The sequence below is a fragment of the Pseudobutyrivibrio sp. genome, from assembly GCF_017471675.1.
Classification (GTDB): domain Bacteria; phylum Bacillota; class Clostridia; order Lachnospirales; family Lachnospiraceae; genus Pseudobutyrivibrio.
In genome coordinates this window covers 1-57,671 of record NZ_JAFUSK010000092.1, presented here as the reverse complement: position 1 = coordinate 57,671, position 57,671 = coordinate 1, and the positions used below count along the sequence as shown (strand labels likewise).

Below are 57,671 nucleotides of genomic sequence, written 5' to 3'. Positions count from 1 at the left end.
CACCTAATACCTTTTGGCAAGATGCTGCCTGCTCTCTTGCAGAACCATCACCTGGCTTAACAGCGAAAATTGTGCTTCCTACGCCAAAGTTATCGTGATTAACATCTGGATAGGTTTCTTTCACCTTATGCACAATCTTCTTAAGCTCTGGAACAGCCTCACCTGCGCACTCACCAGCCTCTAATGCCTTTTGAGCCTTCTGAATATTCTTAGCACGTCCCACGTATTCAGGATCCTTACGAGATAATGTAAACTCTGCAAGGCCAAGTGGATTAGAACGATATGATGATGTTTCTCCTGATGGAATAAGCTCATCTGTTGTTGTAACAGGATCATGAATCTCTGATACAACCTGAAGGAATAAGTTTTCAGGTAGAGGGCTCATCTTTGGCCAATCCTTAATGTTTGGCCCAAAATGAATCTCTGTCTCAGGTTCTGCAACACCCTTAGAATCAAACACACGGTTTGCATATATTCTGCCATCAAAATAGTATTTTGGCTTTGTATAATCAACATCAATATCTGTTGCTGCTGTGAGATATCCCTTATTTGCTGCTGTTGCTGCAATTGAACGTGCATCCATAAGTGCAACAGATGCAATCTGACCATTTTGAAGCTTAGAACCTTCTCTATTAGGGAAGTTTCTTGTAGAGTGACGGATAGAGAAACCATTGTTAGATGGTGTATCTCCTGCGCCAAAGCATGGTCCGCAGAATGCTGTCTTAACGATAGCACCTGTACTCATAAGGTCTGCTACGGCACCATTCTTAACAAGCTCCATGTAAATTGGAGTAGATGCTGGATAAACTGAAAGTGTAAATTCATCTGGTCCAATGCTTGTGCCACGAAGAATATCTGCTGCATCACAAATATTCTCAAATCCACCGCCTGCACAGCCTGCGATGATACCTTGGTCTACATATAACTTACCATTTCTAACCTTATCCTTAAGTGAGAATTCTACTTGTCCATCAAGTGAAACCTTAGCACGCTTCTCACAGTCATCAAGGATATCCATAAGATTTGCGTTTAATTCTTCGATTGTATATGTGTTGCTTGGATGGAATGGCATTGCAATCATAGGCTTAATCTCATCAAGATTAATCTCTATCATTCCATCGTAATATGCCACTTCACCTGGGTTAAGTTCTTTGTATTCTTCCTTACGACCATGAATCTCGTAAAATTCTTCTGTCTTTGAATCGGTAGTCCAGATTGAACTTAAGCAAGTTGTTTCCGTAGTCATAACATCTACGCCAATTCTAAAGTCCATAGAAAGATTGGCAACGCCTGGTCCAACGAACTCCATTACCTTGTTCTTAACATAACCCTTATCGAAAATTTCGCCGATAATAGCAAGAGCCACGTCCTGAGGACCTACGCCCTTTCTAGGTGTTCCTGTCATATAAACACCGATAACTCCCGGCATTGAAATATCATAAGTCTGATTGAGAAGCTGCTTAACAAGCTCTGGTCCACCTTCGCCCATTGCCATGGTACCTAAGGCGCCGTATCTAGTGTGAGAATCAGAACCTAAAAGCATCTTTCCGCCACCTGCCATCATTTCACGGGCAAACTGATGAATAACTGCCTGATGTGGTGGAACATAAATACCGCCATACTTCTTTGCGCAAGTAAGACCAAACATGTGGTCATCCTCGTTGATAGTACCACCTACGGCACAAAGTGAATTGTGGCAGTTAGTAAGACAGTAAGGAATAGGGAATTTTTCAAGGCCTGAAGCCCTTGCAGTCTGAATAATACCTACGTAAGTGATATCATGACTGATCAACTTATCAAACTTAATCTGCAGGTGGTCCATGTTACCTGAAACATTATGGTTAGCTAAAATGCCATATGCCATTGTTTCCTTGTGAGCGGCGTCTTTAGTTACTTCTTTGCCTACTGTAGCCTTAATCTTTGCAATAGCCTCTGGGCCATCTTCCACAATTTGGCTACCGTTAATTAAGTACACTCCGTTGTTGTAAAGCTTCATCCTTTATTCTCCTTTTAGTGTTTTAATCCAAAAAGACTTGAAAGTCCTTTTTTACCTGGTTTCTTTTCCTCTGCAGATTCTTCCTCCTGCCATTTAAAATATTCTGCATCTAAATCTTCTGAAGAGATGGTGTTCTCTTCATCAATATCTCCTGTAGGTTGGTCTAAATCTTCATCTATTTCTAGACCAGCTCTAGCAAAGTAATCCTTATCAATTCTGATTTCCGGTGCTGCGTATTTTGGGGCATCATCAAATTCCTCTGTGGTGCCCTCAGCCTTTTCCTTACGGATACGCATATTTTCCTCATCAATGAGTCTTAAGTATTTTTGTGTATCTATCAAATCATTTAAATGACTCTTTAGCTCTAACTGGTTGGTTTTTACGGACTTTGTTTCTTCTTTTATTTTTTTATTGGCCTCTTCATAAATCTTTGCAATAGATTCCTGAGATTCCTTGATGATTTTCTGAATAGAATCCAAAGCATTATCGGTATACATTAAAGATGCTGCATAGATATCCTCGGCTTTTCTAGTTGCTTCGAATACAATATCATCACCCTGCTTTTGCATCTCACGGTTGGCTTTATCACGACTTTTGACGGTAAGCTCATGCTCCTCCATCATATCGTACATGCACTCATTTAGTTCTTTGAGTAAATCCATCATGGCATTTTTATCCACAATGACATTTCTGGTGCTACCCTCATAAGGCTGTGCCTTAGAAAACAACACGTGCATATCTCTTAATACTCTTTCTGTTCTATCCTGTGCGCCCATAATTTAATCCTTTTACTTATATAAAAATACCGAGCCATCTATTAGATATCATTTGGTAGCCGCTCTGTAGGACTCCCCTCAGGCGACCCCGCGTCAGATGAACGGTCCTACTTAGTGCTGCTGCATTCCTGCCCTGACACGATTCGTAGGTGCCCATTACGCAGGACCCAAAGATCAGCATCCTACAAAACGACCGCCAAATGATATCTTATATTGCTCGGAGTCCTTATTTTATGATAACAAGGACTCCTTTGTCAATAATATTGCCTATTTTACATTACTTGATTTTTCTGTTCCCTAAGCTCTTCGAAAAATTTTGTCATCATTTCTGTACATCTTTCTCCTAATATGCCTCTTTCAACCTCACATTGATGATTAAACTGCTGCATCTGAAGAATATTGATAATTGAACCTGCACAGCCTGCCTTAGGATTCATTGCACCAACAACTACCTTAGGAATTCTTGCTTGTACAATGGCGCCTGCACACATCTGACATGGCTCAAGGGTTACATAAAGTGTACAATCCTCTAATCGCCAATCTCCTGTTTTTTTACATGCTTCGGAGATAGCGGCAATCTCTGCATGAGCCAGTACACTTTTATCGGTGTTTCTGCGATTATACCCTCTTGCGATGATTTTGTCATCCTGAACTATTACACATCCAATAGGTACTTCATTTATATCATAAGCTCTTTTAGCCTCTTTTAAAGCCTGTTCCATGTATTTTTCGTATATTTTAAGATTTTTTTTCTCTTCTTTTTCCTGCAATTTAGCTAGTCGCTTTTCTTCACGCTCCTCTTTTGACATCATGGATTTTCCCCTCCTGTTTTGATATACTTTTACTAGGAAAAATAGCATTTAAACCTAATTTTTGCTATTTTATTTATAACACTTTTAGATAGAAAAGGGAATGTTTATGCTTATTCTTGGTCTACAAAAAACTACTCTTTTAGACTTTCCAGGCAAAGTTGCTTCAACAATATTTACCGGCGGTTGTAATTTTAGATGTCCTTTTTGCCACAACAGCGAATTGGTTTTTCCCCCTAAGGATGCCTTTGCTTATAGTTTGGATGAAATATTTGAGCATCTGACTTCCAAAAGTAAGATTCTAGATGGAGTTTGTATCACTGGCGGGGAGCCTACACTTCATAAGGATTTACCTGATTTTATTAAACAAATAAAGGATTTAGGTCTTTTAGTTAAGCTTGATTCTAACGGAACTAATCCTGATATGCTAAAATATTTAATAGATAACAGGTTGGTAGATTACATAGCAATGGATATAAAAACATCTAAAACTAAGTACAATGATATTGCTTGCATGACTAACTTCGATATTAAGCCTATTGAATCATCAATTTCTATTCTTATGCAAGGTAAGATAGATTATGAATTTAGGACTACGGTAATGAAGGAATGCCACTCTAAGGATGATATGCAATCCATCGGACAATGGCTTGCCGGGGCAAAAGCCTATTATATCCAAAGCTATAAGGAATCTGAGCAGGTTATCAATCCAATTTTCTCTAGTCACAGTATAAAAACTCTTAATGAGTTTGTAGATATATTAAAACCATACATCCCTAATACTAATCTTAGAGGTGTGGATTAAAAACCAAACGGGGGATTGATATGAAATTTGAGGTTACTACTGACAGGTTAGTTCTTAAAGTTCTAGGTTCTGAAGCTGCTTCTATGGTATTAAGCTTTTATCAACGAAATAGGGATATTTTTGAAAAATATGAACCTGTAATAGGCGATGATTTTTACACTCTAGGTCATCAGAAAAAAATATTGGATTTTGAACACAAAAATATTCTAAAACTTATTATGATTAGATATTGGATTTTTGATAAAAACAATCCTACTGAGATTATAGGAACTGTTAGCTACAGAAATATTGTACGTCCAATATATGAAAGCTGTACTATTGGTTATAAGATGGACAGAAACCATGTAAATAGGGGATATTGTAGTGAAGCAATAAAGGCTACAATCCCTCTTATTGCAAAAGAGCTTGGTATACATAGGTTTGAAGCACTTATATTGCCTGATAATAATCCTTCCATACACATGGTGGAAAAATTAGGCTTCAAATATGAAGGCATCCTCCGTGATAAAATCATTATAAACGGAGAACGCCTTGATCATTGCATGTACGCCTATCTGGCTGACAACTAATTATTTCAATATTTTACTTCCATGTGGTGCTAATTCAATATCGTAATGCTGGCCTCTATAGTCAAAGCTTAGGGGCTTTTTTTCTGGGGTATTATTCAACGCAACTATTACATATTCGTCACCTAACACCCTTGCAAATACCAATGTTTCATTTCTTACCTGGACTTCCTCATATATTCCTTCTTTTAATGGATTTAAATCTTTCCTTATGTCTGCTAAGGTTTTGATATGGTCAATTAGATCAGGGTTATTTAGCTTTTCGGGCTCAAGTTCTGGCCTTAGGGCATAGTCTCCATCACCTGCATTTTTATCTCCTTCGATTCCAAATTCACTACCATAATAAATTGATGGAATTCCTGGCATAGTGAATAATAATGTATATGTAGGGAATATATTTTCTTTATCCTTAAGTAAAGTAGCTATTCTATTTACATCATGATTATCCACAAAATTATACAGATATTTTCCACTATACAATCCGCCCTGTCCCCACTGACGCTTCATTGCATAGTTAATCTCAAAATAATTGTGGTCATTATGACTTGAATATATACCTTTCCAGCATTCATAATTAGTTACAGCATCAAGCATTTCTTCATTCACATAGATATTATAATCACCATGAATAATCTCGCCCATAAGCCAAAAACTTGATTTTTTCTGCTCTGTAAAGGATTTTAATCGCTTAAAAAATCCTCTTTCTATGCAATCCGCAGCATCTAATCTTAGGCCATCTATATCAAACTCATCTATCCACATGCCTACTGCATTTAAAATATGGTTATCCACAGCTTCACACCAGTGATTCAATTTTACTAATTCTTCTGCACCAGACCAACATTCATAGGATAATCCATCGTTATGCCAGTTATTACCACCTAAATTAAGACCAGCTATCCAATCCTTATAATTAGATTTTTCTCTGTTTTTTAATACATCAACAAAGGCCTCATGCCCTCTGCCAACATGATTAAATACACCATCTAATACAACCTTTATGCCATTTTGATGACATTGTTTTACCACCTCTTTGAAATCCGCGTTATCCCCCAATCGGCTATCAATCTGATAATAATTATATGTATCATAACCATGAGTTCCTGATTCCATAATAGGGCCAAGATAAATGGCGTTTATACCTATTTTCTTTAGATGAGGTATCCAATCTATTAGCTTAAGTATTCTATGTCCTTTGGTCTCTTCCCCTTTGTTTTCCCTAGGACATCCAAAAGCTCCAAGTGGATAAATGTGATAAAACACTGATTCTTTAACCCATTCAATATCTCGCATAATAACCTCCTGTCTTTTGTTTTTACTACAAAAAGGCAGGTTGCCCTGCCTTTTATTTAAATCAGAATACCTGATTTTTCCTTACTACTCTCAATTTTCTCATTTAATATTTTAAAAGGATAGTAAAGTACTATACCTACAAAAATAGCTACAATGCCATAAATAATCAATGTAAGCATGCAGTTTCTATATGTATCCTTATAGAATCCAGCAATACATTCTCTTAGCGCGTTCATTGAATAGTTAAATGGCATAAACTTATACAATACCTGGAACACCTTTGGTAATACTTCGATAGGGAAGGTTCCACCTGCTCCAGCTACCTGAATAACCATAAGAATTACAGAGAGAGCCTCTCCTACATTGCCAAATGAATAGGTAAATGAGTATAAAAGCAATGAATAAATTAAAGATGTCCATGCGCAAGCCAGCCAAAAATAAAATGGATGCTCACACTGTATACCTACAAACAAAAATGCTCCCATTACTGTAATAATTGTTTGCAACTGACCAATTACAAATGTCACAAAAAACCTTCCAAAGAAGCATTGCCAGTTCTTTAGATTTCTCATGCCAGTAGTATCTTTTACTGCCGTCTTTAAAATTGTCGACATTATTAATGCTCCTACCCAGATTGAAAGCACAATATAAAATGGTGCTGTCATGGAGCCATTATTTTCAACCGGGTAAACGTACTCATCTGATATCTCAACTGGACTACTTATAAATTCAGATAGCAAATCTGGGTCTGTCTGCAAAAGATTTACAAACTTCTGATATGCCTCATTATCCCCAATACTCTTAATATCTGAAATCAAAGCTGACAGTTGTCTTTCCATTTCAACAGCTTCGTTACGGGATTTTATCAATGAATCCTTAGATTGATCAGCCAATGATGAATAACTCTTTAAGCTTGATATAACAAGGTCTATGCTATTTGCATTGTAGTTTAACAGCTTCTTTACCTCTGCTACAGAATTAGCAGCTGAATCAATAGCTCTTTGCTCTAAAGGTGATATTTCATTTTCGTATTTAGCCCTTACATCTCTTGTGTCTGACAACACTACAGCTATATCTTGAACTAGTGCTGCCTTTGTGTTATTAAACTTTTCAATATCTGTAGCTGCATATTCGCCTAATTGTGTAGCATCTGCCTGAAGCTTAGCAACTGTGGCGTCTGTGTTAGCTATATTTTGCCTGATAGTATCATTTGCAATAGGTGAGGTATAAATTGCATTTGAAATAGTACCTGGTGTGTCCTTGTTTCCCCAGGCACTTGCTAGCTTATTAACTTTAGTTACAATGTCATTGACTTTCTCAGAATCTTTATTATCAACATTTGCAAGCCTATTATTTAAATCCGTTGCTATTGCATCTGCGTCATCAAGCTTTTTATTAAGCTCATTTATCTTATCGTCGCTTATTCCTTTTACTTTTTGTAAATCCTGCTTGGCATCACTGGCACTCTTTTGTGCGTTATCTGCCATGCTTTTTGCCAGCTCAGTTATAGAATCAGCAGTCTTAGACACTGCTGCACCTGCTTCTGAAATATTCTCCGTAGAATCCATTAGGGCAATATAGGAATCTAAAATAGAAATTACCCCATTTAAATCTGAATCTAATCTCTCAAGCTTCGCTATTCCCTGACCTGTAATATTGCCTTCTTCATCTAATGTAGCAAAGTATTCTCCACCTTTAAGCAAAGCCTGTGCCACAGTACTAACAAAAGCATGATCTACTTCTCGCTCTATAGTAGTCTTCACTTTAGCTGTTATCTTAGGTGCAATGGCATTCTTCTTCTCATTTTCATAATAAGTGATAACTGGATTTTCAATATCGCCGCTAAGGAAGCTAATCATGTTATCACTAAATTCTTCATCAATCACAAGCGCAGCATAATAATCGCCTGAATGCACACCTGCAATTGCTTCCTGAGCTGTATCTGTAAATACCCAGCCAATAGTCTTGTTCTCCTTAAGGTTGCTGATAATAATATCACCAACGTTAAGCTCTATATTTCCAATAACGATGCCCTGGTCTGAAGACGCCACCGCAACCTGTAGATTTGAAGTAGCGCTTTCACCATAAGGATCCCAGTTAGATAGTATATTAAACCAGGCATAAAGAGATGGTATAACTGTTAATCCAATTATTACTACCATTGCCACAACATTTGTCGATAACCTTTTGATGTCAGAGGCAATTATTTTTATTATATTTTTCATTTCTTTAATTTGCCTCCCATTGTACGGATATCGGATTTAATTTCTTTTTTGAATTCTTTTCTAAAGTCCTTAATATCCTTTTCAACTTCCTTCCTAGCATTATTAATATCTGCCATTCCCTGAACTACTTCATTACCTATCAAAGCCTGAGCTTCTGCTTCTTTTTCCATTATTCCAAATTCCATTAACTGCTCCTGAAGCTTAAAATCCATGTATTCCACATACAACAAATAAAATGCTATTCCAAACAAAGAAACAATCCAAAGTACTAAGAATACCAGCTTTGAACGGTCTGATACAAAGCTTATTATCAAAAATACTAGTGGTAATAGGATGTTTACTTTCAAACCAACTCTTATTTTCTTTTGATTTTTTAAATGGACCTGCTGCTGCAATTCCAAGAATTTTTCATATACTATTTCTTTTTCTTTTCCCATGTGTGCCTCCTAAAGGATGATTTACATCATCTTAGTATCTTCCATACGTTCTTCCATATAATGATTAATTGGCTCAAATGGAATTCTTATGAGTAATCCTATAACAAGAGAAACACCCATAAATACAATCAGTGTTCCTAAATATTTAAGATAATCTAATTCATACATTCCACACAAACATTCCCTGATTGCATTTATTGCGTATGGGAATGGGAAGAAAATATATACCTTCTTGAAAAACTCTGGTAGTAACTCAATAGGATATGTACCAGAACTTCCAGCAATCTGTATAACTACAAGAACTACAGCAAGAGCCTTGCCTGCATCTCCCCATGTAACTACCAAAGAATAAATCAAAAGTGTAAATGTAGTAGCTATAAATGAACCTGCAAGGAAGAATAGGCCAGGATGAATACATTGAACATGTAATAATAAAATGTCTCCTGCGACAATGATTATTGATTGTAGCTGTCCAAGTACCCAGTAAAGTGCATATCTTCCAAAATATAACTGTCTTTGAGACGCATTTGGATATCTATTTTTATCTGGTGTTACCTTAATAATTGCTGTAAGAATTAAAGCACCTACCCAAAAAGCAAGTGTTGAATAGAAAGGTGCAACAGCTGAACCATAGTTTTCTATTGGATAAACAGCCTCTGTCACAACATCAACTGGTGTAGAGAAAAACTTGCCATATACCTCTGGATCACCTGATAATGCGTTAACTAATACCTGAAGCTTTTCGCTTTCCCCAGCCTTTTCAACATTGTTTATAACATCAATTAATCTACCATTTACATAAGTAATAGCCTCTCCTGTTTTTTCAAGGCTAGTGTTGGCGCAATCTATGGAACCATTAATAGCATCAAACATCACCATTAAATTTCCAAATGTACTACCTACTGAATTAAGCAATGTATTTGTATCATTTAATGTTTTAGTTAGCGAAGCGATATTACTGCTAACGCCTGGTCTTAGCTTATTATTAAAGGCATCCTGAAATGCCACTGTTTTTGCATCGGCTTCATTAATTGCCTTTTTTAACTGATCTGAACCATTAGCAACTAATGCATTTGTATCTATGTTACTAATTGCCTCTTTATTCTTTTCAGCCTTGGACATTACCTCTGCGGATTGTTCTTTAATGTTAGTGGCATCTATTTTAGCTATGCTTTCTCTTTGGCTTATTTCATTACTGGTATCTAGATTTAAAATTGTTTTTATTGCTATTACGCCGTCTAATAGATTTATAGCTGTGTTTTTATATGTATCTATTTTATCAGTAGGAATACCTGCCGCCACAACTGCTAATTTATATTCAACATCAGATGCATCCATTAAAAACTGTTTTGTAGTAGATGCCATTTTATTTGCATCCTCTGTAGCTCTTGATACATCTATATTTTTTCGCATATCCTGAGATTTTGAGTAGACTATATCCATAGCCTCGCTTATATCCTTAGAATAGCTATCTAAGGTAGTATTAACAGTACCTGATACACCAGCAGTATTACCAATTGCTTTAGCGCTTTGCTCTGCTTGATTTTTTAAATTTGATGCATCTGTTTTCGCAATGTTTAAATTGGACTTTAATGCTGCATCGTTTGCAATTATGGTGTTGATTGTGTTTTGATATCGAGTTAAATCTCCACTTAATCCCCTAAGCTTTTCTAGGACTTTATCTACTCCACCTTGTTCTTGTATTTCATCGGAAAAATCTGATGCACTAGAAAATACCCCACTAACAACTACCTCTGTAAATGCTACATTGATATTGTTTTGTAAGGTTTGAACTACCGTATCAGAAATCTTTGTTGCTACTGGATTTTTCTTTTGATTCTCATAAAAGTGTAGAGTTGGTCTATCTATTTCTTCTGTAAAAACATTGTACATATTGTAGGTAAAATCTTTATCTACAACTACTGCTGCATAATACTTTCCACTATATACACCTTCTATAGCTTCATCTGCAGACTTAACAAACTGCCAATCAACAGCTGTATTCTCATGAAGATTCTCAATTATAGTATCTCCTTGATTATGATATTCACCATTTTCGTCTGTGTATCCTTTATCTAAAGAAATTGCAGCAAATTTTAGAGCCCCTGTATTGCCGTATGGGTCCCAGTTAGAATAGATATTAAACCATGCATAAAGGGCTGGTAAAAAGCAAATACCAACCACAATTACTAATGCAAAAAAGTTTTTTACTAAACCTACAACATCATCGATAAAAATCTTTTTAATGGTTTTCATTAATCCTTCTTCCCTTTAATATTTTCTTCTACATTGCAAATTTTGATTGCATTTCTGCTTTGCTGCTTAACCTCATATAGCATATTGTCTGCCTTTTGGAGATACATAAACATACTGTCATCATTACTTGGCATGCCATAGCAGATTCCTTGAGAAATAGTCACTCTATCATCTGTTAAGGAGAATTTATGCTCCATTTTTGCATCATAAATTAAATCTCTTAATTCATTTGCCTTCGCCTCTACCATTTCCATGGAGAGTCCCTCATATATAACTACAAATTCGTCACCACCATATCTAGCGGCGAATATTCCATCATCTGCCGAAAGTTTGATGAGCATATCTGCTATAAATTTAATGCAATCATCCCCGGCCTGATGCCCGTAGTTATCATTAAACTGTTTAAAGAAATCTATATCAAGAATTTCTACAGCAATACTTGTCTTATTTAAAAGAGCTTTAGCGAAAGCATCCTCACTATATTCATTAAGCTTCAGTCTATTATACATTCCTGTTAGTGGGTCTGTCTCTGAACGTTTTTGCAAGAATGTATTCTTTTCCTCTACTTTTCGGTTAATTTGTGTAAGCTCCATATACGAATTACGCATAACGACCATATTGCTGACCATTAATCTGTTTTCTCGTTCCATATATTCTGAAAGCTCAAAGTACAAAACAGAAGCAATTTTATATTCTTCAATCTGGCCTACTTTTCGATAATATCTTATTTTTAAAGTCAAAAGCTTCCGTTCAAGATTCTTTATAGATGTATGCTTTGTTAAATCATCTAAAACTGTATAGGCTTTAAAGAAATCATCATATCTTTCGATAGAAAGAAGCATGTGGAGATAGTCATAAAAATCGTCAAAAACATCTAAAATAGGCATATTTATACTGGTGTTTTTATTAATTTTATTAATCCAGTATTCACATGCCTCCATTTCGTTTATTGCATGATGTACTCTTGCAAAAAAACAATATATAACTACCTTATCAATTTTCTGCATAAATGGCATACAGTCTAATCTTAGGCGCTTTTCGACTTCTAGATACTTAGCTTCCATATCAAGCTTTAAATAAGCTCTACCCATTCCAAGCAATATGGCAGTCATGCTTTCTATATAATTTTCTATGTCCTTATGCTCTAACAAATAACGATGAGCAATTTCTGTGTGGGAGATAGATTTTTGATATTCTTCTATATTTAGATATAAAGAACCTAGATTCATATGAATCATCCATTCAATATCTGGAAGAGAGTAATCCTCACAAATACTAATGGCCTTAATGAAATAATCAAGAGCAAATGGAGCATTTCCGCGGTTTAAAGATACGATGCCAAGCATATTATTAGCCATGGCAACATATCCCCATTCCTTAACATGTTCCATAGGACCCATGCAAGAAAGCATCTGAGAGTAAAAGTTAGATGCGTCATTCAACAAATAATAGGTTTCACCCTTTGAAAAATAGGCATAGCCTATTAAGGCATCATCCTTCAAGCTCTTTCCAAAGGTTAATAGCTTGTCGCAGGCCTTTAAAATGGCTCTTGGATCTTTTCCCCTATTTTTTTGAATATCTCCAATTAACAATTGGATTTCTCTGCTGTATCCCATGACATTCATTGACCGCACTCTCCACTATTTGACTACATTTCTTTTAATATATTCGTTAGTGTAGCAAAATCCTCTAATGATAATGCTTCACCTCGTACAGTTGGTGTAAATCCTGCCTTTTCGATAGCCTCCGCAATTTGTTCTTTAGAATAATGCAATCCATTGCTTAATCCATTTAACAATGTCTTTCTTCTTTGATTGAAGGATGCTCTAATAATCTGGAATAATAACTTTTCATCACATTCTACAGGTGGATTGTTGTGACACTTAAGTGTGATTACTGTGCTGGTAACCTTTGGCTGAGGCATAAAACAGCTTGGTGGTGCATCACAAACAATCTGTGGATTAGAATAATACTGAACTGCAAGTGAGAGAGCACCATACTCCTTAGAGCCTGGACCTTCCTGCATTCTATCGGCAACTTCCTTTTGAATCATTATAGTGATTGATTCAAGGGGCACATGGCTTTCAAATAATCCCATAATAATAGGTGTTGTAATGTAATAAGGCAAATTAGCAACCACCTTTATTGGCTTTCCACCATTTTTTTCTTCTGCCAACTTTTTAATATCAACCTTTAGAATATCCTGATTGATTACGCTCCAATTTTTGTATGATGAGAGAGTATCATCCAAAATTGGAATTAAAGTTTTATCGATTTCTACTGCAACAACTTCCCTTGCTTCCTCGCAAAGACGCTGTGTCATTGTTCCTATTCCCGGACCTATTTCTAAAACGAAGTCATCCTTTGTAATTCCTGCTGCATTAATAATATTATCAAGGATATTTCCATCAATTAAGAAATTTTGTCCATATTTTTTTTGAAATGAGAATCCATGAGCTTCTAAAACAGCTCTTGTATAGGTTGGATTACTTAAATATGCCATTTTTTATTCCTTATCTATTTGCTTTTTTATATATATTTAACGCGTTCTGGTAAGTTACATTTTCTACCTCAGCAACGCTAATATTCTTTATTTCTGCTATTTTTTCAGCTACATGACTTAAAAAGATAGAAGAGTTACGTTCACCTCTATGAGGTACAGGTGCCATATATGGGCAATCTGTCTCAAGGACTATGCTCTCAAGTGGAACAGCCTCCACTGTTTCTACCAGCTTTTTAGCATTTTTAAAGGTGACAACACCGCCTACGCCTATATACCAGCCCATCTTTACATATTCCATTGCAATTTCTTTTGAATATGAGTAACAATGGACAATACCTTTTACATGGCTATTATTATACAGCTTAATTGTGTTTAAAGTGTCTTCTGCGGCATCTCTTGAATGGATAATCACAGGCATTTCCAACTCCTTTGCCAAATCCATCTGTTTATTAAACCATAAACGCTGTTTTGCTCGTTGTTCTTCTTCCTTTACCCAATAGTAATCAAGGCCTATTTCACCTATAGCTACTACCTTTGGATTTGAGGAATTCTGCCTAAGCCATTCAATAACCTCATCGTTTATTTCATCAATTTCCTCTGGATGGATGCCTATAGCTGCATAAACATCATCATATTTTTCCGCCAAAGCTATACTTTCCTTACAACCTTTAAAAGTAGCTCCAACATTTACTATTTTTCCTATATTGTTTTCTCTCAATAAATGAGAAAGAAGTTCGACTCTATCTGGGTCGAACTTCTCATCATCATAATGAGCATGAGTCTCAAAAATCATACAAATATTCCTAAACTAAATCTCGCCTGTTACATTGACAATACAAAATATTACTTACAGTCACTAGATGTTCCTTTCAGTAATATTTTGATTGTCAATTACAGGCTACTTTTACTTGCTATAATAACTTTCTCGCCTGTCACGTAAACAATTACCTAATTAGCAAATTTCTGCGCCATTTGGCATTGTACGCTCTGGTGTCATGAGGGAGAGATTACCATCTGCATCCTCTGCACAAAGAAGCATTCCCTCTGATAATACGCCTGCAAGCTTTGCTGGCTTAAGGTTTACAAGTACCATTACCTTCTTACCAACCATTTCGTCAGGAGAGTAGTGCTTACTAATACCTGAAACAATCTGCTTAGTAGTAGAACCAATCTTAACCTGTGAGCAAAGAAGCTTCTTAGAGCCCTTAACTGCCTCACATGCTACGATTTTACCAACCTGGAACTGAAGCTTCATGAAATCATCAAATGTGATTTCAGGCTTTGCCTCAATATCAATGCCTTCCTCATCATCAGCTGTTTCCTCAGGCTGTGCTGGGTGAAGCTCGGCAACCTTAGCCATAACCTCATCAAGGTCAAGGCGGGCAAAAAGTATTTCAGGTGTATCAGTTACCTTACCGCCATTTGGGTAATGTCCAAATGTTGAAAGCTCATCGTATGCAATTTCCTTAGCACCAAGCTGAGCTAAAATTTTCTCAGATGTCTCTGGCATAAATGATTTAAGTAGGGTAGCACCAATAGAAATTCCCTCTACAAGGTTATATAAAACTGTTGCAAGTCTATCCTGCTTAGCTTCATCCTTAGCAAGAGCCCATGGCATTGTTTCATCAATGTATTTGTTACATCTCTTAAACAGATTAAATACCTCTGTAATAGCATCTGCAACACGAAGATCTGCCATCTTTTTCTCAACAGCTGTAACTGTACCAGTAACTACTGCCTTAAGATCAGCATCTACATCCTCAGCAACATTCTTGTCCTCTACAACACCGCCAAAATACTTGTTGCTCATTGAGATTGTACGATTTACTAGATTTCCAAGTGTATTGGCAAGGTCTGAATTAACACGCTCTACCATAAGTGGCCATGAAATAGCACCATCGTTTTCAAATGGCATTTCATGTAAAACAAAGTATCTAACAGCATCAACACCGAAGAAATCAACTAATTCATCAGCATAGATAACATTACCCTTTGACTTAGACATCTTATCATCACCGCCATCAGCTGCCTTTGTAAGAAGCCATGGATGACCAAATACCTGCTTTGGAAGTGGAAGATCAAGTGCCATCAAAAAGATTGGCCAATAAATTGTATGGAAACGAATAATATCTTTACCAATAAGGTGAAGATCAGCTGGCCATAAAGCCTTGAATCTATCAGAAGATTCTCCATCGCAATCATAACCAATACCAGTAATATAGTTTGTAAGGGCATCAAGCCATACATATACTACGTGCTTTGGATCAAAATCAACTGGAATACCCCATGTAAATGAAGTACGGCTGACACAAAGATCCTGTAAACCTGGAAGAAGGAAGTTGTTCATCATTTCGTTCTTACGTGATACAGGCTGGATAAACTCTGGGTGAGTATTAATATATTCAATAAGCTTATCAGCATATTTGCTCATCTTGAAGAAGTATGCTTCTTCCTTAGCTGGCTGAACCTCACGGCCACAGTCAGGGCACTTACCATCTACAAGCTGTGACTCTGTCCAGAAAGACTCACATGGTGTACAGTAAAGTCCTTCATAAGAGCTCTTATAAATATCGCCCTTATCATAAAGCTTCTTGAAGATTTTCTTAACCTGCTTCTCATGATCTTCATCAGTTGTACGAATGAATTTATCATAAGATGTATTCATTAAATCCCAAATGTTTCTAACCTGACCTGATACATTATCAACAAATTCCTTTGGAGTAATGCCAGCTTCCTCAGCCTTTAGCTCGATTTTCTGACCATGCTCATCTGTACCTGTCTGGAAGAATACATCATATCCCTCCTGACGACGAAAACGTGCAATAGCATCTGCAAGAACGATTTCGTAAGTGTTTCCAATATGTGGCTTACCTGATGTGTAAGCAATTGCTGTAGTAATGTAATAATTGCCTTTGTTACCCATTTTTAACTCCTACTCTTCAAAAATATCGTCTATTTTCTCTCCGCAAGCACTGCAATATCTAGAGCCTGTCTTAACCAAAGCTCCGCACTTAGGACATGCCTTACCACCTTTAAGTGCCATAATATCATCAGAGATTTCCTTTAAACGAAGCTCACAGGCTGTGATTTCTTTGATTTCTTCAATATCATCATCCTTGTGTTCTTCGTAGCACTTCCTACCAAGTTTTTCGTAAAGCTTAGTAAGTTCCCCTTCCTTGACCTTTTTATCATATTGAAGCTTAGTCATATCTCCAGCATTCTGAGCCATTTTACCAAGGTCTTTTGTTGTATTCGCAATGCTATCTGAAAGTTCATCTAATAGTCCCATATAAATACCTCCGTTTGGTTTAAAATCCCCTTTAAACCTTTTGATTTTAACACAATAACTGCTTTTTTACCACTTTTTCCACAAAGTGATTTCCTTCTTCCACATTTATATTAGACTTTATTTGTAAATATAGGTTATACCCCATCTCTTAATATAATATAACCTAGGTATACTGCGTATAATAGAAGCATTACAATACCATTAGCTTTATTCAAATTCTTTTTCTTTAGGCACATTAAACCAACAATAACTGAAAAAACTACTAAAATCAAAGTATCAATAGCATTTACTGTAAGGAATGTCATTGGTGAAATTGCACCTGCTACACCAAGTATCAATAAAACATTGAAAATATTTGAGCCTACAACATTTCCTATAGCCATATCAAGCTCATTCTTCTTAGCTGCAACAATTGATGTTACAAGCTCTGGAAGTGATGTTCCAAGTGCTACAATTGTTAGACCTACTAAAGTCTCTGACATACCAAATTTAAGTGCGAGAGTAGTACATGAATCTACAACCCAATCACCGCCATACTTAATTGCAACAGCACCACCTATAATATAAATAATGCATAACCATGTAGGAATATCTACTATTTCATTGTCTTCTTCAGCAATGGCTGCTGCAGTTGTTCTGGATTTCTTTGCAGCTCTAAGCATAGATGCCAAAAATAATATAAATAAAACAAGGAGTATTGCTCCATCAATATGTCCTACTGAATTTCCAAAAAGGCCCATTACCATAAGAGCAACTGTACATATAATTGAAAATGGTAAATCCTTTTTAATTGTATCGTCGCTTACTTCAAGAACAGAGAAGAGTGCGCAACTTCCGAGTACAACCATAAGATTAAAAATGTTTGAACCAACAACATTTCCAATAGCAAGCTGATTACTTCCTGCAATTGATGCTGTTACTGATACAGAAAGCTCTGGGAGTGATGTACCCATGGCAACAATTGTCATTCCAATAACAAGAGCTGGTACGTGAAGCTTTTTAGCTACTGCAGATGCACCTTCTACGAAGAAATCTGCACCTTTAATAAGAAATACAAAACCAATAACTAATAAAATTAGTGCTCCAGGCACTGTTTGAAAAAATGTGGTCATATTTTCCTCCTAAAATAATAATTTTATTCCCATTGTATGCTCTAAAAGAATCTTTATTCCTAAAAATATAAGGATTATTCCGCCTACAAGCTGGGCTTTTGCCTTATATTTATCACCAAATATATTTCCAACATAAACACCACCTGCTGATATAACAAATGTAGTAACACCTATTATAGATATTGCTTCAATGATGTTAAAGTTTTCATAGAAAGAAAATGTTACTCCACAAGCTAATGCATCAATACTTGTAGCTATTGCTAGAAGAGTAAGTTCCTTAAAATCAATTGGTGGATCAATTATCTCCACCTTGTCCTCTTGATTCCATTCCTTTATGGCTTCTATAGCCATATTGCCACCAATTAGTGCAAGAAGTACAAAAGCTATCCAATGATCAAATGCTGCAATCTTTTTTGCAAAGGTGCTTCCAACAAGCCATCCTACAAGTGGCATCAAAGCCTGAAAGCCGCCAAAGAATAGAGCAATCAATATCATTTGCTTTTTATTTACCTTCTTCATGGCAAGACCCTTGCAAATTGCCACTGCAAATGCATCCATTGAAAGACCTACTCCCAATAAAAAAATATCTAATACACTCATATAAACTCCTTTTACCTGCAGAAGAGAGCAGTAGTAATGCATATAAAAAGACTCACGTGTAATCATGAATAACATAACTACACGTGAGTCTCACTATTTAATGTTTGCCAGGGATAACCCGAGTCTGTTGACAAACAACACAATCAATTATTGCGCTAGCTACTCCCTCACGAGATGTATACAATATACTAAAATTTAAAGGTTCTTGTCAACTGTCATTGTCTTTTTATAGATGAACTCAACTATATAATAACTGACTATTCCACCACATATTCCTATTAATGAACCTACTAACACATCTGTTGGCCAGTGAACAAACACATATAAACGGCTGATTGCAATGGCAGCAGCAAGTAGAAGAGCTGGTATTCCAAGTTTTTTATTTCTGATAAATATTGCTGTTGCTACTGCAAAGCTTGCATTTGAATGACCTGATGGAAATGAAAAATCATGTGGTATCTTAACAAGCATCTGTACTTCAGGCTCTAGCCAGCATGGCCTACATCTCATTACCCATGGCTTTAATATTACATTGCAAACTATCACAGTGAGAATCAGTGATATCGCTGCATGTACTCCTATTTTTCTGTTATATGGAAGTATTAAAAGTAGGAGAGTAACTACAATCCAAAACCATCCTGCATTACCTAGAGAAGTTATTTTAGGCACTAACCAATCTAAAACATCATTATGTATACTTTGAAACCAGTGTAGTAAATCTAGTTCCCAATCAAAATAGAATACCCTAGACTGTTCAATTATAGCTTCCATATATTCCTCCTGAAAAAAATAGTGTCAAGGCTTTTAACCTTGGCACTATTTTATATTTTTATTGTGAAAATACTATTAAGCTTCAATCTTACAGAATGATTTCTTACCCTTCTTAAGAAGGAATTCCTCTGCAAATGCTGACTTTTCATAAGATGTAAATGGATCTGATACCTTATCTCCATTTACTGAAATGCCACCCTGCTGTACAGCACGACGTGCCTCCGCACGGCTAGCAGTAAGGCCAGCAGATACAAGAATCTGAAGAATATCTACCTTACCATCACGGAAATCTTCATCTGAAAGCTTATGGCATGGGATATTCTCTGAATTAGCACCGCCAGCAAATAATGCCTTAGAAGCCTCGCGAGCCTTGTCAGCTTCCTCTGTACCATGAACCATCTGAGTAAGCTCATAAGCTAAGATATCCTTAGCTTCGTTAAGCTGTGCACCTTCCCAGCTATCCATCTTTTCGATTTCTTCGATTGGAAGGAATGTAAGCATACGGATACATTTAAGAACATCTGCATCGCCAACATTTCTCCAGTACTGGTAGAACTCAAATGGAGATGTCTTGTTAGCATCAAGCCATACTGCATTACCAGCAGTCTTACCCATCTTCTTACCCTGTGAATCTGTAAGAAGAGTAATAGTCATTGCATGGGCATCCTTACCTAACTTACGTCTGATAAGCTCTGTACCACCAAGCATATTAGACCACTGATCGTCACCACCGAACTCAAGGTTACAATTGTATTTCTGGAACATGTAGTAGAAGTCATAAGACTGCATAATCATGTAGTTAAATTCAAGGAATGATAGGCCCTTTTCCATACGCTGCTTGTAACACTCTGCACGAAGCATGTTGTTAACAGAGAAGCATGCACCTACTTCTCTAAGAAGGTCAACATAGTTAAGATCAAGTAACCAATCTGCATTATTTACCATAAGTGCCTTATCATCTGAGAAATCAATAAATCTTTCCATCTGACGCTTAAAGCACTCAGCATTATGATTGATATCCTCTCTAGTAAGCATCTTTCTCATGTCTGTACGACCAGAAGGATCACCAATCATTGTAGTACCACCACCAATAAGGGCGATTGGTTTATTGCCAGCCATCTGTAATCTCTTCATCAATGTGAGAGCCATGAAATGTCCAGCTGTAAGGCTATCTGCAGTACAATCAAAGCCGATATAGAAAGTAGCCTTGCCCTCATTTATTAATTTTTTGATTTCTTCTTCGTTCGTTACCTGGGCTATCAGGCCACGAGCTACTAACTCGTCGTAAATTGTCATTGCAAAATTCTCCTTTCTCACATTTTTGAATAGTTAGTATTATACAAAAAATCCCTCGCCCCCATTTCCTAGGGTCGAGGGATTAATTTAGAGGTGCCAACCAGATTTGAACTGGTGATAGAGGTGTTGCAGACCTTTGCCTTACCACTTGGCTATGGCACCATATGGATGCGAGCAGATTGAACTTATTCAATCTCGCAGCGTTCTAGTAAGCGAAGCTTACATTTTTCATTAGCGTCTTTTTAAAAGACACGGAGAAGGAGGGATTTGAACCCTCGCGCCGGTTGCCCGACCTACACCCTTAGCAGGGGCGCCTCTTCGGCCTCTTGAGTACTTCTCCAAGTTGTAGGTATTTCTTTTTCTCTTCGACGCAAGTGTTATTCTACTAGAGTCTAAGCCTAAAGTCAACAAAAAAATGGGGAAATCTTTAAGATTTCCCCAAAAAGTTTTTTAATTATTGATTATGCCTTAATTTTCAGGTGTTTCCTCGCCTTCTTCAGCTAAAATATTGTCACTTTTTCTTACCTTGGCGATACTAATTAACTTGGTATTTTCCTTAAGATCAATAAGTTTAACACCAGAAGTAATTCGGCTAAGTAGGGCAGTACCAGCTACTTCAATTCTAATGATTGTACCAGCTGTATTAATAAGCATTACCTCATCATCCTTTTCTACAGCCTTTGCACCTATAAGATTTCCAGTTTTTTCTGTAATCTTATAACATTTAACACCCTTACCACCACGATGGATAGTGTTGAATTCCGACATTAATGTACACTTACCTAAACCATTTTCAGAAACAGTCATTAAAGACTCTCCCTGAGAAATCATCTGCATACCAATAATCATATCGTCAGCAGCAAGATTCATACCAATAACACCCATGGTTGCACGACCTGTAGGTCTAACCTCAGTTTCACTGAAACGAATAGCCTGACCGTATTTTGTTACCATGATTACATCTTCCTTGCCATCTGTAAGCTTAACTTCAATAAGCTTATCATCATCACGAAGAGTAATAGCAGTAAGACCATTCTTTCTGATGTTGTCATATTCTGTAATCTTTGTTTTCTTAACAAAACCATCAGCAGTAGCCATGAACAAATATTTATCCTCATGATAATCCTCGATAGGTATCATGGCGGTAACCTTTTCATCTGGCTGAAGCTGTAATATGTTTACAATAGCTATACCTCGGCTTGTTCGGCTAGATTCTGGAATCTCATATGCCTTAATCCTGTAAACTCTTCCCTTATTAGTGAAGAATAGGAGATAGTCATGGGATGACATCATGAGCATTTCTACAACATAATCCTCATCGATTGTATCCATTCCCTTGATTCCCTTGCCACCACGGTGCTGAGCCTTAAAGTTATCCTCATTCATACGCTTGATATAACCAAGCTTTGTAAATGTAACTACAGTATTGGTTACAGGAATCATATCCTCCATACTAATATCGTACTCATCATAACCGATAGATGTACGTCTATCATCGCCGTATTTATCAGCGATTTCTGTAATTTCTGTCTTAATAACAGAAAGAAGAACATTTTCGTCTGAAAGAATAGCCTTCAATTTACCAATAAGCACCTGTAATTCATTATATTCCTGCTGAATCTTATCACGCTCTAAGCCTGTAAGAGCACGAAGACGCATATCTACAATAGCCTGAGCTTGGGCATCTGAAAGTCCAAAACGCTCCATTAATGTAGCCTTGGCAGTATTTACATCTGCAGAACTTCTGATAATCTGAATAACCTCATCAATATTATCAAGCGCAATAAGTAAACCTTCTAAGATGTGAGCTCTTTCCTCAGCCTTGTTAAGCTCGTACTTAGTACGACGAGTAACAACATCCTTTTGATGATTAAGGTAATGTGTAAGCATTTCCTTAAGGTTAAGAATTTTTGGCTGATTATCAACAAGAGCAAGCATGATTACACCAAATGTATCCTGAAGCTGAGTATGCTTATAAAGCTGATTAAGGATGATATTAGGATTTACATCACGTCTTAACTCAATACAAATACGCATACCTTCTCTTGATGATTCATCACGAAGGTCAGTAATTCCATCAATCTTTTTGTCCTTGTGAAGCTCTGCAATTTTCTCAATTAAGCGAGCCTTGTTAACATTATAAGGAATCTCTGTTACAACGATTCTATTCTTACCGTTGTCCATCGGCTCAATTTCAGATACTGCGCGGACTCTAATCTTAGCTTTACCGGTACGATAAGCTTCTTCAATTCCTGCCTTACCAAGAATTACACCACCAGTAGGGAAATCTGGGCCTTTAACGATTTCTAGGATTTCATCAATATCTGTATCCCTGTTTTCCTCAATCTGGTTATCTATAATTTTATTAACGGCACCAATTATTTCACGGAGATTGTGAGGTGGAATATTGGTTGCCATACCTACTGCAATACCTGTTGTACCATTAACAAGAAGGTTAGGATAGCGGGCTGGAAGAACAGTAGGCTCTTTCTCAGTCTCATCAAAGTTAGGCATGAAATCAACGCCATCCATATCGATATCCTTACCAAGAGTGAATTTATCATCCTTGTAATTAATACCGAACATTGTCATTGAAATCTTAGAAAGACGTGCCTCAGTGTATCGCATGGCAGCAGCGCCATCACCATCCACTGAACCAAAGTTACCATGTCCATCTACAAGTGGATAACGTGTGTTCCATTCCTGAGCCATGTTGACAAGTGCTCCATAAATAGAACTATCACCATGAGGGTGATATTTACCCATTGTATCACCAACAATACGAGCACACTTTCTATGTGGCTTATCTGGTCCATTATTAAGCTCAATCATAGAGAAGAGAACTCTACGCTGAACTGGTTTAAGACCATCTCTTACATCTGGAAGAGCACGTGAGGCAATTACACTCATGGCATAATCGATATAAGAGTTTTCCATTGTTTCTTTTAGGTCAACATTATGAATATTATCAAAAATTTTGTCGTCCATATTTTTCCTTTTTTGCTCCTATCGGGCGTAGCCCGAAATTTTTTAGATTATATATCTAGGTTCTGTACATACTTAGCGTTAGCCTCGATAAATTCTCGTCTAGGCTCAACATTATCACCCATAAGAGTTGAAAATGTAACGTTAATTTCTGAAACATCTTCATCATCAATAACTACGCGCTTAAGAATTCTCTTTTCTGGATCCATGGTTGTTTCCCAAAGCTGTTCCGCATCCATCTCTCCAAGTCCTTTGTATCGCTGAATCTTATTATTTCCGTCACGACCTACTTCTGTAAGAATCTGATTTAATTCTTCATCAGAATATGCATACCAGACTTTCTTGTTCTTCTCTAGCTTATAAAGTGGAGGAGTAGCAAGATATACATAGCCTTGCTTAATAAGCTCTGGCATAAATCTGTATAAGAATGTAAGCATAAGTGTTGCAATATGTGCACCATCTACATCGGCATCAGTCATGATAATAATCTTGTGATAACGAAGCTTTGAAATATCAAAGTTTTCATGAATACCTGTACCGAATGCAGTAATCATTGCCTGTATTTCTGCATTACCATAGATTCTATCTTCTCTAGCCTTTTCAACATTAAGAATCTTACCACGTAAAGGTAAGATAGCCTGTGTTGCACGGCTTCTTGCAGTTTTAGCAGAACCACCAGCGGAATCTCCCTCAACGATGAAGATTTCACAATTCTTAGGGTCTTTATCTGAACAATCTGCAAGCTTTCCTGGAAGTGACATTCCCTCAAGTGGTGTTTTTCTACGGCTTAAATCTCTAGCTTTTCTAGCAGCTTCTCTAGCTCTCTGTGCCTGAAGAGATTTCTCACAAATAAGCTTTGCTGTAGCAGGATTTTGCTCTAAGAACCATGTAAGCTGTTCTGTAACAATTGAATCAACAGCACCTCTTGCCTCTGAATTACCAAGCTTTTGCTTAGTCTGACCTTCAAACTGAGGCTCCTCAATCTTGATAGAAATGATTGCTGCTAAGCCTTCTCTGATATCATCACCCTCAAGCTGTGGGTCATTATCCTTTAAAATCTTGTTATCTCTGGCATATTTATTAAATACCTTAGTAAGGGCACCTCTAAATCCCGTAAGATGAGTACCACCTTCTGGAGTAACAATATTATTTACATAGCTGTAAGCCTGATCCTGATATCCATCGTTATGCTGCATTGCAACTTCAACATAGATATTATCTCTAGTACCTTCACAGTAAATAACATCTTCGTAAAGTGGCTTATTACCACGGTTGATATACTGAACAAATTCTTTTATACCACCTTCGTAGTGGAAGCTTTCTTCTTTAATTTCTTCGCTTCTGGTATCAGTGAGAGTGATGCGAAGACCTTTTGTAAGGAATGCTGTCTCACGTAGACGTACCTTCAATGTTTTATAATCAAAAACTGTAGTTTCAAAAATTGTATCATCTGGAAGGAATGTAACCTTTGTACCTGTTTCTTCCGGGTTACATGTACCAATCTCTTTAAGAGGGTACATAGTCTTACCACGCTCATATCTTTGCTTAAAGATTTTGCCTTCACGCTTAATTTCTACCTCTACCCAGTTAGATAAAGCATTAACAACAGAAGCACCAACGCCGTGAAGACCACCAGATACTTTGTATCCTCCACCACCAAACTTTCCACCGGCATGTAGAACAGTAAATACTACTTCTACTGCAGGTATACCAGCCTTGTGGTTGATTCCAGTTGGAATTCCACGACCATCATCTATAACAGTTATTGAATTATCTGGATTGATTGTTACCTGAATATGAGTACAAAATCCAGCTAAAGCTTCATCAACAGCATTATCAACTATCTCATATACCAAATGATGAAGACCTCTCTCAGAGGTAGAACCAATATACATACCAGGACGTTTTCTAACAGCTTCAAGTCCTTCGAGAATCTGTATTTGGTCTGCACCGTATTCTTGATTAATTTCGCCCGCCATTTAGTTCCTCCGTTATTAATTCTATAGAACCATCAGTTACTTTATAAACTGTGTTAAGCTTGAATCGATTTTTGACAAATTCATCAAGACCTGTACAAGTAATTATGGTTTGTGTATCAAGTAAATTATCTAATAAATCACTTTGTCGATTTTTATCAAGCTCTGATAAAACATCATCTAAAAGCAATATTGGTTTGTCATTTATTGTATTTTCAACAAGTTTTATTTCTGAAAGCTTAAGTGAGAGAGCACAGGTTCTTTGCTGTCCCTGACTTCCGAACTTTCTAATATCAATTCCATCAACAGTAATTTTAATATCATCACGATGTGGTCCAACAGAAGTTTGACAAAATCGCATGTCCTTTTCTTTGTTTTTTACAAGCTCATCCAAAAAGAAAATATCTTCAATATTTGGATCATAGCTAACATCAATTTGCTCTTTTTGTGCTGTAATTTTAGAATGAATATCTTTTACAATGATGTTTATGTCGTTTATAAACTGCTGACGTCTATTAATTATTTTTTTACCATAGCTTATTAATTGTTCATCCCAAACAGCTAATGTATCCTTAAGCTCTGGCTTATATATCATCTCTTTTAAAAGAGCATTTCGCTGATTTAATGCTTTATTATAATTTGTCAAATCTGAAAGATATATCTTATCAATTTGACATAGCTCGGCATCCATGAATTTTCTTCTTTCAGCCGGACCATTTTTAATAATATTCAAATCCTCAGGTGAAAAGAAAATTATATTTATAAGTCCAAATAAATCAGCGGCTTTTTTTATAGGGACTCTATTTATAGCAATTCCCTTTGATTTATTCTTCTTAAGATGAATGTCTATCTGATAATCTCTGTTATTTTTTACAACAACTGTCTTTATGTGACTTTCATCTTTTCCAAACTTTATAATTTCTTTGTCTCTGCTGCCTTTATGAGATTTTGTTGTTCCAGACATATAGGCAGATTCAAGAATATTAGTTTTTCCCTGGGCATTGTCCCCGAAAAGAATAGTAGTATGTTCATCAAAATTAATTGAAAGTGAATCATAGTTTCTAAAATTTTCAAGCTCAATGGATTTAATTATCATTAGTAACTGTTACACTTTCTCCATTAAATTCAACAATATCACCTGGATAGATTTTCTTACCACGGCGCGTTTCAACCTCGCCATTATATTTTACTAAACCTTCTTCAATGACTTCCTTTGCCATTGCTCCAGATTCAACTAGATTAGCAAGCTTAAGTAGTTGACCAAGTTTAATAAATTCATCACGTATAACTATCTTTTCCATTAGTTTGCTCCTGGATTATTGAAATTTACAGGAAGGACAATATAGATAAATGAACCAGCATCATCTTTAATAAAGCATGGGCTTTTTGCATTAAGCATAAATAGATTGATTTCTTCATCATCAATAACCTTAAGTGCATCAAGTACAAACTTAGGGTTAAAGCCTATCATAATATCCTTACCTTCTTTTACAATATCAATATCTTCGTTCATTGTTCCAATAAATGATGATATTGAAAGAGACATTGTATTATCTACAGCATTTACAATAATTGGCTTTTTGTCACCTTCATTAACAAGAATAGTAGCTCTATCAATACAATCAAAGAATTCTCTTTTATTAATCTTTACCTTTGTTTCATAATCAGCAGAAAGCATCTGCTCAATCTTAAAGAATTCTCCTTCGATTATACGAGATACTACTGTTGTTTGATCAAATTCGAAAATGATATGATTATCAGTAACAAAGATATTTACCTCATCATCAATACCACCATCTATAATTTTGATAATTTCATTAAGAGTTTTCTTTGGAACTACAACCTTAACATCATTTGCTGGATTCTTTAATTCAATATTTCTGATAGAAACTCTATGTCCATCAAGAGCTACAACTTTAAGCTTATTATCTTTTATTTCAATAAGCTCACCTGTCATTAATTTATTATTTTCATTATCAGCAACAGAGAAAATAGTCTGTCTGATAATATCTCTTAATGTTAACTGAGAAATAACAATAGGCTGATTTCTTTGGATTACTGGAATATAAGAGAAGTCTTCTCCAGATTTTCCTATAATATCAAATTTAGCTTTCTCACATGTGATAGATGTTTTAAAAGAAGTATCAGTTTCTATAGTAACTTCATTTTCAGGAAGCTTTCTTACAATCTCTGAAAATTTCTTTGCATCAAGTGCGATTATTCCTCTTTCATGGATGGTTCCGCTAACAATAGTTTCAATTCCTATTTCCATATCATTAGCAGTAAGTTTTATTTCTCCAGAAGAAGCATCAATAAGAATACATTCAAGTATTGCCATTGTAGTTCTAGTTGGTACTGCTTTTGATACAATATTTACTCCTTTAACAAGGTCAGCTTTTTGACATGATATTTTCATTATGGTGTGCTCCCTTTCTTAAACATAAAAAAATATAATTTATATTCTAAGTATTATTATTATAGATTGTTGATTTGTATATAACTGTGAAACTCCAGTATCTACACGTAAAACATGAATTAATAATTCGTGGAAATATGTGAAATTTATATTGATAATGTATGGATAATTTGTGAATAAAAAATGTTAAATTTTTAAAATAAAATTTTATCTACATTTGATTCACAATTTAATCACAAGTTATCTTCATATTTATCAACATTTTTTCCACATTAATTAGGATTAATCTTTTTCTTAATGGTTTCTACAAGATTCTTTGTGTTTTCATCTTTAATAATTTCATCTTCGATTTTGTTAGCACCATGGATGATAGTAGAATGGTCTCTACCACCTAATAATAGGCCGATTGCTTGTAAAGATGAATCTGTCATTGTATTACATAAGTACATGGCTATTTGTCTTGGTCTAACTACTGAGCTTGATCTATTTTTAGATGCCATTTGATCTACTGTTATATTAAAGTGTTCAGCTACTACTTCTATAATAAGCTGAGGTGTTATTTCTCTTGATATGTTAGGAGAGATAAAGTTTTGTAATTCTCTTTCAGCTATATCCATTGTGATATCTATCTTTTCAAGCCTTGAGAAAGCAATAAGCTTATTAAGAGCTCCTTCAATTTCTCTAATGTTTGACTGGATATTTTCAGCTATATATTTTCTAATAGATTCATCCAGGTTGAAGTTTTTCTCTTCAATTTTTTTATTAAGGATGGCCATTCTAGTTTCATAATCTGGATATCCGATATCAGCCATAAGACCCATATCGAATCTTGATTTAAAACGGTCATCAAGAGTTTCCATATCTTTTGGTGGCTTATCAGAAGATATAACTATTTGTTTACCCATTGCATGAAGTGCATTAAATGTATGGAAAAACTCTTCCTGAGTTGCTTCCTTACCTATTATAAATTGAATATCATCAACCATTAGAACATCAACTGTTCTATATTTATCTCTAAATCGCTGCATTGCAGTAGCGTTGTTGTTTGTTCTCATATTTTCAATAACTTCGTTAGTGAATTCTTCTGAAGTTACATATAATATATAAGTATTTGGATTTTGATTTTCAATATAATTACCAATTGCCTGCATTAAGTGAGTTTTACCAAGTCCAGGTCCGCCATATATATAGAGGGGATTGTAAAACTCGCCAGGTGATTCAGCAACTGCAAGTGCTGCAGTTTGAGCAAATCTGTTATTACGACCAACGACAAAATTATCAAAAGTAAATTTTGGATTAATAGTAGAATTACCTATTCTTTTTTCTTCAAATGAATTTGTTTCTTCTATTTTAATAAGATCTATATTTTTTTCTTTTTTTATTTGATTAGCGTTTTCTTGGGTAATAAAAATTATTTCATCAAACTGTGTTCCAGTTATTTCTGCAATTGTTACTTTAATTGGTGTTGCATATTTTCTAGTGATATAACCTATAGTCATTTGATTTTGATCACCATTATAGGTTATGTATAATTTATTATCTTCTATTTGAAATAATTCGAGAGGTTTTAACCAAGAATTATAAGATACATCTGAGATGCTATACTCAGTTTTAAGATAATCTAGGACTTCGTCCCATTTTTTAACAATTTCTTCCATACAATTTCCCTTTTATCCACATTTTAAACTATTTTATATTCTAACCTAAATACGGCTTTAAATCAATATTTAGTACAAAAACGTGGTGGGGATTGTCAAAGAGGTAAAATGGCTTATTTTGTAAATTTGGGCCTTTAAAATTGAGATTATAGTTATCCACATTTAAATAAATATATTTATCCACATTTTCTTCCTTTATTTTACATTATTTTATATAATCTTTGTGGATAAAATTGATTTATTTCTAACTTATCCACAGAGTTTTCCACGCATTGTAGATAAAATATATTTTTTTTTAAACATTTTTCTACAAGATTTAGTATTATTATTTTCACTTTGTAATTAGATATTGTGTTTTTGAGTTATCCACAGCTATAATCTTCATTTTATTATTTCATTTTTTATTGACTTTATGCGCTTTTCCCTTTATAATTTCAACTGATGTTTTCTCATAAAGAGGAGGTGGATATATTATGAAGATGACATATCAACCAAAAAAGAGACAGAGATCCAAAGTACATGGATTTAGATCAAGAATGAGCACAGCAGGTGGACGTAAGGTTCTTGCTGCTAGACGTGCAAAAGGAAGAAAAAAATTATCAGCTTAGGCCACAGACCATGTGGTCTTTCTTCTTATTTAAAGGAAAATATTGTTATGGAATTTAGTGAATCTCTAAAAAAGAATAAAGACTTCACGCTCGTGTACAGAAGAGGTGTGTCAAAAGCTAATAGACAGCTTGTAATGTATATCTACCATAATAATACAGATCGAAATCGTATTGGAATTTCTGTTAGTAAAAAGGTTGGAAATTCAGTAGTTAGGCATCATTTGACGAGACTGATAAGAGAAAGTTATAGACTAAATGAAGAGGTGTTCAATAGTGGTTTGGACATTGTAGTCGTTGTAAGAGAAGCTGCTGCTTCCGCAACATTTGCTGAGATACAAAAATCTTTGCTTCATCTTGCAAATCTTCACAAGGTAACTCGTAAATAATTGGAATCATCCTTTCTATTATGTTGAAGAAGTTGTTTATATTTTTAATCAAATTTTATAGAAAATACTTATCTCCAATGAAAACTACTAAATGTCCTTATTGTCCTACATGTTCAGCTTATGGATTAGAAGCTGTAGAAAAATATGGGGCTATTAAAGGGGGTAGTTTGGCTCTTTGGAGAATTATTAGATGTAATCCTTTTTCTCATGGTGGATATGATCCGGTTCCTTAATCAACTGGAGGTTTTACATTGAGCGATTTATTACTTACCGCTTATGGTGGATCAATCCTTGGACCTATTGCAGTTTTCTTAGGTTGGATTATGGATAAGATCTATGTTTTACTTGCTGCTATTGGCATTGAAAACATTGCTCTTACAATTTTTATTTTTACTTTTGTTATTTATCTTTGTATGTTTCCTCTTACATATAAGCAGCAAAAGTTTGCTGTTTTAACACGTAAGATGCAGCCTGAAATGAAAGCAATTCAGGATAAGTATAAAGGTGCACGTGACCAGGATAGCATGCAAAAACAGCAAATGGAAACTCAGGCACTTTATGATAAATACGGTATTTCACCTACTGGTAGCTGTGTTTATATGTTAATACAAATGCCTATTCTTTTTGCGCTTTATAGAGTTTTCTATAATGTACCTGCTTATATCACTTCTGTAAAAAATGTTTTTGCAGAGCTTGTTAAAGGTATTATGGCAACAGATGGTTTTGCTGATACAATGACATCTATTGCTGATTCTTCAAATCTTAAGAATATTGTTTATGATTTTACAGCTTCTGATAAAACTGTAGTATCTAATTATTTAATAGATGTTTTATACAAGCTTCCATCTTCAGGTTGGGAAGCTGTTAGTAATGCATTTCCTAATTTAACATCTTCAATTGATACTGTTGTTGCTAAGCTTGAAAAGATTAATTATTTATTTGTTCTTAATATTTCTGATACTCCACTTAATCTTATTAAGGCAGGATGGTCAGCTGATACTAAAGATTTTGCTATTATTATTTGCGCTTTACTTATTCCAGTAGTTTCTTATTTAACTCAGATGTTAAATATAAAGCTTACACCTCAATCTACAGAGGGTCAGTCAGAGCAGATGGCAGCTCAGATGAAGACAATGAATCTTATGATGCCACTTATGTCATTATTTATTTGCTTTACTGTTCCTGTAGGTCTTGGTCTTTACTGGATTGCTGGTGCTTTGGTACGTGTTGTTCAACAGTATTTCCTTAATAAGCATTTTGAGAAGATTGATCTTGAAAGCATTATTGAGAAGAATAAAGATAAAGCTGCAGCAAAGGCTGAAAAGCGTGGTATTCGTCAGGCTCAGATTTACGAAGCAGCTAAGATGTCTACACGTACATCATCTATGGCAGCAAAAGCAAACCTTGTAAAAGATAATGCAGAAGCTCTTAAAGCGGCTGATGAGTTTAGATCAAAAGCAAGTTCTAATTCTCTTGCAGCAAAAGCAAATCTTGTAAAAGAATTTAATGAAAAGAATAATAAATAAGGGGGCAAATATTATGGAATTTAAAGAGTTCACTGGTAAGACAGTTGCTGATGCACTTACTAATGCTACTGTTTCTTTAGGAGTTACTTCTGATCAGATTAAATATGAAGTAGTAGAAGAGGGAAGCTCTGGTTTTCTTGGTATTGGATCTAAAGATGCTATTATCAAAGTAGTTATTTCTGCTGACGAAGATCCTAAGCAGGTCGCAGAAGTATTTCTTAAAGATGTTTTTGAAGCCATGCAGCTTGAGGTTAATATTTCTATGGATTACAAGGAAGAGGATAAGACATTATCTATTGACTTAGCTGGTCCAGAGATGGGTGTATTAATTGGAAAGCGTGGACAGACACTTGATTCTTTACAGTATCTTACAAATCTTGCTGTTAATCGTTCATCAGAAAATTATACTAGAGTAAAGATTGATACTGAGGATTACAGACGTCGTAGAAAAGAGACTCTTGAAAATCTTGCAAAGAATATGGCTAGCAAGGTTAAGAGAACAAAGAAGGCAGTTACTCTTGAGGCTATGAATCCTTATGAGAGACGTATTATTCATTCTGCACTTCAGAATGATAATAGTGTAACTACTCATTCAGAGGGTGAAGAGCCATATCGCTACGTTGTTATTACTCTTAAGAAATAATTAATTTCAAGGGTTAGTCTTTTTATTTAGGCTAACCCTTTGACTTTGTTAATCAATAAGTTTAAGAATGTTCTTCAATTTATTAATTAACAAAATGGAGGATGGTATGTATCAAAGTGATACAATTTGTGCTATTGCTACATCACTAAATAGTTCTGGCATAGGTATTATTCGTGTCAGTGGTGAAGAATCAATTAATATAGTTGATTCTATTTTTCGTGGAAAAAATAAATTAGCTGATTGTGATACACACACAATTCAGTACGGACATATTGTCTCTAATTCAGAAGTAGTAGATGAAGTTCTTGTTATGATAATGAGAGGACCTCGTAGTTATACTACAGAAGATACTATAGAAATTGATTGTCATGGTGGAGTTCTTATATTAAAAAAGGTTTTAAAGCTTTTATTAGATGCAGGTGCGAGAATAGCGGAACCTGGTGAATTTACAAAAAGAGCTTTTTTAAATGGAAGAATAGATTTGTCTGAGGCAGAATCTATTATGGATTTGATTTCTTCTAATTCAGAACTTGCCATGAAAAATTCCATTAAGCAGTTATCAGGTTCTTTAAATAAAATTATTGTTGATTTACGTGATAAGATTTTATACGAAACAGCATTTATAGAATCAGCACTTGATGATCCTGAGCATTATGATTTAAGTAATTATCCTGATGAGTTAAAAATAAAAGTTGAGGATATGATTTCTTCTGTAGATGATTTAATAAAATCATTTGATTCTGGTCATATTTTAAAAGAGGGAATTAATACACTTATTTTAGGAAAGCCAAATGCTGGAAAATCATCACTTCTTAATACTCTTTCAAGAAGAGAGAGAGCAATTGTTACAGTTATTCCTGGAACTACAAGAGATACATTAGAAGAACAGATTACTATAAATGGAATTTCTCTTAATATAATTGATACTGCTGGTATTAGGCAGACTGATGATATAGTTGAAAAAATTGGTGTTGATAAAGCTATAGATTCTATAGAAGATGCTGATTTGATTTTGTTTGTTTTAGATTCATCCAGACCACTTGATACTGATGATGAATTTATTATTGATAAGATTAAGGATAAAAAGGTAATCATTTTATTAAATAAATCTGACCTCGATACAGTGATTAACGAGGTGAATATATGTAAAAAATATGATAAACCTGTTATTTCTTTTTCATCTGTTAGTATGGATGGACTTAATACATTAGAATCAACTATCACTGATATGTTTTTCAGTGGAGAGGTTAAAACTGATGATACATTGTATATTACAAATTCTCGTCAAGCTTCTTGCTTATCTAATGCAAAGAATAGTTTGATGAATGTAATAGCAAGTATTGATAATATGATGCCAGAAGATTTCTTTTCAATTGATTTAATGGATGCATATAATTTTTTGGGTGAAATTACTGGTGAAACTATTGATGATGATTTAGCTAATAAGATTTTCTCAGAATTTTGTATGGGAAAATAAGATTGTTTTAAAGGAGTTATTTATGTCTGTTGTAGAAGAATCCTATGATGTTGTAGTCATTGGTGCAGGACATGCTGGATGCGAAGCTGCACTTGCGGCTGCACGAATGGGTTTAAATACTATTTGTTTTACAGTTAGTATGGATTCAGTTGCACTTATGCCTTGTAATCCTAATATTGGTGGAAGTTCTAAAGGACATTTAGTTAGAGAGTTAGATGCACTTGGTGGACAAATGGGTATCAATATTGATCATACATTTATTCAATCTAAGATGCTAAATTCATCTAAAGGTCCAGCAGTTCATTCTCTTAGAGCTCAGGCTGATAAGTCTGCATATTCTCTTAGAATGAGAAAGACAATGCAAGATACTGATAATCTTACTTTACGTCAGGCTGAAGTTACTGATTTAATTGTTAACAATGGAAAAGTTGAAGGAGTAAAAACTCTTTCTGGTGCTATCTATCATGCAAAGGCTGTAATTATTTGTACTGGTACATATCTTCGAGCTAGATGTTTGTATGGAGATGTTATTGAACATACTGGACCTAATGGTTTAAAGGCTGCTAATCATTTAACAGCATCTTTAACAGATAATAATGTAGAAATGAACCGCTTTAAAACTGGTACTCCGGCTAGAATTGATAGTCGTTCAATCGATTATTCTAAGATGGAAATTCAATTAGGAGATACTCCTGTTGTTCCTTTTTCATTTAGTACCAATCCTGATGATGTACAGATAGAGCAGGTTCCATGTTATTTAACATATACTAATGAAAAAACACATGAGATTATTAGAGCTAATCTTGATAGGTCACCTATGTATTCAGGTGTGATTGAAGGTACTGGTCCAAGATATTGTCCTAGTATTGAAGATAAAGTTGTTCGTTTTGCAGATAAGAATCGTCATCAGCTTTTCGTTGAGCCTGAAGGTCTTAATACTAACGAAATGTATATTGGTGGTATGAGTTCTTCTATGCCAGAGGATGTTCAGTATGCTATGTATCATACTGTTCCTGGTTTAGAAAATTGTAAAATTGTTCGTAATGCTTATGCCATTGAATATGATTGTATTAATGCAACTCAATTAAAGGCTTCACTTGAATTTAAAAATATAGATGGTCTTTTTGCTGCCGGTCAGTTTAACGGTAGTAGTGGTTATGAGGAGGCAGCTGCGCAAGGTTTAGTTGCTGGAATAAATGCTGCTTTAAAATTACTTGGCAAAGAGCCTATGATTCTTGATAGATCTAATTCTTATATTGGTGTTCTTATTGATGATCTTGTTACAAAGGAGACAAAAGAGCCTTATAGAATGATGACATCCAGAGCAGAGTATAGGCTTTTACTTAGGCAGGATAATGCAGATATTCGCCTCTCTAAAATCGGGTACGAGGTTGGATTATTGTCTAAAGAACGCTATGAACATGTAGTAGAAAAAGAGCGTTTAATCAATGAAGAAGTTGCACGTGTTAAAGAAATTAATATTGGTGCTAGAAAAGAGGTTCAAGAACTTTTAGAGTCATACGGAAGTATACCTCTTTCTAATGGAATTAAGTTAGTTGATTTAATTAGAAGACCTGAGCTTGATTACGATAAGCTTGCGCCAATTGATCCAGAGAGACCTTCTCTTTCTAATGAGGTTAGAGAAGAAGTAAATATCTATATTAAATATGAAGGATACTTAACTAGGCAAGAGAAGCAGGTTAAACAATTTAAAAAACTTGAAAAAAAATTAATTCCTAGTGATATTGATTATGATGATGTATCTAGTCTTCGTATAGAAGCTAGACAAAAGTTAACAAAGCTTAGACCAGCTAATATTGGTCAGGCATCAAGAATATCTGGTGTTAGTCCTGCAGATATTTCTGTTTTGTTAGTATATTTGGAAACCTATAAAAATAAATAAAATTGTTTGTTTAGTGGGTATATAAATCTACCCTTAAAACAATCGATTTTTAGGAGATTTATGAATAGAAATTATTCTTATTTAATTAAAACTTTATCTGGTTGGAAATTTGAATTAACTGAAAAACAAATAGAGAAGCTTGATAAATACTATGAGTTGTTAATCGAAAAAAATAAAGTAATGAATCTTACTGCTATTACTGATTTTGATGAAGTAATAGTAAAACATTTTGCTGATAGTTTATCTATTTGTACTGTTATGCCAAATGATATTCATACTATATGTGATTTAGGAACTGGAGCAGGATTTCCAGGTATACCTATGGCTATAGCTTATCCTAATATTCAATTTACTTTAATTGATTCCCTTAATAAGCGTATTAAGTTTTTACAGGAAGTTGTTGATTGTATTGGACTTGATAATGTTACTTTAGTTCATGCAAGGGCAGAAGAAGCTGGGCGTAATAAAATATATAGAGAACAGTTTAATTTAGTAGTTTCACGTGCAGTTGCTAATATTGCTACTTTATCTGAATACTGTTTACCTCTTGTAAAAATTGGTGGATACTTTATTAGCTTTAAGTCTGGTGATATTAATAATGAAATAGAATTATCTGGTAAAGCTATTAATAAATTAGGAGGAAAATTAGAAAAGCCTATATTATTTAGTTTACCTGATACTGATATAAGTAGGTCTTTCCTTATTATTAATAAAGAAAAAAATACTCCAAAGGTGTATCCAAGAAAAGCAGGTACTCCTAGCAAGGAACCATTAAGCTAATCTTGTTTCACATGAAACTATTATTAGTATTATTGAGGAATAATTTATGATTAATGATTTTCTAAAAAAATATCAAGAGGAACTTATATCTGATAAGATTCAACTTAAAGAAGATATGGATTTATTGGAGACTAAGATAAATGAAGAAAATAAATTTTTAGCTCTTTTGGAAGAATCCAACGAATCTTATTTTAAGGAATTTACACCTAGAGATATAAATGCAAAAAATAATGAAAAGGCAGCAGAAATAAAGCTTATCCTTGAAGATTTAAATAAAGAGATGGATATTAAAAATCAACAAATGAAATTCTATGATGGACGATTAGTTGAAATTAATGCTTTGTTAACTAATACTGCTGTGATTAATAGACCAGGTGTTGATAATACTTTAGTTAATAATGATACATTAGATAATTCTAATAATTATTTAAAAAATGCTTTATCTGATATTAATAATTACATTGTATTAGATCCATATAGAGCAAAAATTGAATTAGAAAAAATCATTTCAACACTATAATTTGACTAAATCTAGTAATGTTTCACGTGAAACATTAGTGGTTATATTCTATATTAAACACAAAATATAGTATTTGGATTTTTGAATCAACTTCTATATATTGCTATTTTAACTAAATAATGTTTCACGTGAAACATTATTACAATAATAACAGGATAACTACATATAGTTACTATGAATACAATTTCTGGATAAACAAATTAATTTTCTTGGTAGAATTGAAAAAAGTAGAATGATATAATGTAAACTATTCAGAGATAAATAAAAAAAGAGGGAGACAACTAATGAAAAGAGTTATCGCAATTGCCAACCAAAAGGGTGGTGTTGGTAAAACTACAACAAGTATTAATCTTTCAGCATGTTTAGCTGAAGCAGGTAAGAAGGTATTAGTTATTGATACTGATCCACAGGGAAATGCAACAAGTGGACTTGGATTAGATAAGGATGAATGCGAGAATACTGTTTATGATTTAGTTCTTGATCAATGTAGTATTAAGGAATGTATGTATAAGGTAGAAAATATTCCTAACCTTACTATAATTCCATCGAATGTAGATTTAGCTGGTGCTGAGATAGAGCTTCTTGGAATTAATGAAAAGGAATACATTCTTCGAAATGCAGTAGATTATGTAAAGGATGACTTTGATTATGTAATTATAGATTGTCCTCCTTCACTTAATATGTTAACAATCAATGCTATGACCACAGCTGATTCTGTATTAGTTCCAATTCAGTGTGAGTATTACGCGTTGGAAGGTATTAGCCAATTAATACATACAATCGATTTGGTTCAGCAGAGACTTAATCCAAAGCTTAAGATTGATGGTGTTGTCTTTACTATGTACGATAAGAGAACAAATCTTTCTTCAGATGTTGTTGATACAGTTAAGAATAATCTCAATGCTACAGTATATCAGACAATTATTCCAAGAAATGTAAGACTTGCAGAAGCTCCATCACATGGACTTCCTATTAATCTATATGATGAAAAGTCTGCTGGAGCAGAGAGTTATCGTAACCTTGCAAAAGAAATAATCGGGAGAAAGGATATTTAGTAATGGCAGCTAAAAAGGGAGGACTAGGTAAGGGACTTGATTCTCTTATCGTAAATAAAAATGAGGGTGTAGTACTTGCTAATCCAGAAGAGCATGGTGCACCTGTTGAAGTAGATATTGATAAGATTGAGCCTAACAAGCTTCAGCCTAGAAAGAATTTTGATGATGATAAGCTACAGGAACTTTCTGAGAATATTAAGATTCATGGAATAGTTAATCCTTTAATAGTACAGGATAGAGGTTCTTACTATGAAATTATTGGTGGAGAACGTAGATGGAGAGCTGCTAGACTTGCAGGATTTAAAAAAGTTCCAGTTATTATCAAAAAGCTTAGCGAGCAGGAGTTCGTTGAGATTTCTCTTATTGATAACATCCAGCGTGAGCAGTTAAATCCTATTGAAGAGGCTATGGCATTTGCAAGACTTATTGATGAGTTTAAGTTAAAGCAGGATGAGGTAGCAGAGAGAGTATCAAAGAGTAGAACTACTATCACAAATGCTCTTAGATTATTAAAGCTTGATAAGCGTGTACAGGATATGATTATTGATGATAAACTTACAACTGGTCATGTTCGTGCTATGCTTGCAATCACTGATCCAGATAAGCAATATGAGTTTGCCGAAAAAGCTTTTGATGAAAAGATGTCAGTACGTGATGTAGAGCGTGAGGTAAAAAAGCTTCTTAATGATAAGAATGACAAAAAAACAAAGGGTGCTGGAATTGATCCACAGCTTCAAGCTGTATACCATGATACTCAAGAAAAGCTTAAGGGCGTTCTTGGAACAAAGGTATTCATCAATGCTAAGGATAATAAATGTGGCAAGCTTGAGATAGAATACTATTCTCAGGATGAGCTTAACAGAATCGTAGATTTACTTGAATCTATAAGATAGAATATATGTTCGAATGGAGAGACAACAATGATTGAGCAGTATTTAGGAATAAGCACAGACTATATAGTAATTGGTCTTGCTGCATTAGTTTTGATAATGATGATTCTTTTAATAGTTTTCATCGTTCAGATGAGCAAACTAAAAAAGAGATATAAGATTTTTATGCAAGGAAACAATGCAAAGTCTTTGGAAGATACATTAGTATATAGATTAGAACAGGTTGATGAGTTAATTGAAGCTAATGCAAGTAACGAAAGAAATATAGATACAATCTTCAAAAATATGAAGGATTGTTTTCAGAAGATTGGACTTGTAAAGTATGATGCATTTAATGAAATGGGAGGCAAGCTTAGTTTTTCTCTTTGCTTATTAAATGAAAAGAATTCAGGTTTTATAATTAATGCTATGCATTCTAGAGAAGGATGTTATACTTATGTTAAGGAAATTATAGATGGAAATTCTATAATTCAGCTTGCTGAGGAAGAAGAGCAGGCACTAGAACAAGCTTTGGGCGGTATGTAATTAATGCATAAATATTTACCAGCAATTGGATTTAGTAAACTTAATAATGATACATTAAATGATTTACTTCAAGAGATAAAGCTGAGACCTGATTACCAGGAATCAGCAATTGATTTTGAAGGAAATCAATTTGTAGAAATTAGATATATGGTAACCGATAATGTTGGGTTAGTTCTTCGCGGAATATATAATGACGATGATGAATTTATTCTGGATTATTATTACCCAACATTCTTTGGTGAAACTGTATCTCTAGTTAATGATGTAGAAATAATCAAGCAATCTGATAAGGATAACTACCAGGTTATGGTTGATGAAATTAGATTAGGTGTTAATCTGATTTTTCAATTGCAGAATATGGGAGAGTACCTTAGACATAATATTATGGATGGTAAAAGTGCTGATAGAAGTGTCAGCCTTTCAGCCCTTTCTTTAGATGGTAAGATTATTCTTCCTTTATATGACAATGAAAAGAGTCGTATAAAAGAAAAAATGAATAATCAAAAGAGAATTGATCTTGTTGTTCAGGCCAGAGAGGGAAATGAAGAAGCTCTTGAAAATCTTACTATGGATGAGATTGACCTATATCAACGTATTAGCAGAAGAGTAGCAAGAGAAGATATTCTTAGTGTGGTTACCAGTTATTTTATGCCTTATGGTATTGAAAATGATAAGTACGAAATTCTTGGAGATATACTTGATGTAAGAAATGTAGTAAATCATCTTACAATGGAAGAATTATACTTACTTGTAATCGAAAGTAATGATGTAGTTTTTGAAGTATGTATTAATAAGAATAATCTTCTTGGTGAACCACTTGTTGGTAGACGCTTTAAAGGAACTATTTGGCTACAGGGAACAGTTAACTTTGATTAATGATTTAAAGAGTAATAAAGCATTGATTTTTCTTCTATAGTAGATTAAAATCAAATAGTTGCTTGTTTGAGTAGCTCAGCTGGATAGAGCGTCCGCCTCCTAAGCGGAAGGTCGTGGGTTCGAATCCCATCTCGAACATTATATTTTTAGAAGTCGATTTTATATCGGCTTCTTTTTTTTGTGGATTTTATAGTGTTTAATAACAATTTGTCCACAGATATTTCGCAATATTAGGTTACAATACTTTTAGTGTGAAAAGTAGTCTAAAAATTGCAAATATTGTATAATCTAATTAATAGTTATTTGACAATGATTAATGGGGTTAAAAAAGCACTTCTTTAGATTCTTAAAAAAAGGGAGAAAATCAAAAGGAGGAAAAGGCTAATGGCAGATGTAACACTTACTAAGGAACAGCAAGATACACTGGGGGAAATTGCTAATATAAGTATGGGCTCATCAGCAACGTCTCTTAGTGCTCTTTTAAATAATTTAAAAGTAGATATTACAACTCCAAAGATTGAGTTGATAAGAAAAAGTGAGTCATTGGACGATTATCATAATGTATGTGTGCTAGTACATATTAATTATGTGAAGGGGTTATCAGGTAGTAATGTATTAATATTAAAAGAAGATGATGTTAAGATAATTGCTGATTTGATGATGGGGGGACCTGGTGTAGCAAATCCAGGAGAAATTGGCGAGATTCAATTATCAGCAGTATCTGAGGCTATGAACCAGATGATGGGAAGTGCAGCTTCTTCTATGTCTCAGCTACTTGATAGAGTTGTAGATATTTCCCCACCAAAGACAGATAATATCGATGTTGAGAGTGTAAAGATTTTTGAAAGGTTATTTGAATCACCAGAAATAGATTTTGTAAAGATTACATTTAATTTAAAAATAGGCACAATAGTAGATTCGGTTATGGTACAGCTATATCCGATTACTTTTGCACTTGATATGGTATCTCTATTTGAAAAGAAGGATAATTAGGGGGCACAATGGACGAGAACGCTAAGAAAATTCAAAGAGAAATAGCCAAAGACAAAATACAAGTAATTCTTGCAAGTATTGCGCTTGCTGTGTTGATTATCATGGAATTCTATATCATGATAAACTTCAAAAGCAATTTTATGGCCATGGCTGTGGGAATACTTTTGATGATAGTTGCGCTATTTTTCCTGATTAGTGCATTAATGGATATGTCCTTAAAGCAAAAGGATATGGAGCAAGAAAAATACGAAGAAATCTATAATGCACAGAAAGCGTCTTATCTGGTAATTAAAAAGAGCTTTGATGAAATGGAGCAAAGACTTCGAGCTATCGAAGAAAACAGCTCCTTACCTGCTGAAGATATCATTAATGCTCAGAAAGCTGTAGCGAAGGTTACTATTTCTCGAAGCAAAGAAAATACAGATGCATTAATGAATTCAAATGACGAGTTGATTAATCAGCTTGTAAGTATACAAGCAAAAATAGATAGCAATAATGATCGAATTATTGAAAAGCAGCAGTCTATAATCAAAGAATCAAACTTTGATATACAGCAGAAGATATCAGAGTTGACATCACAAATATCTATCATCGAAGGTAAAATTCAAAATGGAATACCTATGATGACAGCGCAACCTATGCCTCAAATGCAGCAAGTGCAGATGGTAACACCACCAATGCCTGATGTAGTGGCGGCACCTGAACCTGAAATTAGTCTTGAACCAGAAATTAATCTGGAGCCAGACATTAGTTTAGAGCAGGATATTAATTTAGAATCAGAAATTCAACCGGAACCTGATATTGAACCTTCTACAGAAGAACAGGTAATGGAAGAAATTCCAAGTGAAGAACAAATCCTTGAAGATATTCCTGTAGAAGAAGCAGTAAATGAAGAATTAGTTTCTGAAGAGGCTGTAACAGATGATACTAATTCAGAAGAAGTAGTAGATGATTTAGGATTAGATTTAGATGCAGTAGTTGAGGAACCGGTAGTAGATGATTTAGGTTTGGATTTGGATGCACCTGTAGAAGAGAGCACTACAGAAGAGCTTACAACAGAAGAACCAGTTTTAGAGAATATTCCTGAAGAGCCTGTAGCTGAGGAACCAATACCAGAGGAATCTGCAGCAGAAGAAGTACAAGTAGAAGAATCTAATGAGATAGAAGCAGTAGATGATTTGGGATTGGATTTAGACACTGCTGTTGAAGAAACTACAGAGGAACTTCCAAGTGAAGAACTTCCAAGTGAGGAAGTGTTACCTGATGAAACACCAGTAGAAGAAAATCCACCGGAAAATCCGGTTGTAGAAGAAGCAATTGAAGAGCCTACTATAGATGAAGTAGTAGAACCAGAAGCACCTGCTTCTGATGATCCTGGTTCAAATCTGGATGCTTTATTGGAAGAGATTGGAGAAACAGTAGAAGAACCTGTTCCAGAACCAGAGCCAGAGCCTGAACCAGAACCGGAAGAGCCAAAGGATGATTCCATTATAATTCCGGATGTTGGAGTAGATTTGACAGATCCTAACAGAGTAATGAGTCCAGAAGAAATAGAAAAGCTATTTGCAAATATTTAAGACTTGTTGCAGGATATGTTATGAAGTAGATTATGGCAATCTAAAAGTAAATGACTATATGTTAACACCTGTCTTACCGAAATAGGCAGGTGTTATTTTTTCTAAAAATATAAACAAAAAAAGTTGTAAAAAATATAAAAAAAGACTTGCAAAAATTAGTTTTAGGCTATATACTTATATACGTTGCTGAGGCAATAAGAATTTAATAAGTGAGCGCGATTAGCTCAGCTGGCAGAGCACCTGACTCTTAATCAGGGTGTCCAGGGTTCGAACCCCTGATCGCGCACTTAACCGTCGATAATTAATCGGCGGTATTTTTTATATAAAAACAGCTCCGCCTTATAAAGCGGAGCATAATATTATCTACTAGCTATTAATTTAAAAATTGGATTTCCCTGACTAGAAAATTTTTCTTCATATTCTGTCATTACGTTTCCTTCATTCATTACAGGGTCATTATGTAAATCATAAGTAACAGCATCTAATTTCCATAATAGGTGATTATTAATCTCTTCAACAGAAAAATCGAATAAATCCTTGTTATCTGTCTTAAATTCAATATGACCATCTAATGCTAAAATAGAATTATATCTATTTAGGAAAGTAGAAGATGTAAGACGACGTTTTGCGTGTCTATCCTTAGGCCAAGGATCGCTAAAGTTAAGATAAATTCTATCTACCTCGTGACAAGCAAAAATATCAAGAATATCGGCAGCATCAAAACAGATAAATCTAAGATTTGGAATTTCTTCTTCCTCTACCTTTTGAATAGCACGTAAAAGTACACTTGTGTATCGTTCTATACCAATGTAATTAATATTAGGGTTCTGCTTAGCCAAAGTAGTGATAAATTGTCCCTTGCCCATGCCGATTTCAATATAGAGCGGATTGTCATTATTAAATAATTCTGATTTATATTTACCCTTAAGCTTTACTGGTTGATTAATGCAATATGGACTGTTATTAACAACCTCATCAGCACCTGGGATATTTCTTAATCTCATATATACCTCCAAAAATAAAATCAAAGACGATTATACCATAAATTTTAGCAGATTAGTATTGCAAGTATATAAAAAGGAAAGGTATACTAGATAGGCGTAAAGGAAAGAGATTATGAAAATGAAAAGAATATTAATTAAGGCTGTAGTCTTCTTATTTTTTTGTAATAGCCTGTTGGCTATAAATTTTAGCACTGTAAAGGCAGCAGATTATTGGCCAGGAAGTGTAGGAGTAACGGCAGAATCAGCAATAATAATGGAGCAGGAGACTGGAACTATTCTGTATTCTAAAAATATAGATGATGAGCATTTTCCAGCCAGTATAACAAAAATTATGACTGCTCTTTTAGTGTTGGAAAACTGTGATTTGGATGAAACAGTTGTATTTTCGGCAGATGCAGTTTATGGAACAGAGCTTGGTTCATCTAGTATAGCACGTGATGTAAACGAAGAGATGACAGTGGAGCAGACCTTATATGGAATGATGCTAGAATCTGCTAATGAGTGTGCCTATGCTTTAGGAGAGCATGTGGCTGGTGATATACCATCCTTTGTAGATATGATGAATGCTAAGGCAAAGGAATTAGGATGTACACATACTCATTTTAATAACACCAATGGTCTTCCAGATGATGAACATTACACTAGTGCCCATGATATGGCTTTAATTGCAAGAGCAGCATATTCCATTCCAAAATTTGCGGAGATTGTAGGAACTAAGAATTATACCATTCCACCTACAAATAAGCATGCCGATCCAACCCCACTTAATAACCATCATCAGATGCTTCACTACTACAAGACTAACAAATATATCTATGATTATTGCTTAGGCGGTAAGACAGGATATACTGTTGTTGCAGGTGCAACACTTGTAACTTATGCAAAGAAGGATGGAATGACACTTATTTGTGTAGTTATGAAGGATAATACAACAGACCAGTATTTAGATACAACAAATCTATTTGAGTATTGCTTTGATAACTTCAGTACATATAAGGTGGCAGATTTCGCATCTATATCAGAGGATGATACAAATGTTACAGGAATCCTTAGTGAAAACAGCGAGCTAATCCAGGTAGATAAATCAGGGTTAATAGTAATACCTAAAACAGCAAGTGTGTTAGATGTTTCTGCTGAAGTAATTCCATATAGTGACGAGTCTAACAGTTCAGTGATAGGGCAACTAAGATATACTTATGCAGGAAGAAATGTAGGGTTTGCTAATCTGTTGTTTACTAATGCAAAAACAGGAAGTTATCCATTTGATAATTTGCCGGTAGAAAAGGGTGGAAGTGGTAAACAATACATTCAGGTTAATTACCCTAAAATTGGACTTATTATATTAATAATAGCAGCGCTTGTTGCATTAATCCTATTTATAAAGAGCAAATCAAGCGATATATTATTATATAAGCATAGATATGAAAGTAGACATGCAAAGCCATCCAAAAAGGGTATGGTTATTATTAGAAATAATGGAAGAAGACGAAAAAGGCGTAAATAACGACTATAATTGTCTTAAATATTTATAAATACGACAAATCAAACAATAAACGACAGCTAAAAAATTAAATAGCTGTCGTTTTTATAATTATCAGACTCTAAATATTTTGTATTAGAAACTTAAACAAATTATCTATTTATCAAACTATTTATCATAATTTCTAATTGTTGTTTGTTGTTTGTAAACAATATTAAGCCATTAGAAGAGTTAATTATGGTGATAATCTTATCTGCAAAGGTCTCTGATTCAGATAAAAGCTGATAAAGATAATCTCTATAATTTCCATCAGCTTTTAGAAATAAGGTTTGATATTCTTCAAATGGCACTAGCTCGCATTTGCACTTGTGCATTAGAAAAGCAATTTCTTTATCCTGATTAAGCTGAGCCTCTGTTTTATTGATTATAAAATAGCCTCGTTCATCCTTTGGCATTCCAAGAGATTTTACAGCACGTTGAACCTGCTTGGTCAAACTGTCACTAGCAGGATATAGTGATTTAAAATATCCCATAAAATCAGAAGCACTTTTAAAGTGTTCATTGGTTCCCCTCTCTAAAACCTCAGTCATAAGAATCTTTCTAATAATCTTTTCGCACTCCTTGCGTGAAGGATTTTTTCTAAGCCCCATAGTTTCTTCAGACATAATTTTCCCTCCAAAGACAATAATTAATGTACTAAATATATAATAAGACAAATACAAGCTGAATAGAAGACTAAAACTGTCACAAAAAAGAATGTGTAGATTTGGTTAATTAATTGACTTCGCAGTATTACAATGGGATAATGAAGAAAATAACCTCGTAGAGCATGTAGGAGTGGAAAAAATGGAAAATTTGTTTTCAAGGGATGAAAAGAAGCAGTACCAGTTAGAACAAATTAATGATTTAGTAGAAAACAACGGGGGTCTAATCAAAACAAGTGAGATAGAGGCCTTAGGTGTTGACTATAGACGAGTGTTGAAATTTGTTGAAGAAGGATATCTTATCAGAGTAAAAAGTGGTTATTACACTACAAAGTATTTTGAATGTTCTGAGGAAGAATGGATATATAAGCTCTTCGGAGAAGATGGAATTCTTACAATCGAATCTGCTCTGTATGTGTACGGATATCTTAATGATAGGCCATATAAATGGAGTATAGCAATTAACAAAAACACATCTAAATCCAGATTCCACATAGATTATCCAATAGTGGAACCATACTATACAGAACCAGAGGTGTTAGAGCTAGGTGTTACAGAAACAGATTTTGCTGGTGGCAAAATGAAAATCTACACTAAGGAAAGATTAATCTGTGATGTATTAAAATATCAGGAAAAAATTGACAGAGACTTGTTTAAGCAAGGGGTGTGGGCATACATTATGGATGAGGATAAAGACGTTGCAAAGCTAATGGAATATGCTAAGGAGCGAAAGGTATTAAAGAAGGTTCAGACCATGGTGGGTGTGTGGCTATGATAAATAGATTAGGAATAAAGGAAAAGGCAGAAAAACTGAATATTCCATTTAAAAATCTTTTATCGGCAGCAGTATCTGAAATAATCATTGAGTTACTTGCAAATGGTAAATATTGTAATGAGCTATACCTTTGCAATTATAATGAGTTTAACCAGGATGTTTATAGGAATCTTTGTATTACAAATATTTACTATGAGTATGTAAAGAATATTGATGATAAGATGGCAATCCTTTATATGAGGGATATCTTAAAGGAAATAATGTCAAAGGCTGCACTAGAAGGCTTTGTAGTAAATGGTTCTGTAGAGGATAATCGTATTACATTAAAAATAACTGTAGATGAAATGTATATTCCTCTGCATTTGTATTTTAAAAAGCATGGAACAACACACGAACCAGAGAAAATTACTATTCAGTTGATTGCATATGAAAATAGAACTGTTGATGTTTTGACTAATCCTAAGGAAGAAGAATTATCAAAGCATCTATTTGAAATTATTGAAAAGCTGGAACTGATAAATGATATGGATCAATATATGAATGCATACGAAATCCTTATTGCTAATCCAATAAACGGAAGAAAGGTAAAGGATAGATTAGCAGAGCTTGTTAGAGAGAAAAATATCACAGTAGATGATACAAGAATTAAAATGCTATCAAGCTATAGTGATTATACCTACATGAAAAAGAAGTGGAAGGTGGAACTAAGGCAAAAGAAAAAGTCTGAGCCAGAATGGTCAGACGTAAATAAATGCATTATAAATTTCCTTGAGCCTATATGGGAGGCTATGGAAAAAAATATGGTTTTCCTGGGAGACTGGATGCCTCAGCTAAAACGATTCTTAGATTGATTAGCACACAAAATTATGTTTAAGGATAGAAAAGACAGCATAGTAATATGAGCGTCTATCGTTAACTTTATAAAATTGTTGTTCCATAGAAATTTTGGACACACTTGCTATTTCATCTGTTGAGATAATATTGGTGTAGCATCTATCCTGCAGATAGTTGCGAGTGGTATTCTTAAAAAAGATGCATTTAAAAAGAGAACCAATACAACGCTTATTGTATACACCACAAATGGAATCAAGCTGGTCACCAGCAAAATTAAAGGTGGTAATATCGTAATTGTAAGATTGTTCATATAGTAGGACTGCGGTACGTGGATCCAAAAATGGAGTATCAACGGACATGAAAAAAGCTCTATCTCCTAAAATCATGGTAAGGCATGAAAGGATAGCTCCAAAAGGTCCAGCGTTTCTAGAAATATCAGGAATCTCCTGAGCATTAAGCCCAAGATGTGCAAGGTCTCCTCTTTCATTTACAGAAAGATAGACTTTATCAAAAAAAGGGCTGAACTTATCGTAGATATATTCAACCATAGTTTTATCTTCAAATGGTAATAAAGCTTTTTTGGTTCCCATACGTGAGCTATCGCCACCGCAAAGGATAACTAATGTTTTATTCATGAAGTCCTCCGTAGGTTTGAATAAATACATTATATTGATTATTAAATAAAAATAAAAGTAAGAATTATGAGTTTAAAGAAAACATTAGAAAACTATTCAAAATCAAATATGTACCCATTTCATATGCCAGGTCACAAAAGAATGCTTGATGGTCCATATAAGATAGATATGACCGAGGTGCCTGGGGTTGATGATTTACATGACCCTGAGGATGTTATAGCAGAAGACCAGGCAAGGCTTGCTAGGCTTTATAAGTCAGACAGGGCGTATATGCTTGTAGGTGGCTCAACTGTGGGAAATCTTGCTGCAATATACGCAAGCTTAAATGAAAATGATTTTGTGCTTATCCAAAGAAACTCTCACAAGAGCGTGTATAATGGGGCGACACTTCGTCATTTAAGAGTAGGCTATCTGAATCCTGAAATTGATGAAAACGGAATTTATCAAGCTATAACCTTAGAAGAAATAAAGAGTAAGATAGAACAAAATAAAGAAAAGCCAAAGGCTATAGTAATCACTTCCCCAACATACGAGGGATATTACTGTGATGTTTGTTCTATTACTGAATATTGCCATAGCAATAATCTCTTATTGATTGTGGATGAAGCCCATGGGGCGCACCTTGGATTTCATAAGCGCTTTCCAAATCAGGCTTCCTATGTGGCTGATATTACAATAACCAGCCTCCACAAAACATTGCCATGCCTTACCGGATGTGCAGCATTGTTAGTAAAAGGGGATAGGATAGATAGCAATAGATTGAGGGAAGCTCTTGATATATTTGAAACAAGCTCGCCTAGTTATGTAATGATGAATTCCATTAGTAATTGCATTGATTTGTTAGAAAAGCCTATGGATTACTTTGAGAATTATGTGGATAACTTAGAGCATTTTTACAGCTTTAGTGGAAAGCTTAAAGCTCTTCAAATCATAACTGAGAAGACAGATAAAAAGGATATGGGAAAGATTGTAATATCTACAAAATATACCAATATCACAGGTGTAGAGCTTGCAAAGATATTACGAGAAAAGTATGAAATAGAAACAGAATTATCAAGCTTTTCTTATCTGCTTGCCATGACAAGTATTATGGATTCAAGGGAAGGCTTTGAAAGATTAAAGCAGGCATTAGTAGAGATTGATGCTTCTTTACAAAAGGGAGAAATAAGTGTTCCAATAGCTGATAACATTACGCCAATAAAGAAAATGGAACTTTGGGAGGCTAAGACAAAGCCAGTTACAGCCTGCAAATTAAAGGATGCCATAGGGCAGGTCAGCACATCAATGATATGCCTGTATCCACCTGGAGCCCCAGTGATTGTGCCAGGTGAAGTAATAACAGAAGAGATGGTAAGTCTAATCGAAGAAGCTAAAAAAGCAAAAATCCATGTAACCGGGTTAAATAATGGATTAATCTGCGTTGTCAATTAGGTAGGCTTGAATTATACTTGAGATAGTAAAAAATAAAGAGGATAGTATGGGAAGTATTTATTGCATAATGGGCAAAAGCTCATCGGGAAAGGACACAATATTTAAGCTTTTGCTAGCTAGGGAAGATTTACAGCTAAACAGGATTGTTTCATACACCACAAGACCAATCAGAAGTAATGAAAAGCCAGGTGAGGAATATAATTACGTATCTATTCAGGAGAAGGATAAGCTTTTAAAAGATGGAAAGGTAATCGAGATTCGTAAATACGATACAGTCCATGGCCCTTGGTTTTATTTCACAGTGGATGATGGAAAGATTGATTTAGAAAATAATGATTATCTTGTTATTGGAACAGTGGAAAGCTTTACAAAAATCAGAGACTACTACGGGGATGATGTAGTTTTGCCGATATATATAGAGGTAGATGATGGGCTAAGGTTATCACGTGCACTTGAGCGTGAGAGGCAGCAGGCAAGCCCAAAATACGAGGAGATGTGTAGGCGATTTTTAGCTGACCAGCAGGATTTTTCTAAGGAGAAGCTTAAGGCAGCAAGGGTCTCTAATCTGTTTAACAACGATGAGGATAGCGTTAAGACCAGTGAAAAAATCGCCCAGTTTATAAAGAAAAGAAGGGGTTAGCATGGATATTCGAGTAAATGATGTAAGTCAGGTTCAATCTACAGAGGGTGTAAAGCAGACTGCGCCTGTGGACGACACCTTTAAATTCACGCTTGCAGCAGCTGTTGATGATACAGATTTGCAGGCGAAGCTTACCAATCTTTTAAACGATATCACCACCCAGGGAAAGCTTTTATCGGAACACATGGATATTAGGGACATGAAGCGATACAGAGGCCTGGTTAAGGATTTTCTAAATGAAGTAGTTAACAGGAGCCACAAGTTTTCAAGAGAAAACTTCCTTGATAGACGAGGCCGCCACAGGGTATACGGCATGATAAAGCTTGTGGATGAGCAGATGGATGAGCTAGCCACAGCCCTTGTACAGGATGAAAGGGACCACTTAGATATATTAAACAAGGTAGATGAAATCAGAGGATTGTTACTTGATATCATCACCTAGATTAGGAGAATTTTGTTAAATGAGCTTTGCAGAAATTATAGGACAGGAGGATGCGAAGAACCTTCTGAAAAATGCAGTAACATCAGGAAATCATAGCCATGCCTATATTTTCAGCGGCGAAAAGGGCTCAGGTAAGATGATGCTTGCAGAGGCATTTGCAACTATGCTTCAATGTGAGAATCCAACAGATGATGCCTGCCTACAGTGCCATTCTTGTAAGCAATCTTTATCAAGGAATAACCCTGATATCATCTATGTAAAGCGTGAAGATGGCAAGGCAAACATTAGCGTAGATGTTGTTAGAGAGCAGATTGTTAACGATGTAGACATTAAGCCTTATAGCAACAAATATAAAATCTATATTGTCGATGAAGCAGAGCGCATGAATCAGCAGGCTCAAAATGCAATTCTTAAGACAATCGAGGAGCCTCCTGAATATGCGATAATAATTTTGCTTACGGCAAATCACAATGCATTCCTGCAAACAATTCTATCAAGATGCGTTCTTATTCAAATGAAATCCGTAGATACAGAAAGCATTAAGAGTATCCTAAAAAATAGATATGATGCTGTGGATTATCAGGCGAACATGGTAGCATCATTTGCCCAGGGAAATGTGGGGAAGGCCATAGCACTTGCCACAGATAGTAGCTTTAACGATGTTAAAAGCAGGGTGGTAGCATTGTGCAAAAAGGCTGGAAAAATGGAAGAGGCCCAGATAGCTGATGAAGTAAAGGCAATAAAAGAGGAGAATGATTCAGACAAAAAGAACGATAATCCTGACAAATTCGAAGGATTTATGGACCAAATGCTAGATTTAATAACCCTTTGGTTCAAAGATGTGCTATTATATAAAGCGACATTAAACGATAATCTAATGCTATTTAAAGAGGATTCGTTTGATATACATGAGCAGGCAAACAACTGCTCCTATGCAGGGCTAAATGAGATAATCGAAGCAATATCTCAGACGAGAGCTAGATTAAATGCTAATGTCAATTTTGAGTTGACCATTATGCTTCTTATAAATGCGATTAAGGAGAACACTAAATGATAAAGGTTATTGGAGTACGCTTCAGAGGGGGCGGAAAAGTATATTATTTTGATCCAAACGGCGTTGATTTTAAGCGCGAAGATCAGGTTATTGTTGAAACAGTTCGCGGTGTAGAAATCGGAACAGTTTTATTAGTTGATAAGGAAATCTCAGATGATGAGGTTCCAGGTCCTATCAAGAAAATCATCCGCAAGGCAACAGAGGATGATGTAAAGAAGGCCGAGAAGAACATCGAAAAAGAAAAAGAGGCAATGAAGATTTGCGAGGAGAAAATCGCAAAGCGAGAGCTTGAAATGAAGCTTGTTGGTGCTGAGTACACATTTGATAATAACAAGCTTATCTTTTATTTCACTGCCGATGGGCGAATCGATTTTAGAGAGCTTGTTAAGGATTTGGCTGCAGTGTTCCACACACGTATTGAGCTTCGCCAGATTGGTGTTAGGGATGAGACTAAGCTTATGGGTGGTATAGGCATCTGTGGTAGAGAGCTCTGCTGTAAAAGCTGGCTTGGTGATTTTGTTCCAGTATCAATTAAGATGGCTAAGGAGCAGAACCTTTCACTTAACCCTACTAAGATTTCTGGTCTTTGCGGTAGACTTATGTGCTGCCTTAAGAACGAGCAGGAGACTTATGAATATCTCAATAGTCGCTTGCCAGGTATCAATGATACAGTTATCACACCAGAAGGAATCAAGGGAACAGTTCAGTCGGTTAATGTACTTCGCCAGACTGTACGTGTGCTTTTTGAAGAAGGCGATTTAAAGGAAGTAAAGGATTATCCTACTACGGAACTTAAGTTTAAGCCTAGAAAGCGCAAGATTCAGGTATCTAAGGAAGAAGCTAAGGAGCTTGCTGACCTGGAGGATAGAGATTAATGGATAGTCTGATTAGAGACAATGAGCGCCTGGATGACTTGCAAATAAAAGGATATAAAATTATACAGCATCCTGACAAATTCTGTTTTGGCATGGATGCTGTCTTGCTATCAGGCTTTGCGACAGTAAATGAGGGTGAAAAGGCTTTGGATTTAGGTACAGGCACTGGCATTCTTCCTATATTACTAGAGGCAAAATATTCAGGAGACCACTATACAGGGCTAGAGATTCAGGCTGAAAGTGTGGAAATGGCAAGACGTTCAGTTTTGTATAACGATTTGCAGGAAAGAATTGATATAATAGAGGGTGATATTAAAGAGGCCAGTGTGATATTTGGCAAGGCTTCCATGGATGTGGTTACAAGTAACCCACCATACATGACTAATCACCATGGATTAAAGAATCCAAATGATGCCAAGGCTATTGCAAGGCATGAGCTACTGTGTTCCTTAGAGGATGTAGTCAGGGAATCAGCGGCAGTGCTAAAGCCTAAGGGAAGGTGCTATTTTGTACATCGCCCATCAAGGCTTGTGGAAATATTCGAAGCTATGAGACAGTATAGAATCGAACCAAAACGTATGAGGCTTGTGTATCCTTATGTAGATAAGGAGCCTAACATGGTGCTTGTAGAGGGAGTTAGAGGCGGCAGACCACAGCTAACAGTGGAGTCACCACTTATCGTATACGACGCACCAGGCAAGTATACTGAGGAAATATTAGAAATATATGGAATGAAATGAAAATGAGTGGAATATTATATTTAGTTGCAACCCCAATCGGCAACCTCGAAGACATGACATTTCGCGCGGTGCGAATCCTTAAAGAGGTAGATTTGATTGCAGCAGAAGATACAAGAAATTCAATAAAGCTATTAAATCATTTTGAAATAGATACACCGATGACCAGCTACCACGAATTCAATAAAGTGGATAAGGCTATCACATTAATAGAGAAGCTAAAGGAAGGCCAAAACATAGCAGTCATTACAGATGCAGGTACACCAGGTATTTCAGACCCGGGGGAAGAGCTTGTTAAAATGTGCTATGAGGAAGGGATTGAGGTAACATCAGTGCCAGGTCCAGCAGCGTGCATTACAGCAGTAACAATGTCGGGACAGGCTTGTAGACGCTTCGCATTTGAGGCATTTCTTCCAAAGGACAAAAAAGAACGTCGTAGGGTATTAGAAGAGACCAAGAATGAAACAAGAACAATCATAATATATGAGGCGCCACATCATCTGATAGGTACACTTAAGGAGCTTAGGGATGTGTTAGGCGAAGATAGAGGAATTACCCTTTGTAGAGAGCTTACAAAAAAGCATGAAGAAAAGGAAAAGACAACGATAGGCGGCGCGTTAAAATCATACGAGAGTAAAGAGCCAAGAGGTGAGTATGTGCTTGTAATAGCTGGTAAATCAAAGGCAGAGGTTATAGAAGAAGCGAGAGCGGCATTTGATGAAATGAGCATTGAAGACCACATGCAAATGTACCTAGATCAGGGCATGGATAAGAAGGATGCCATGAAGGCAGTGGCAAAGGATAGGGGAGTTAGCAAGCGTGATATTTACAATGCTTTGCTTTAATAAATAAAGGAGAGAAAAATGCAATTTTTAGCAGATTTGTTCACAAATAAGGTGTTTCTAGCACCAGCATCGGCATGGTTTTTCGCCCAGATAATCAAGGTGGTTATCGATTCAATAAAGTCTGGTTTCTGCAAAGAAAGGCTTATAGGTGGCGGTGGAATGCCAAGTTCACATGCAGCTACCGTTACAGGATTAATCGTTATAACAGGTGCTATTTACGGCGGTGGTTCCTTTGAGATTGCAATGGCATTATTCTTCGGGTTTATTGTTATATATGATGCCAGAGGCGTTCGCTACGAGACACAGCGCCAGGGTAGGGCATTAAATAACCTTAATGATGAACGAAAAGAAGAGGGCAAGCAACCTCTTGATATTATCAAATTCAAGGAAAAGCTTGGACATACAGTCCCTGAGCTTGTGGCAGGGATAATACTTGGAATAATCTGCGCGGTAGTAGTGTATCACATACCATTCTAAAGATTGGTTTGATAATAGATTTACAAAATGTGAGAAAGGGGGAAGTAGTAGTGGAAAATATAGAAGGCATTGCAAAGCTTAAGGAAATGATTGATGAATCCTCAAAGATTGTTTTCTTTGGAGGCGCTGGAGTTTCTACAGAAAGTGGTATTCCAGATTTTCGTAGTAAGGATGGCCTATACAATCAGCATGATGTAAGGTTTGATATGTATCAGCCAGAGTATCTGCTTAGCCATTCCTGCCTAATGAGAGAGCCAAAGGTATATTTCGAGTTTCATCGTCAGAAAATGGATACAAGAAATATCGAGCCCAACAATGCTCATAAGTATCTTGCAAAGCTTGAAGAAACAGGCAAGTTAATTGGTGTGGTAACCCAGAATATTGATGGATTGCATCAAAAGGCCGGCAGCCAAAAGGTTTACGAGATTCATGGTAGTGCACTTAGAAATTATTGTATGAATTGTGGCACTACATATCCTGTGGATTATATCTTTGATTCAGAGGACGAGATACCAAAATGTGATTATTGTGGCGGCACTGTCAGGGCCGATATTACCTTGTATGAAGAAGGGTTGCCTGAAGATGCGGTGGAAGGTGCTATAAGCGCTATTTCATCAGCAGATATGCTGATAATTGGTGGAACATCTCTTACTGTTTATCCAGCAGCTTCGTTTATTAATTATTTTAGAGGTAAGTATTTAGTAATTATTAATCAAAGCGATTTGGATGTAAGAAAAGCAGAAAACACACTGATAATTCGCGAGAGAATCGGTAAAGTATTTACTGAACTAGCAAAGTTACAAGGGATAGAATTGTAATAGCTATCTGATAAATAAGAAAAATAATAAAAGAAATACTATTAAAGCCTTGAAAAATGCAACGGTTCATGCTATTATCTTAATTCGTGGTATAAAATTTATTATATCCTTGCTAGGCTATTTTATTGATAGCTTGGCCAATAGACCAAAAGGAGGTAGAAGGCATGAACAAGTATGAATTAGCACTCGTTGTTAATGCGAAGATCGAAGACGATGCAAGAACTGCCACAGTTGAAAAGGCAAAGGAGTACATCACTCGCTTTGGTGGCCAGATTACAGACGTCGATGATTGGGGCAAGAAGAGACTTGCTTACGAAATTCAGAAGATGAATGAAGGTTTCTATTACTTCATCCATTTCGATGCTGAGGCAGGCGTACCTGCTCAGGTTGAAGAGAATGTTCGCATCATGGACAACGTTCTTCGTTTCTTATGCGTTAGAGCTGACGAGGCTTAATAGTGTAAGACAAGGAGATTAATTATGAATAAAGTTATTCTTATGGGACGTCTCACAAGAGACCCAGAGGTTCGTTACGGTGGAGCAAACAATAGCGCTGTTGCAAGATTTTCACTTGCTGTAGATCGTAGATTCAAGCGTGAAAATGATGAGCAGACAGCTGATTTTATTAACTGTGTTGCATTTGGCAAGACAGCTGAGTTCCTTGAAAAGTATGCTCGCAAGGGCACAAAGTTCGTAGTAGAAGGTCGTATCCAGACTGGCAGCTACACTAACAAGGAAGGTCAGAAGGTTTACACTACCGATGTAGTTTGCGAGAATGTTGAGTTCGCAGAGAGCAAGAATTCTCAGAGCGGTGGCGCAGCAAACAGCGGCTTTGACGGTGGCAGCAATTTCACACCAAGCTCTGACGCAGGCGACGGCTTCATGAACATCCCTGATGGAATTGACGAGGAATTACCGTTCAACTAAGTCAAGGTAACGAAAGCCTTGGCTAACATCAATAGGAGGTTAAATCATGGCTTTTAATAAGACAAGCGATGGTCAGCAGAGAAGAAGACCAATGCATAGAAGAAAGAAAGTCTGTGTTTTCTGTGGTAAAGATAACGTTATCGATTACAAGGATACAGCAAAGCTTAAGAAGTACATTTCTGAGCGTGGAAAGATTCTTCCACGTCGTATCACAGGCACATGTGCTAAGCACCAGAGAGCTCTTACAGTAGCTATCAAGCGTGCTCGTCACGTGGCACTTATGCCTTACGTAGCTGAGTAATCTCAGTAAAATCAAGGGTTTGAGGTAATTGAGTCGGAAAAAGACCTATGTAAGACCCATTTTTAATGGGGAATAGGCACTGATAATTACCGATAATTACTTGGTCTATAAGGAAAATAAGCTTTTTAAAGGCACTTTTTAGAAGAGATTCTAAGAAGTGTCTTT

The 57,671-nt window shown here is 35.4% G+C and carries 57 protein-coding genes, 4 tRNA genes and 1 other RNA gene (1 of these 62 running past the window's edge); 34 read left to right on the top strand and 28 right to left on the bottom strand.

Features of this window, described 5'->3' with window-relative positions; genetic code table 11:
• The 4 genes from IJ535_RS14095 to tadA all read right to left on the bottom strand — a co-directional run.
• Positions 1 to 1,996: the 5' portion of a hydratase gene (locus IJ535_RS14095; protein ID WP_294304113.1), read on the bottom strand. 290 nt of this gene lie to the left of the window's left edge; 1,996 of the gene's 2,286 nt are visible here — the first part of the coding sequence; it begins with the start codon at positions 1,994 to 1,996; its stop codon lies beyond the left edge, outside the window.
• Between the two features lie 14 nt (positions 1,997 to 2,010).
• A complete protein-coding gene (locus IJ535_RS14090; protein ID WP_294304111.1) occupies positions 2,011 to 2,772 on the bottom strand; it encodes a hypothetical protein in 762 nt (253 codons plus the stop codon).
• Between the two features lie 29 nt (positions 2,773 to 2,801).
• Positions 2,802 to 2,993, bottom strand: an RNA gene (gene ffs, locus IJ535_RS14085) — signal recognition particle sRNA large type.
• A 51-nt stretch (positions 2,994 to 3,044) separates the two neighbouring features.
• Positions 3,045 to 3,494 carry a tRNA adenosine(34) deaminase TadA gene (gene tadA / locus IJ535_RS14080; RefSeq protein WP_334298443.1) on the bottom strand — a complete coding sequence of 150 codons (450 nt, stop codon included), beginning with the start codon at positions 3,492 to 3,494 and terminating at the stop codon, positions 3,045 to 3,047.
• A gap of 190 nt (positions 3,495 to 3,684) precedes the next feature.
• Here tadA and IJ535_RS14075 point away from each other — a divergent pair, with 190 nt between their 5' ends.
• Together IJ535_RS14075 and IJ535_RS14070 are read left to right on the top strand one after the other, a co-directional pair.
• Positions 3,685 to 4,386, top strand: a complete 702-nt coding sequence (locus IJ535_RS14075) for an anaerobic ribonucleoside-triphosphate reductase activating protein (protein WP_330619634.1) — start codon at positions 3,685 to 3,687, stop codon at positions 4,384 to 4,386.
• A 20-nt stretch (positions 4,387 to 4,406) separates the two neighbouring features.
• A complete protein-coding gene (locus IJ535_RS14070; protein WP_294304109.1) occupies positions 4,407 to 4,955 on the top strand; it encodes a GNAT family N-acetyltransferase in 549 nt (182 codons plus the stop codon).
• On the opposite strand, the gene IJ535_RS14065 is transcribed toward IJ535_RS14070, so the two are convergent.
• From IJ535_RS14065 to dnaA, 21 genes are all read right to left on the bottom strand, one after another.
• Positions 4,956 to 6,245, bottom strand: a complete 1,290-nt coding sequence (locus tag IJ535_RS14065; RefSeq protein ID WP_294304107.1) for an alpha-amylase family glycosyl hydrolase — start codon at positions 6,243 to 6,245, stop codon at positions 4,956 to 4,958.
• Positions 6,246 to 6,301: 56 nt separating this feature from the next.
• Positions 6,302 to 8,470, bottom strand: coding sequence for a YhgE/Pip family protein (locus IJ535_RS14060; protein WP_294304105.1), 2,169 nt, complete (start codon positions 8,468 to 8,470; stop codon positions 6,302 to 6,304).
• Positions 8,467 to 8,907: a hypothetical protein gene (locus IJ535_RS14055; protein ID WP_294304103.1), complete on the bottom strand. Its 441-nt coding sequence runs from the start codon at positions 8,905 to 8,907 to the stop codon at positions 8,467 to 8,469. Before IJ535_RS14055 ends, IJ535_RS14060 begins: the two co-directional genes overlap by 4 nt.
• 21 nt (positions 8,908 to 8,928) lie before the next feature.
• Entirely contained in the window at positions 8,929 to 11,163 is a 2,235-nt protein-coding gene (locus IJ535_RS14050; RefSeq protein ID WP_294304099.1) for a YhgE/Pip family protein, read from the bottom strand.
• Positions 11,163 to 12,788, bottom strand: coding sequence for a tetratricopeptide repeat-containing diguanylate cyclase (locus tag IJ535_RS14045; RefSeq protein ID WP_294304097.1), 1,626 nt, complete (start codon positions 12,786 to 12,788; stop codon positions 11,163 to 11,165). Before IJ535_RS14045 ends, IJ535_RS14050 begins: the two co-directional genes overlap by 1 nt.
• Before the next feature lie 23 nt (positions 12,789 to 12,811).
• Positions 12,812 to 13,666 carry a 16S rRNA (adenine(1518)-N(6)/adenine(1519)-N(6))-dimethyltransferase RsmA gene (gene rsmA / locus IJ535_RS14040; RefSeq protein ID WP_294304095.1) on the bottom strand — a complete coding sequence of 285 codons (855 nt, stop codon included), beginning with the start codon at positions 13,664 to 13,666 and terminating at the stop codon, positions 12,812 to 12,814.
• A 10-nt stretch (positions 13,667 to 13,676) separates the two neighbouring features.
• On the bottom strand, positions 13,677 to 14,459 hold the full coding sequence (locus IJ535_RS14035) for a TatD family hydrolase (protein ID WP_294304094.1): 783 nt from the start codon (positions 14,457 to 14,459) through the stop codon (positions 13,677 to 13,679).
• 159 nt (positions 14,460 to 14,618) lie between these two features.
• Positions 14,619 to 16,589 (bottom strand): methionine--tRNA ligase, encoded by a 1,971-nt coding sequence (gene metG / locus IJ535_RS14030; RefSeq protein WP_294304090.1) that lies wholly within the window; start codon positions 16,587 to 16,589, stop codon positions 14,619 to 14,621.
• A gap of 9 nt (positions 16,590 to 16,598) precedes the next feature.
• Positions 16,599 to 16,955 (bottom strand): zinc ribbon domain-containing protein, encoded by a 357-nt coding sequence (locus IJ535_RS14025; protein WP_294304087.1) that lies wholly within the window; start codon positions 16,953 to 16,955, stop codon positions 16,599 to 16,601.
• A 134-nt stretch (positions 16,956 to 17,089) separates the two neighbouring features.
• Positions 17,090 to 18,067: a calcium/sodium antiporter gene (locus tag IJ535_RS14020; protein WP_294304084.1), complete on the bottom strand. Its 978-nt coding sequence runs from the start codon at positions 18,065 to 18,067 to the stop codon at positions 17,090 to 17,092.
• A 9-nt stretch (positions 18,068 to 18,076) separates the two neighbouring features.
• Positions 18,077 to 18,667, bottom strand: coding sequence for a manganese efflux pump MntP (locus tag IJ535_RS14015; RefSeq protein WP_294304081.1), 591 nt, complete (start codon positions 18,665 to 18,667; stop codon positions 18,077 to 18,079).
• Positions 18,668 to 18,862: 195 nt separating this feature from the next.
• Positions 18,863 to 19,438, bottom strand: coding sequence for a phosphatase PAP2 family protein (locus tag IJ535_RS14010; RefSeq protein ID WP_294304077.1), 576 nt, complete (start codon positions 19,436 to 19,438; stop codon positions 18,863 to 18,865).
• Positions 19,439 to 19,513: 75 nt separating this feature from the next.
• Positions 19,514 to 20,734 (bottom strand): tyrosine--tRNA ligase, encoded by a 1,221-nt coding sequence (gene tyrS, locus IJ535_RS14005; RefSeq protein WP_294304073.1) that lies wholly within the window; start codon positions 20,732 to 20,734, stop codon positions 19,514 to 19,516.
• Between the two features lie 91 nt (positions 20,735 to 20,825).
• Positions 20,826 to 20,896, bottom strand: a tRNA-Cys gene (locus IJ535_RS14000).
• 90 nt (positions 20,897 to 20,986) lie between these two features.
• Positions 20,987 to 21,074: transfer RNA gene (locus tag IJ535_RS13995), tRNA-Ser, on the bottom strand.
• A gap of 128 nt (positions 21,075 to 21,202) precedes the next feature.
• Positions 21,203 to 23,722: a DNA gyrase subunit A gene (gyrA, locus tag IJ535_RS13990; RefSeq protein ID WP_294304069.1), complete on the bottom strand. Its 2,520-nt coding sequence runs from the start codon at positions 23,720 to 23,722 to the stop codon at positions 21,203 to 21,205.
• A 47-nt stretch (positions 23,723 to 23,769) separates the two neighbouring features.
• Entirely contained in the window at positions 23,770 to 25,698 is a 1,929-nt protein-coding gene (gene gyrB, locus IJ535_RS13985) for a DNA topoisomerase (ATP-hydrolyzing) subunit B (protein ID WP_294304064.1), read from the bottom strand.
• Entirely contained in the window at positions 25,682 to 26,791 is a 1,110-nt protein-coding gene (recF, locus tag IJ535_RS13980) for a DNA replication/repair protein RecF (protein WP_294304063.1), read from the bottom strand. The genes gyrB and recF overlap by 17 nt, the downstream gene beginning before the upstream one ends.
• Positions 26,781 to 26,996, bottom strand: a complete 216-nt coding sequence (gene yaaA / locus IJ535_RS13975; protein WP_294291769.1) for a S4 domain-containing protein YaaA — start codon at positions 26,994 to 26,996, stop codon at positions 26,781 to 26,783. Before yaaA ends, recF begins: the two co-directional genes overlap by 11 nt.
• The gene (dnaN, locus tag IJ535_RS13970; RefSeq protein WP_294304060.1) at positions 26,996 to 28,111 is read right to left on the bottom strand and encodes a DNA polymerase III subunit beta; all 1,116 of its coding nucleotides are present in this window, start codon (positions 28,109 to 28,111) and stop codon (positions 26,996 to 26,998) included. Before dnaN ends, yaaA begins: the two co-directional genes overlap by 1 nt.
• A gap of 272 nt (positions 28,112 to 28,383) precedes the next feature.
• Positions 28,384 to 29,769, bottom strand: coding sequence for a chromosomal replication initiator protein DnaA (gene dnaA, locus IJ535_RS13965; protein ID WP_294304058.1), 1,386 nt, complete (start codon positions 29,767 to 29,769; stop codon positions 28,384 to 28,386).
• A 473-nt stretch (positions 29,770 to 30,242) separates the two neighbouring features.
• Between dnaA and rpmH the strand changes: the two genes are divergently transcribed.
• The 17 genes from rpmH (at position 30,243) to IJ535_RS13880 (ending at position 43,814) form a co-directional block, all read left to right on the top strand.
• Entirely contained in the window at positions 30,243 to 30,377 is a 135-nt protein-coding gene (rpmH, locus tag IJ535_RS13960; RefSeq protein WP_015550658.1) for a 50S ribosomal protein L34, read from the top strand.
• Positions 30,378 to 30,424: 47 nt separating this feature from the next.
• Positions 30,425 to 30,763, top strand: a complete 339-nt coding sequence (gene rnpA / locus IJ535_RS13955; RefSeq protein WP_294304056.1) for a ribonuclease P protein component — start codon at positions 30,425 to 30,427, stop codon at positions 30,761 to 30,763.
• A 20-nt stretch (positions 30,764 to 30,783) separates the two neighbouring features.
• Positions 30,784 to 30,996: a membrane protein insertion efficiency factor YidD gene (yidD, locus tag IJ535_RS13950; protein ID WP_294291780.1), complete on the top strand. Its 213-nt coding sequence runs from the start codon at positions 30,784 to 30,786 to the stop codon at positions 30,994 to 30,996.
• Between the two features lie 18 nt (positions 30,997 to 31,014).
• The gene (locus IJ535_RS13945; RefSeq protein WP_294304054.1) at positions 31,015 to 32,289 is read left to right on the top strand and encodes a YidC/Oxa1 family membrane protein insertase; all 1,275 of its coding nucleotides are present in this window, start codon (positions 31,015 to 31,017) and stop codon (positions 32,287 to 32,289) included.
• Positions 32,290 to 32,302: 13 nt separating this feature from the next.
• Entirely contained in the window at positions 32,303 to 32,932 is a 630-nt protein-coding gene (gene jag / locus IJ535_RS13940) for an RNA-binding cell elongation regulator Jag/EloR (RefSeq protein WP_294304052.1), read from the top strand.
• Between the two features lie 106 nt (positions 32,933 to 33,038).
• Positions 33,039 to 34,409, top strand: coding sequence for a tRNA uridine-5-carboxymethylaminomethyl(34) synthesis GTPase MnmE (gene mnmE, locus IJ535_RS13935; protein ID WP_294304044.1), 1,371 nt, complete (start codon positions 33,039 to 33,041; stop codon positions 34,407 to 34,409).
• A gap of 22 nt (positions 34,410 to 34,431) precedes the next feature.
• Positions 34,432 to 36,312: a tRNA uridine-5-carboxymethylaminomethyl(34) synthesis enzyme MnmG gene (mnmG, locus tag IJ535_RS13930; RefSeq protein WP_294304042.1), complete on the top strand. Its 1,881-nt coding sequence runs from the start codon at positions 34,432 to 34,434 to the stop codon at positions 36,310 to 36,312.
• Positions 36,313 to 36,372: 60 nt separating this feature from the next.
• Complete coding sequence (gene rsmG, locus IJ535_RS13925; protein ID WP_294304040.1) at positions 36,373 to 37,092, top strand: 16S rRNA (guanine(527)-N(7))-methyltransferase RsmG; 720 nt, start codon at positions 36,373 to 36,375, stop codon at positions 37,090 to 37,092.
• Between the two features lie 46 nt (positions 37,093 to 37,138).
• Positions 37,139 to 37,612, top strand: a complete 474-nt coding sequence (locus tag IJ535_RS13920; RefSeq protein WP_294290629.1) for a hypothetical protein — start codon at positions 37,139 to 37,141, stop codon at positions 37,610 to 37,612.
• 284 nt (positions 37,613 to 37,896) lie between these two features.
• A complete protein-coding gene (locus IJ535_RS13915) occupies positions 37,897 to 38,667 on the top strand; it encodes a ParA family protein (RefSeq protein WP_294290632.1) in 771 nt (256 codons plus the stop codon).
• Positions 38,668 to 38,669: 2 nt separating this feature from the next.
• Entirely contained in the window at positions 38,670 to 39,560 is an 891-nt protein-coding gene (locus IJ535_RS13910) for a ParB/RepB/Spo0J family partition protein (protein WP_294290635.1), read from the top strand.
• Between the two features lie 27 nt (positions 39,561 to 39,587).
• The gene (locus IJ535_RS13905; RefSeq protein ID WP_294290638.1) at positions 39,588 to 40,082 is read left to right on the top strand and encodes a DUF4446 family protein; all 495 of its coding nucleotides are present in this window, start codon (positions 39,588 to 39,590) and stop codon (positions 40,080 to 40,082) included.
• A 3-nt stretch (positions 40,083 to 40,085) separates the two neighbouring features.
• Complete coding sequence (locus IJ535_RS13900) at positions 40,086 to 40,958, top strand: DUF3881 family protein (RefSeq protein WP_294304038.1); 873 nt, start codon at positions 40,086 to 40,088, stop codon at positions 40,956 to 40,958.
• 64 nt (positions 40,959 to 41,022) lie between these two features.
• Positions 41,023 to 41,096, top strand: a tRNA-Arg gene (locus IJ535_RS13895).
• A gap of 246 nt (positions 41,097 to 41,342) precedes the next feature.
• Complete coding sequence (gene fliY / locus IJ535_RS13890) at positions 41,343 to 41,951, top strand: flagellar motor switch phosphatase FliY (RefSeq protein WP_294290643.1); 609 nt, start codon at positions 41,343 to 41,345, stop codon at positions 41,949 to 41,951.
• A gap of 8 nt (positions 41,952 to 41,959) precedes the next feature.
• Positions 41,960 to 43,528, top strand: coding sequence for a hypothetical protein (locus IJ535_RS13885; protein ID WP_294304036.1), 1,569 nt, complete (start codon positions 41,960 to 41,962; stop codon positions 43,526 to 43,528).
• Positions 43,529 to 43,741: 213 nt separating this feature from the next.
• Positions 43,742 to 43,814 (top strand) — tRNA-Lys (locus IJ535_RS13880).
• A 73-nt stretch (positions 43,815 to 43,887) separates the two neighbouring features.
• Here the strand turns inward: IJ535_RS13880 and trmB are convergent.
• Positions 43,888 to 44,532 (bottom strand): tRNA (guanosine(46)-N7)-methyltransferase TrmB, encoded by a 645-nt coding sequence (gene trmB, locus IJ535_RS13875; RefSeq protein WP_294290648.1) that lies wholly within the window; start codon positions 44,530 to 44,532, stop codon positions 43,888 to 43,890.
• Between the two features lie 118 nt (positions 44,533 to 44,650).
• On the opposite strand from trmB, the gene IJ535_RS13870 reads away from it, so the two are divergent.
• Complete coding sequence (locus IJ535_RS13870) at positions 44,651 to 46,036, top strand: D-alanyl-D-alanine carboxypeptidase family protein (RefSeq protein WP_294304034.1); 1,386 nt, start codon at positions 44,651 to 44,653, stop codon at positions 46,034 to 46,036.
• A gap of 128 nt (positions 46,037 to 46,164) precedes the next feature.
• Here IJ535_RS13870 and IJ535_RS13865 read toward each other — a convergent pair whose 3' ends face one another.
• A complete protein-coding gene (locus IJ535_RS13865; RefSeq protein ID WP_294290654.1) occupies positions 46,165 to 46,677 on the bottom strand; it encodes a hypothetical protein in 513 nt (170 codons plus the stop codon).
• A 181-nt stretch (positions 46,678 to 46,858) separates the two neighbouring features.
• On the opposite strand from IJ535_RS13865, the gene IJ535_RS13860 reads away from it, so the two are divergent.
• Together IJ535_RS13860 and IJ535_RS13855 are read left to right on the top strand one after the other, a co-directional pair.
• Positions 46,859 to 47,491 carry a type IV toxin-antitoxin system AbiEi family antitoxin domain-containing protein gene (locus IJ535_RS13860; RefSeq protein ID WP_294290657.1) on the top strand — a complete coding sequence of 211 codons (633 nt, stop codon included), beginning with the start codon at positions 46,859 to 46,861 and terminating at the stop codon, positions 47,489 to 47,491.
• On the top strand, positions 47,488 to 48,342 hold the full coding sequence (locus IJ535_RS13855; RefSeq protein ID WP_294304033.1) for a hypothetical protein: 855 nt from the start codon (positions 47,488 to 47,490) through the stop codon (positions 48,340 to 48,342). Before IJ535_RS13860 ends, IJ535_RS13855 begins: the two co-directional genes overlap by 4 nt.
• On the opposite strand, the gene mobA is transcribed toward IJ535_RS13855, so the two are convergent.
• Positions 48,343 to 48,960: a molybdenum cofactor guanylyltransferase gene (mobA, locus tag IJ535_RS13850; protein WP_294304031.1), complete on the bottom strand. Its 618-nt coding sequence runs from the start codon at positions 48,958 to 48,960 to the stop codon at positions 48,343 to 48,345.
• A gap of 66 nt (positions 48,961 to 49,026) precedes the next feature.
• On the opposite strand from mobA, the gene IJ535_RS13845 reads away from it, so the two are divergent.
• From IJ535_RS13845 to rpsR, 12 genes are all read left to right on the top strand, one after another.
• Positions 49,027 to 50,391: an aminotransferase class I/II-fold pyridoxal phosphate-dependent enzyme gene (locus tag IJ535_RS13845; protein ID WP_294304029.1), complete on the top strand. Its 1,365-nt coding sequence runs from the start codon at positions 49,027 to 49,029 to the stop codon at positions 50,389 to 50,391.
• 46 nt (positions 50,392 to 50,437) lie between these two features.
• On the top strand, positions 50,438 to 51,031 hold the full coding sequence (locus IJ535_RS13840; RefSeq protein ID WP_294304027.1) for a guanylate kinase: 594 nt from the start codon (positions 50,438 to 50,440) through the stop codon (positions 51,029 to 51,031).
• 1 nt (position 51,032) lies between these two features.
• The gene (locus tag IJ535_RS13835; RefSeq protein ID WP_294294001.1) at positions 51,033 to 51,473 is read left to right on the top strand and encodes a YaaR family protein; all 441 of its coding nucleotides are present in this window, start codon (positions 51,033 to 51,035) and stop codon (positions 51,471 to 51,473) included.
• Between the two features lie 19 nt (positions 51,474 to 51,492).
• Positions 51,493 to 52,527, top strand: a complete 1,035-nt coding sequence (locus IJ535_RS13830) for a DNA polymerase III subunit (RefSeq protein WP_294304021.1) — start codon at positions 51,493 to 51,495, stop codon at positions 52,525 to 52,527.
• A complete protein-coding gene (locus IJ535_RS13825) occupies positions 52,524 to 53,402 on the top strand; it encodes a PSP1 domain-containing protein (protein ID WP_294294005.1) in 879 nt (292 codons plus the stop codon). Before IJ535_RS13830 ends, IJ535_RS13825 begins: the two co-directional genes overlap by 4 nt.
• Positions 53,402 to 54,142, top strand: coding sequence for a tRNA1(Val) (adenine(37)-N6)-methyltransferase (locus IJ535_RS13820; RefSeq protein ID WP_294304019.1), 741 nt, complete (start codon positions 53,402 to 53,404; stop codon positions 54,140 to 54,142). The genes IJ535_RS13825 and IJ535_RS13820 overlap by 1 nt, the downstream gene beginning before the upstream one ends.
• A gap of 2 nt (positions 54,143 to 54,144) precedes the next feature.
• Positions 54,145 to 54,984, top strand: coding sequence for a 16S rRNA (cytidine(1402)-2'-O)-methyltransferase (rsmI, locus tag IJ535_RS13815; RefSeq protein ID WP_294294011.1), 840 nt, complete (start codon positions 54,145 to 54,147; stop codon positions 54,982 to 54,984).
• 18 nt (positions 54,985 to 55,002) lie between these two features.
• Positions 55,003 to 55,461 (top strand): divergent PAP2 family protein, encoded by a 459-nt coding sequence (locus IJ535_RS13810; protein WP_294294013.1) that lies wholly within the window; start codon positions 55,003 to 55,005, stop codon positions 55,459 to 55,461.
• Between the two features lie 50 nt (positions 55,462 to 55,511).
• A complete protein-coding gene (locus IJ535_RS13805) occupies positions 55,512 to 56,279 on the top strand; it encodes an NAD-dependent protein deacylase (RefSeq protein WP_330619630.1) in 768 nt (255 codons plus the stop codon).
• Positions 56,280 to 56,443: 164 nt separating this feature from the next.
• Positions 56,444 to 56,734: a 30S ribosomal protein S6 gene (rpsF, locus tag IJ535_RS13800; RefSeq protein ID WP_090301381.1), complete on the top strand. Its 291-nt coding sequence runs from the start codon at positions 56,444 to 56,446 to the stop codon at positions 56,732 to 56,734.
• A 24-nt stretch (positions 56,735 to 56,758) separates the two neighbouring features.
• Positions 56,759 to 57,205 carry a single-stranded DNA-binding protein gene (locus tag IJ535_RS13795; RefSeq protein ID WP_294304018.1) on the top strand — a complete coding sequence of 149 codons (447 nt, stop codon included), beginning with the start codon at positions 56,759 to 56,761 and terminating at the stop codon, positions 57,203 to 57,205.
• A 46-nt stretch (positions 57,206 to 57,251) separates the two neighbouring features.
• Positions 57,252 to 57,506, top strand: coding sequence for a 30S ribosomal protein S18 (gene rpsR / locus IJ535_RS13790; RefSeq protein ID WP_294304016.1), 255 nt, complete (start codon positions 57,252 to 57,254; stop codon positions 57,504 to 57,506).
• Positions 57,507 to 57,671: the final 165 nt, after the last annotated feature.

Bases quoted from the DNA above. Each gene is read 5' to 3' on its own strand.
- IJ535_RS14090 (WP_294304111.1), bottom strand. From the start codon at position 2,772: ATGGGCGCACAGGATAGAACAGAAAGAGTATTAAGAGATATGCACGTG.
- tadA (WP_334298443.1), bottom strand. From the start codon at position 3,494: ATGGAACAGGCTTTAAAAGAGGCTAAAAGAGCTTATGATATAAATGAA.
- IJ535_RS14075 (WP_330619634.1), top strand. From the start codon at position 3,685: ATGTTTATGCTTATTCTTGGTCTACAAAAAACTACTCTTTTAGACTTT.
- IJ535_RS14070 (WP_294304109.1), top strand. From the start codon at position 4,407: ATGAAATTTGAGGTTACTACTGACAGGTTAGTTCTTAAAGTTCTAGGT.
- IJ535_RS14065 (WP_294304107.1), bottom strand. From the start codon at position 6,245: ATGCGAGATATTGAATGGGTTAAAGAATCAGTGTTTTATCACATTTAT.
- IJ535_RS14060 (WP_294304105.1), bottom strand. From the start codon at position 8,470: ATGAAAAATATAATAAAAATAATTGCCTCTGACATCAAAAGGTTATCG.
- IJ535_RS14055 (WP_294304103.1), bottom strand. From the start codon at position 8,907: ATGGGAAAAGAAAAAGAAATAGTATATGAAAAATTCTTGGAATTGCAG.
- IJ535_RS14050 (WP_294304099.1), bottom strand. From the start codon at position 11,163: ATGAAAACCATTAAAAAGATTTTTATCGATGATGTTGTAGGTTTAGTA.
- IJ535_RS14045 (WP_294304097.1), bottom strand. From the start codon at position 12,788: ATGAATGTCATGGGATACAGCAGAGAAATCCAATTGTTAATTGGAGAT.
- rsmA (WP_294304095.1), bottom strand. From the start codon at position 13,666: ATGGCATATTTAAGTAATCCAACCTATACAAGAGCTGTTTTAGAAGCT.
- IJ535_RS14035 (WP_294304094.1), bottom strand. From the start codon at position 14,459: ATGATTTTTGAGACTCATGCTCATTATGATGATGAGAAGTTCGACCCA.
- metG (WP_294304090.1), bottom strand. From the start codon at position 16,589: ATGGGTAACAAAGGCAATTATTACATTACTACAGCAATTGCTTACACA.
- IJ535_RS14025 (WP_294304087.1), bottom strand. From the start codon at position 16,955: ATGGGACTATTAGATGAACTTTCAGATAGCATTGCGAATACAACAAAA.
- IJ535_RS14020 (WP_294304084.1), bottom strand. From the start codon at position 18,067: ATGACCACATTTTTTCAAACAGTGCCTGGAGCACTAATTTTATTAGTT.
- IJ535_RS14015 (WP_294304081.1), bottom strand. From the start codon at position 18,667: ATGAGTGTATTAGATATTTTTTTATTGGGAGTAGGTCTTTCAATGGAT.
- IJ535_RS14010 (WP_294304077.1), bottom strand. From the start codon at position 19,438: ATGGAAGCTATAATTGAACAGTCTAGGGTATTCTATTTTGATTGGGAA.
- tyrS (WP_294304073.1), bottom strand. From the start codon at position 20,734: ATGACAATTTACGACGAGTTAGTAGCTCGTGGCCTGATAGCCCAGGTA.
- gyrA (WP_294304069.1), bottom strand. From the start codon at position 23,722: ATGGACGACAAAATTTTTGATAATATTCATAATGTTGACCTAAAAGAA.
- gyrB (WP_294304064.1), bottom strand. From the start codon at position 25,698: ATGGCGGGCGAAATTAATCAAGAATACGGTGCAGACCAAATACAGATT.
- recF (WP_294304063.1), bottom strand. From the start codon at position 26,791: ATGATAATTAAATCCATTGAGCTTGAAAATTTTAGAAACTATGATTCA.
- yaaA (WP_294291769.1), bottom strand. From the start codon at position 26,996: ATGGAAAAGATAGTTATACGTGATGAATTTATTAAACTTGGTCAACTA.
- dnaN (WP_294304060.1), bottom strand. From the start codon at position 28,111: ATGAAAATATCATGTCAAAAAGCTGACCTTGTTAAAGGAGTAAATATT.
- dnaA (WP_294304058.1), bottom strand. From the start codon at position 29,769: ATGGAAGAAATTGTTAAAAAATGGGACGAAGTCCTAGATTATCTTAAA.
- rpmH (WP_015550658.1), top strand. From the start codon at position 30,243: ATGAAGATGACATATCAACCAAAAAAGAGACAGAGATCCAAAGTACAT.
- rnpA (WP_294304056.1), top strand. From the start codon at position 30,425: ATGGAATTTAGTGAATCTCTAAAAAAGAATAAAGACTTCACGCTCGTG.
- yidD (WP_294291780.1), top strand. From the start codon at position 30,784: ATGTTGAAGAAGTTGTTTATATTTTTAATCAAATTTTATAGAAAATAC.
- jag (WP_294304052.1), top strand. From the start codon at position 32,303: ATGGAATTTAAAGAGTTCACTGGTAAGACAGTTGCTGATGCACTTACT.
- mnmE (WP_294304044.1), top strand. From the start codon at position 33,039: ATGTATCAAAGTGATACAATTTGTGCTATTGCTACATCACTAAATAGT.
- mnmG (WP_294304042.1), top strand. From the start codon at position 34,432: ATGTCTGTTGTAGAAGAATCCTATGATGTTGTAGTCATTGGTGCAGGA.
- rsmG (WP_294304040.1), top strand. From the start codon at position 36,373: ATGAATAGAAATTATTCTTATTTAATTAAAACTTTATCTGGTTGGAAA.
- IJ535_RS13920 (WP_294290629.1), top strand. From the start codon at position 37,139: ATGATTAATGATTTTCTAAAAAAATATCAAGAGGAACTTATATCTGAT.
- IJ535_RS13915 (WP_294290632.1), top strand. From the start codon at position 37,897: ATGAAAAGAGTTATCGCAATTGCCAACCAAAAGGGTGGTGTTGGTAAA.
- IJ535_RS13910 (WP_294290635.1), top strand. From the start codon at position 38,670: ATGGCAGCTAAAAAGGGAGGACTAGGTAAGGGACTTGATTCTCTTATC.
- IJ535_RS13905 (WP_294290638.1), top strand. From the start codon at position 39,588: ATGATTGAGCAGTATTTAGGAATAAGCACAGACTATATAGTAATTGGT.
- IJ535_RS13900 (WP_294304038.1), top strand. From the start codon at position 40,086: ATGCATAAATATTTACCAGCAATTGGATTTAGTAAACTTAATAATGAT.
- fliY (WP_294290643.1), top strand. From the start codon at position 41,343: ATGGCAGATGTAACACTTACTAAGGAACAGCAAGATACACTGGGGGAA.
- IJ535_RS13885 (WP_294304036.1), top strand. From the start codon at position 41,960: ATGGACGAGAACGCTAAGAAAATTCAAAGAGAAATAGCCAAAGACAAA.
- trmB (WP_294290648.1), bottom strand. From the start codon at position 44,532: ATGAGATTAAGAAATATCCCAGGTGCTGATGAGGTTGTTAATAACAGT.
- IJ535_RS13870 (WP_294304034.1), top strand. From the start codon at position 44,651: ATGAAAAGAATATTAATTAAGGCTGTAGTCTTCTTATTTTTTTGTAAT.
- IJ535_RS13865 (WP_294290654.1), bottom strand. From the start codon at position 46,677: ATGTCTGAAGAAACTATGGGGCTTAGAAAAAATCCTTCACGCAAGGAG.
- IJ535_RS13860 (WP_294290657.1), top strand. From the start codon at position 46,859: ATGGAAAATTTGTTTTCAAGGGATGAAAAGAAGCAGTACCAGTTAGAA.
- IJ535_RS13855 (WP_294304033.1), top strand. From the start codon at position 47,488: ATGATAAATAGATTAGGAATAAAGGAAAAGGCAGAAAAACTGAATATT.
- mobA (WP_294304031.1), bottom strand. From the start codon at position 48,960: ATGAATAAAACATTAGTTATCCTTTGCGGTGGCGATAGCTCACGTATG.
- IJ535_RS13845 (WP_294304029.1), top strand. From the start codon at position 49,027: ATGAGTTTAAAGAAAACATTAGAAAACTATTCAAAATCAAATATGTAC.
- IJ535_RS13840 (WP_294304027.1), top strand. From the start codon at position 50,438: ATGGGAAGTATTTATTGCATAATGGGCAAAAGCTCATCGGGAAAGGAC.
- IJ535_RS13835 (WP_294294001.1), top strand. From the start codon at position 51,033: ATGGATATTCGAGTAAATGATGTAAGTCAGGTTCAATCTACAGAGGGT.
- IJ535_RS13830 (WP_294304021.1), top strand. From the start codon at position 51,493: ATGAGCTTTGCAGAAATTATAGGACAGGAGGATGCGAAGAACCTTCTG.
- IJ535_RS13825 (WP_294294005.1), top strand. From the start codon at position 52,524: ATGATAAAGGTTATTGGAGTACGCTTCAGAGGGGGCGGAAAAGTATAT.
- IJ535_RS13820 (WP_294304019.1), top strand. From the start codon at position 53,402: ATGGATAGTCTGATTAGAGACAATGAGCGCCTGGATGACTTGCAAATA.
- rsmI (WP_294294011.1), top strand. From the start codon at position 54,145: ATGAGTGGAATATTATATTTAGTTGCAACCCCAATCGGCAACCTCGAA.
- IJ535_RS13810 (WP_294294013.1), top strand. From the start codon at position 55,003: ATGCAATTTTTAGCAGATTTGTTCACAAATAAGGTGTTTCTAGCACCA.
- rpsF (WP_090301381.1), top strand. From the start codon at position 56,444: ATGAACAAGTATGAATTAGCACTCGTTGTTAATGCGAAGATCGAAGAC.
- IJ535_RS13795 (WP_294304018.1), top strand. From the start codon at position 56,759: ATGAATAAAGTTATTCTTATGGGACGTCTCACAAGAGACCCAGAGGTT.
- rpsR (WP_294304016.1), top strand. From the start codon at position 57,252: ATGGCTTTTAATAAGACAAGCGATGGTCAGCAGAGAAGAAGACCAATG.